This window comes from Acetobacter sp. DsW_063 (assembly GCF_002153745.1).
GTDB lineage: Bacteria > Pseudomonadota > Alphaproteobacteria > Acetobacterales > Acetobacteraceae > Acetobacter.
This window is the reverse complement of the sequence record NZ_JOPL01000038.1, coordinates 1-57468: the sequence shown is the minus strand read 5'-3', so window position 1 is coordinate 57468 and position 57468 is coordinate 1. Positions and strand designations below refer to the sequence as shown.

Below are 57468 nucleotides of genomic sequence, written 5' to 3'. Positions count from 1 at the left end.
TGCCCTGCAGTTCTACGTGATCAGGCAGTGTCAGCCAGCGGAGATGCCCTGGCTCTTTCCCCTCCAGCGCGCTTTCCATTCCGTCGAGAATCGCGAAACGGTTGGTAAAGAAAGTCGGGGAGCGCCGGATAAGCACGAGTTTGTGGCCGTCGCCGTCTGTCAGAGATACAGGCTCCACAGCGACGTCGTTCTTCTCTCCTCGCGCGACTTCTACGGCACTCTCCAGAGACTGCGTATGCCCCACACGCTTGATAACGAACGGATAGCCCGACGTGGTCAGGGTCGCCCCAGTTCCGTCCCAATCGCGGCCCACCAGAATTGTATCGCGGTCCACCCATGCCGACGATTGCTTGGAGCGTGGCAGGCTAAAACCGTTCTGAACGAATAACCCCATATGGGTGTCGTATTCTCTCAAGGTTTGTGCGTCTTCCCCTCCATTGGACAGGGCGACGAGACAATACCGATCATTGGGCGCGAGACAGTCGGCGCCCTGGAAAACCCAATTTTTATTTTCTTTTTTTGCGAGAGCATCGATATCGAGACGCGTTACCCAACTGGTGAGTTTCTGCCGGTAGGCGCCCAACGTTGTTTGGCGCCACACGCCACGAGGGTGTTTGGCGTCTTGCCAGAAATTCCATATCTGTCCGTCAAGAAAGCGGGGTTTAGGCAGTCGGTCCTGGCTTTCGCCTGCCGCGAGCGCGTCGTCGTAAAATCCCTTGTAGCGGGGATCGCTTTCAAGTGTATCGGATGTTCGACGGTTCTGGGCGCTCACCCATTCGAGAGCCTTTACTCCTTCTATTTCACTTAGATAGTCTGCTTCGTCAGGGCTTGTGGCTGCTTTCAGCGGCGCCGACAGGCCTGTTTGAGCGAGGATGAAGGCGGCAAGAGCAAAATACGATCGGCGCATGAAGTTTCCCTTCCTTGTTGGGACTCTAGCGCGCAGCGTTCATTCTATACAAATGTAGTTGATTCGCGTCTGGGTACCTCAGATATACAAAACGATAATGAAATTTTTAACTTTATAAGAAGTATTCGTCTGATAAATATAAAGTAAAATACATAACAAAAAAATTTATAAAGTTGTATATTTTCATGTTATTTCCAATACTTATCAGAATATGTTATTAAATTATATCGCATAACCTATAAATATATTCGTTAAAATAACAAACTCAGAGGATTTCGTGCCGGATATTACTATCAGAGAGACGACATAGTTTTAGAGAATATATTTCTAAGTGAAGTTTTACGGTCGTGTATCGTCGGATTGCAACCCGAGAGTGTCTGCTGCCTCCGAGCGAGATGTCGATATAGGGACCATCAACGCCTTACGATCAGGCTGATAGGCGCAGGCGTTCCAACCGCGCGCCTGAGCGAGTGCGCTGACGACTTTGTAAACGGCAACCCAATGGGAGTCACTTGAAGGTGGCTTCCAGAAACGCATGACGAGCGCGCACGAAGCTACTGTGAATGATACGAACGAAACGCTCGTTGCGGCATAGCTCGGTGGTATAAAGCCAAGGATCGTTGTGATAAAAAGAGACATATCCATGGGGAAGACTTTCTCCGGCAGTGAAACGGAAGGATAGACGTCTCTGCGGCTCAATTTGTAATTTTTCGCAAATCAATTTTTGACTACAGAGTCAGTTATAAGAATAGGTTTAGCACTGTAAATTTCGAAATTTCTTATTGTTATCCGGGAGAGTTTTTCTCAAAAAAATCAACTTTTGGCCAAAGATCAGGAGACGTTTCAGCAATTACGCGGAGTGTAGGCGCCATGTTGAGAGATTCTGGATATGAATTGAGATTTTGAAGAACTAGAACGTCCGCCATGACCGAGGCTGATGTTTCGTACAGATTTATTCGGCGGCCTTGCATGGCGAGATTTTCATTGTCTGTAACAGACGTCTCTTCTGCAATTTGTAAATGGGCCCTGTTCCCTGGAGAGTAATAAATTTTTGCTTTTTTTTGATAACGACGGGCAAGTGCGATATAGCTGACGGCCACGCTCGTTCGATGGAAGTAAATAAGGTTGAAGCTGTCTTTTTGAAGGCGAAAGACTTCTTCCACGGATCCGAAATACGGTTTACCCCATTGGGTGATAGAGTGAATTTCAAAATCTTTCGACTCAAATGGTTCACTTTTTAACGCAGAAGCGGCTATGAAACTAATTTCGTAGCCGAGTTCTTCTAAGCGCTTCATATGCTTGAGAAGAATTTTTGAACGAGGATCGTCGCGCGGTGCGTAATCGTCGATTAGCAGCGCTCGTGGACGCTTATGGACGACCTCCACCGTAAGAGAATGTCCGAGACGTCGGGCCATCTCTTGTTCCAAATTGCGTTCATTGATTGCCGTGGCGCTATCCGCGACGCGTTTCCGAATTTTTTGTGTCTGTTCGGAGAGAACATTTAAAAATTTCTTTTGATTATCAAGACTATCGATAGCGTCGGTAAATCGGGAGATGTATTGGACGAAACTGTCGTCAAGTTCTTTTGATACCTCTAATATGACAGGAGATCCAATCAATTCCACTCCATCGCTTTCACGTATAACTTGTATTACATGCGATTGATTGGGCGGCAGGCTGATGGGGAGGATCAGATCGAAACCGTGCATTCCTGTGTCATATCCTGCAGTTTCTATGTCTTTTCTGTATTTGTTAGCAACGGACCGAGTAAAGAATTTGCCGTTTATCAATATCTGTATCGCAATAGGTTTTGTGTCGTTATTCCCGCTATGCGCCCAACCAGTGATACGCTGTCTTCCGGCATGATCGAGATATCCAGCGAAGGAAGTCGATTTAATAGCGGAAACAGGAATTGCTTCCGGCCGAATTGGATGAACAAGATATGGTGAGCCGCTGATTTCTGATCCATCGTCGATTCTAATTATGCGCACGACGTGTCGCTGGTACGGGTTTAATCCTCCGTCAACTATAAAATCGAATTCTATTATATGAATACCGTCGGATAATTTGGGTGGACCTTTGGGTGTTATTGTGCCTAATGTTATGTCGTCGACAACTATACGAAATTTTGGGGATTTTTTCGAATGCGCCTCTATCCAGCCTGATATATTTGTTTCCGATACGGATGTTATGTATCCATTTATTTTTCCGAGTATCGAGTTAGATAAAGGAAAATTCAAAAGTCGATTACGGATTTCTTCGAGTTTCTCTCCGCTGTCGATTCTGGGGGCGCAATAGCTTGCGGGTTTTGTGTTGTAATTTTTATATAATGAAAAATACTCATTTATATTTTGAAATTCGCATCGGCCTCCGTCGTCTATAAATGTTTCCGTTGCGGCGCCTTCGGCAAAAATTATATCGTGATTATCCAATTCTATATGAAAATACTGTATGTCTTTTCCTGTTGTTTTTATAAATATATTTTTTCCGTTTATTAGATTTCTGGCCGGAATCAAATTACCGTCAATAAACATTGCGTGATTCTGCGATACGTAAAGATCGCGACGCGGCAATCCGAATCCAAGAGATCCTTTTAGAAAAACTACTGGGGTTAGATCAGGATTTTCTTTTGATGCCGAGACTGGATAGTTCCGCCTTCCGATCCATCGTATCGATCGAATTTTTCCCTCTACAGTTAGGACATTATCGCCGACGCGTAACGCCTCCACGGGCACTTCCCCATCTGATGTAGTTATATGGGTTCCGGCGCAAAAACACGCTATCAGCACCAGAGTCCCGCCACTGCCGTCGCTCATGACCGTGAAGTCGCTCGCGACGTGGCCGCCGGCCACGTAGATGGGTGTGCTGGTATTGGCAGTGCCGTTCGACGTGAAATCCAATTCTCCTGTGCTGGAGTTATAAGAGACGCCTGCTTCATCGCTGTAACCTGAACTTACAAAATCGACATACGCGCCCGGCATTAGAATGGCGTTACTGGTGGGAACTGTGAGCCAGGTATTGGAGTTCTTGTAAACCATCAGAACGCCGCCCGACGATACGGTGACGCCGTCTATGGTTCCGCGCCAGTTCATGACAGCGCCGCCTGATTCGACGGTTATGTTCGATGCCGAACCGAGAATATCAACATTGAGATATCCTCCGGATTCCACAATTATGTTCGAGGCAGTTCCCCCGCTCGATATATGTAGCTGTGCGCCTGACGAGATGGTTACATCAGAAGCCGATCCGCCATTGAGGACGATTTCGGTGTTTTCTGTAAGCGCATAAGCAGGATTGCCGCTGCCGCTAATGGTGGAGTGTGACGTCGTTCCTCCGGAAGACACGGTCAGGACGCCACCTGATTGTATGATCGTTGTATCGGCTTCTCCTGAAACAATCAGGTTGCCGCCGCTTTGCACGGTGGTGTTTTCAACGACACCGCCAGAATTGACTGTGAGGGTATCTCCACTGGCGACGATCAGGCTACTCGAAGATTGCCCGGTTGAAACTGAACTGGTCGCCATGGCGAATTTCCCTTTAATAAAGGAATTTTCGTTGAATGTTGGAGAAAGAAAATTCCCTACTGAACGTGAGATGATGTCTGTAATATATTAATAAACTGAAAATTTAAGAATTTGTGAAAAGTTTATATAAAAAGGAAATTTGCTGATATCGAAAACTACTTGTTTTAACGGGAATCTAGAAATATTTTTTCGAAAATCCTTCACGTTGATTATGAAAATTGTTATTTATTCTATAATAAACAATGATTACGCTTGCAGAAAGCAGATTAGGGCAGCTTCCCGGTTTTTAAGTCAACCGAGCGCATTGGTCGAATCAGACGACGCGTCCGGTTACTCACAAGGCGGTGACGGTCAGCGGTAATATTTATCTCGCGCCCTTTGTTCGAATACCGAACACCATTTGTGATCGCCGTCCTGAGGCTCGATTATATACTGATCAGAGCGCAATATCGCTTGCCTCCGCCAGCCAATGTGGACAAGAGAATTCCCCTCGGAAGAGGCCGGACATGCTCACATCTCAAGAGTGAGCACGTCCGAAGTCCGCCAAATTCGTCAGGCTATGGTGGGCACGATCCCACCTTCGACGCGAATGGCGGCGCCGTTGGTGACCGCTCCCAAAGGACTCGCCAATAACGCGACCTGCGCCGCGACTTCGTCTGCGTCGATAAGGCGACGAATTAGGGAAAGAGGACGCATCTTGGCGAAGAACTCTGCCTCCCGGTCGGCTTCAGGAGCGTCTTTGCCATCGACGACAGACCGGATGAACTCTACGATTCCTTCGGAGCGCGTAGGGCCGGGCATGACGGAGTTCACCGTGACCTTTGTGCCTCGTGTTTGCTCCGCAAGTCCTCTGGCAATGGCGAGTTGCGCTGTTTTGGTCATGCCGTAGTGGATCATTTCCTGAGGGATCACCAGAGCGCTTTCACTTGCAATGAAGATAACCCGCCCCCAGTTGGTGGCCAGCATTTGCGGAAAATAGTGGCGGGTCAGCCTCACGCCGCTGATGACGTTGACTTCGAACAGGTGCCGCCAATCGTCATCGGTGATCTCCGTAAATGGCTTGGCTTCATAGATACCGAGATTGTTGATCAGAATATCGACCTGAGGGACAGCGGCAATCAACGCTTCGGCGCCTTCGGCGGTCGCGGGATCAGCGAGGACGCCTCGGACAGTTCCCTTGGCGGCGACCAGTTTCACCGCTTCGTCCAGTTTGACCTGCGATCGACCGCACAGGATTACGTGGACGCCTTCTTCAGCAAAACGCTCAGCTATCGCCAGTCCTATGCCGGCCGTAGACCCGGTTACGAGCGCCGTTTTTCCTGTGAGTTGTAAATCCATGATCTGTTTCCCTGATGGTTCGTCACGCGAGACACTAGAGCAGTGGAGCTTAGATGATTAGAATGCACCTAATCACGATAAAAGTGCATTTTAATCATGAGTTGAAAATGGATAACCGACTGGGAGAAATGCTGGTTTTTCTGGAGGTTGCGCGGACGGGTGCGTTGGCCGCAGCGGCCAAGTCGTTGCGCCTGACGCCGTCAGCGGTTAGTCGCGCAATGTCGCGTCTGGAAACTCGTCTGGGCGTGCAACTGCTGTCTCGCACGACGCGTTCGCTGGCGCTGACCCCGGAAGGCGAAGCCTACCGGGCCCGTGTTTCAGGGCTTGTCGAAGAGCTGGATGATGTTGAGCGTAGTTTTGGCAAAGAGGCGCAGGCTGCGCGCGGACCGTTGCGCATCAATGCATCCGTACCGTTCGGCGTTCATGTCCTGCTCCCTTTGCTGCCCCGGTTCATGGAATGTCATCCGGGAATAACCCCGCACGTCGACCTCACGGATTCTGTCGTCGATTTGGTAGACCAGCGCGCCGATGTGGCGTTCAGAGTTGGGCCATTGCGTGATTCGCGTCTACTGGCACGGAAGATCGGGCAGAGCGGCATGGCGGTCGTAGCGAGTCCGGATTATCTCGCCCGTTATGGCCATCCATCACGGCCCGAGGATCTGGAGCGGCATTTGTGCTTGAGGTTCAGCTTTCGGCGGACCGTCGACGCCTGGCCATTTCTGATCGACGGCGTTGGGAGTCAAAAGGCTGTAGAAGGCGCATTTTTCGGTAACTCAGGCGAAGTCGTTCGCCTGATGGCTGTCGCTGGCGGCGGCGTCGCCAGACTTGGGCGTTTCCATGTCGCGGATGATCTGGCGAACGGGCGACTGGTCGAAATCTTGGAGGCGTTTAATCCGGGTGATCGAGAAGACATTCATGCGGTCTATGTCAAACACGAACGTTTAGCTTCTCGTATTCGCGCTTTTCTCGATTTTTTCTCGGAGTCATTCACGGGTGACGGCTTTGTCGGTGGTGCCCGCAAATCCTCAAACGGGCACGGAGGCTTGATCCGGCGATGATGACGACCTTGATTTATATGGCTGCTGCTCTTGCCGAAATTGCCGGGTGCTATTCGTTCTGGGCGTGGCTTCGTATGGAAAAATCTGTTGTCTGGCTTGGTCCCGGCTGTCTTTCTCTGGTGGTCTTTGCGTTTCTTTTAACGCAGATCGACACCGCCGCAGCCGGTCGGGCGTATGCGGCGTACGGCGGAGTCTACATCAGTGTAGCTCTTGTGTGGCTGTGGCTTGCGGAAGGTGTCCACCCGGATCGTTGGGATTTTTTTGGTGCAGGTCTGTGCCTGCTAGGCGTTTGCGTGATTCTGGTCACGCATCACCGCGCGTAGACTTTACGCATGACTCACGAGCGGGCAATTCATATATCTGCGGCGGATGTTTCATATTTCGTCAGAAACCCTTCGATATCGTCGTTCATCAACGCTTGTAAGCGTTCACGGAGAAGCGTTTCTGGCCAGTCCCACCAGGCGATTTGTAAAAGTCGTGTGATGATTGGCTCCGGGAAGCGATACCGAATGACTCTCGCCGGGTTGCCACCCACGATTGCGTAAGCGGGCACGTCTTTCGTCACAACAGCGCCGGTAGCAATGATGGCACCGGATTCGATCGTTACGCCAGAGAGTATAGAGGCTCTCGCGCCAATCCAGACGTCGTGCCCTATGGTGATATCTCCGCGGGAGCAGTGATCGTCTACACCCCCCGTGGCTTCGGGCCAGAAGTGCGAGAGCGTCTTGAAAGGATAGGTCGTCACTGTGTCGTGCCGGTGGTTACCCAGTATCATCAGTACCTCCGGCCCTATCGAACAGAAGCGGCCAATTTCGAGATTTGCATATTCGGCTTCGATGACCATCGGGGAGCCATATGTGTGCTCGCCGATTTTCCATCCCCATTCGGCGATCTGATAGGCAAGAGCGAAATGGGTTAGCGACGCAAACGCGTTATTTCCAAACATGCGATACTCCTGTGTCAAACGAGCAGAACGCATCTGTGTCAAACGAGCAGAACGCATCGAGCCGTTAGCAACAAATTTCTACGGGCGAGCCGGACCATGCCTGGAGGCGTAAATGACGACCGGCGCAGATCGCGCGGGCCGGTTTCGTCACCGAGCGTCCTGATCGAAACGGCTGCGGGCGTCGGCGATGCGTTCGCGGTTCGTAAACGCCCAACGCCCAAGTGTCTGCACCGGTTCGCGCAGTGAGTGACCAAGGTCGGTCAGCGCGTAATCGACCCGCGGTGGGATGCTGGGCGTGACTGTCCGGGTGACAAGGCCATCGCGTTCCAATCCACGTAGCGTAAGGGTCAGCATGCGTTGTGAGATGCTGCCGATCGAGCGGCGCAGATCGCTAAAACGACGCGATCCGTTGCTCAACTGCATAACCACCAGAACGGACCATTTGTCGCCGATGCGAGACAGGACGTCGCTGACCGCACGGCACTGACCGGGGTCATGAATCTCAGTGGCAGGAACAGGACTGTTCTCAGGTGACAATAATGTGCCTCCTTGTGCACTCTGGGCGATTACATAATGTGAGTCGGTATTCAATAGTTACCAAAAAACAAGGAGGACTTCCATGAAGCTTCTGCACATCGACTCTTCCATTCTTGCCGATAACAGTGTCAGTCGGGGGTTGTCGCGCGCGATCACGGCGAAGTTTGTCGCTGAAATACCGGGGATTGAGGTCAGCTATCGGGATCTGGCGACCGACCCGATCCAGCATCTCTCGGGCGGGGTTCTTGCCGCGCAGGGTTCAGAGGGCGAGCCTGATCAGGCGCTGAAAGACGACGTGACGGCAGGCGGGGTTGCGCTGCAGCAGTTTCTTGAGGCGGATATCGTCGTCATAGGCGTCGGTTTTTATAACCTGAGTGTCTCGAGCCAGCTCAAGGCGTGGATCGACAGGGTGGTCGTCGCAGGAAAGACATTTAGCTACACCGAGGCTGGCCCTGAGGGCCTTGCTGGAGGGAAGCGCGTTATTCTGGCCATCTCGCGTGGGGGTTTTTATGGAGAAGGCAGCCCGAACGCGGTCTTTGAGCATGGGGAAAGCTATCTCCGCGCGGTTTTTGGCCTTCTCGGCGTGACGCAGCTTGAAGTGATCGCCGCGGATGGCGTTGCAAGGGGCCCGGAACAACGCGCCACAGCCACGAAGGCCGCTCAGGAGCGCATCGCGGTTCTAGCCGCCTGAAGAACGCTGAGAACAGATTGCGCACGATGAGGCAAAGCGCTGTGCAATTGCATTCAATAAACACAAGGTTGGCGCTCTACGGCGTCAGCCTTGCGTGGAAGTGACGTTGAGTAGGCGTCTACTCGCTGTTTCTGACAGACCCTTTGTCGGTTGCTTTAGTTTTCTCAATATAGATTCAGGATGCAAGCTGACGCGCCAAGGTTTGGTTGTCGCGAAATTGTTCGCACGACTTTCAAAAGCAGCAAGTCGTGCAGGAAACACTTTTCGTTGATTCTTTGATTGAGAAATGGCGTGAATGGCGAACGATAGCTCGCCCCGCGTAGAATGAGCTGCGGCTGTACGGGTGTTTTCAGTTTTCGGAAAATTATTCTCTTCTTGGGCGTTTCACGTGGGACGCGGTGCCCATGCGTTTTCTGAGTGCGCCAAGCACTGCCGACCAAGGCTAAGCATTTGCGATTTTTAGGGGAATTGTAAAAATCCTGGTGGGCGCACAAGGACTCGAACCTTGGACCCGCTGATTAAGAGTCAGCTGCTCTACCAACTGAGCTATGCGCCCAGGATTTATCGCTACCGGGTGTCCCCGGCGAACAGGCGGGGTTCTATCAGGCGTGAAACAGAAGTGCAAGCGTCTCGTGCAGCTAAATTAGCGATTCAGCAATTCCAGCAGACGATCGAGTTGATCGAGCGTCCGGTAGGCGAAGCGGATTGAGCCGCCTTTGCCGTCGAACTGAACCTGGACTTTCAGACCCAGCTTGGTGCTGAGGTCTCTCTCCAGCATGGCGATTTCCGGATCGCCGCGTTCCGCCCGAATCTTCACGGCTTCAGTGGGCGGGATCTTGCGGTGAGATTGGGCTTTTTGCACCAAAGCCTCTGTCTGGCGCACTGAGAGATCGCGCGAGATGACGTCCCGGGCTGCTGCAAGTGGGTCGGGGTGCCCGAGCAATGCACGGGCGTGCCCAGCTGACAGGGCGCCCCGCGTTACGTCCTGTCGCAGCGAGGGCGGAAGACGCAGCAGGCGCAGCGTATTGGCGACGTGCGGGCGCGATTTGCCAATGGCGCGCGCGAGCTCGTCCTGAGTCAGCTGATATTCTTCTATGAGCCTGTTGAAGCCTTCCGCCTCTTCCATGGGGTTAAGGTCGCTGCGTTGCAGGTTTTCGACCAGAGCGGCGGCCATGGCGTCTGTGTCGTCCAGATTACGGACCAGCACCGGGATTTCATGCAGGCCAGCTTTCTGAGAGGCCCGCCACCGACGTTCGCCGCCGATGATCTGGTAAACACCTGCGCGTTCGGGGTGAGGGCGAGCCAGAATGGGTTGCAGGACGCCGCGAGCGCGGATGGACTCGGTCAGTTCGTCAAGGGCTTCGGGCTCCATGACCTGTCTGGGCTGAAATGGACCGGGCTCGAGGCTTTCGATGGGAAGAGCGGCTACCGCGCCTTTGGGGCCGCCGCCCTGCGGCGCTGCTGTGGGAGCCTGTTCGCCGAGAAGGGCGGCTAATCCTCGCCCAAGACGGGGTCTGGCCGCTTGCTTCGGTGGGCTCATCAGCTTTTCCCCTTCTGTCTGACGTCGAATCTGGCGAGCAATTCGGTCGCCAAAGCGGTGTAGGACTGTGCGCCGCTTGAACGCGGATCGTAAATCATCACTGGCGCGCCATGGCTTTGCGCCTCGGAAATACGAATATTGCGCGGGATCACGGTTTCCAGAACGGCCTCGCCGAAGAAGCTGCGGGCGTCGGCTGCGACCAGTTCAGACAGATTGTTGCGCTTGTCATACATCGTCAGCACTATACCTGCGAGGTGCAGCGCCGGATTGAACTGGCTGCGCACGCGTTCCACAGTCTTGGTCAGGTGACTTATGCCCTCCAGCGCGAAGAATTCGCACTGGAGGGGGGCAATGACGCCGTCAGCCGCGACAAGCGCGTTCAGGGTAAGAATCCCGAGACTCGGCGGGCAATCTATCAGGATATAGTCAAACCTTTTTTCAATATCCTGTAGTGACGCCTTTAAGCGGCGTTCGCGATCGTCTGTCCCGATAAGCTCGATCTCTGCGCCCACAAGATCTGTGTCAGCCGAGATGACCGACAGGTTTGCGACGTCGCTGGGTCTGGCGAGAGACGCTGGGTCCTTTTCTCCCATGAGGAGGGCGTAAGAGCCCTGCTTGCGGGCGTTGAAGTCTACGCCAAGGCCGGTCGAGGCGTTCCCCTGCGGGTCCATGTCTATCAGGAGGACGCGTCCGGCTTCCTGCGCAAGGGCTGCGGCGAGGTTGATCGCCGTTGTTGTTTTGCCTACGCCGCCTTTCTGGTTCGCGATTGCAAGGATGACAGGAGTATCGATGGAGTTTGCCGGGCCATTCGGACCGGAGCCGCGCTTTTTGCGTGGAGATGTAGAATCAGACACGTCTGAGATCGCTTATCTTGAGGATGAGGCCGCCGGGCGTGCGGCTTGAAATCTGGTCCACCGACATGTGCCAGCCGGGTGCCGCGTCGGTCAACTCGTCAGGCGCCTGTTTCCCTTTAAGAAACAGGGCATAGCCATCCGGCGCGAGCAGTGGGTACGTCCAGTCGAGCAGGCGCGGCAGAGGCGCTAGCGCGCGCGCCGTGACGATAGGCGTGGGGTCCAACAGGACGTTTTCTATGCGATCGACAATGACCCGGGAACGACAGCCGGTGGCCCGGCCAGCTTCCCGAAGGAATGCCGCTTTCCTGTGGTCGGATTCGACCATCGTGACGTCAGCGTCCGCCGCTATGGCCAATATCAGTCCCGGAAATCCACCGCCGGAACCTAGATCAGTGATGCGCGCGCCACGTTCGACATAGGGAACCAGTTGCAGGCAGTCCTCGATATGGCGCGGCCATAGATGCGGGACGTCGCGGGGTGATATCAGATTGATGCGCGCGGTCCATCGTAGAAGCAGGTCGGCGAAACAGTTCAGGCGTTCACGGGTTTCACGTGAAACGTCCAGTGGGACTGCGAGCGGTGCTGTCATCACGCGGCCTGCCGCAAATGTGCCAGAAGCGCCATAAGCGCGGACGGCGTCATGCCAGGGATGCGCTGCGCGGCACTGAAGTTTGCCGGGCGCGCGCGCTCCAACCGTTCGCGCATTTCAGAGCTGAGGCCGCCCACGCGTGCGAAGTCGAAATCGGGCGGCACGGTGACGGACGTCTCCGCGTTCAATTGTTTGATTTCACGCTCCTGTCGGGCAAGATAGCCGCTGTAACGCGCCTCAGTCTCCGTGTGCTTGCGAATGCGTTCGGGCAAGTCGGCGAACCAGGGCGCCAGACGATTAGCGACCGATGAGTCTGGGGTGGACGCAAGAACCTCAAACAGAGAGCGTCGCCGCCCGTCCTGTGACACGGCTGCGCCGGCCGCCGCGACCGTCGCGGGTGACCAAGTCTCGTCGTGGGCGCGTTCAATCGCGCTCGTCAGTGCAGTCTGTGTTTGTGTGTGCAGCTTCGCGCGATGCGCGCCGACGCAGCCCCAATCGACGCCGACGGGGGTAAGACGGAGATCCGCGTTGTCTGCGCGCAGTGTCAGTCGATATTCGGCACGCGACGTGAACATGCGGTAGGGCTCTGACACACCTTGCGTCACTAGGTCGTCGATCATCACGCCTATATAGGCCTGCCCGCGATCCAGAGTGACCGGGGACGCGTCGCCTGCTTTGCGTGCGGCGTTGACCCCGGCGAGCAGGCCCTGCGCTCCGGCCTCTTCATATCCTGTCGTGCCATTGATCTGTCCGGCGAGAAACAGGCCCGGCAGGGCGCGCAGTTCGAGTGTCGGCGCAAGAGCGCGGGGGTCTACGTAATCGTATTCTACAGCGTAACCCGGGCGAACAATTCTGACGTTCTCCAGACCAGGAATTGTGTGAATCATTGCTTCCTGCACCGATGCGGGAAGGCTGGTCGATATCCCGTTGGGATAGACGAGGTCGCCGCCGGGATTGCCGGGCAACGCTTCCGGCTCAAGAAATATCTGGTGTGCACTTCGTTCTGAGAAACGAACGACCTTATCTTCGATTGAGGGACAGTAGCGCGGACCGCGGCCGGCGATGGCGCCGCCGTAGACGGCAGAGAGATTGATGTTGTCGCGGATGATGGCGTGCGTGCGTTCAGTGGTGGCTGTGATGCGGCAGGATATCTGCGGATTGGGAAGGGTGGTTGTCAGGCGACTGAACGCCTCCGGTTCGGCGTCTCCGCGATCCTCGGCCAGATCGTCCCAGGCGATGCTGTTGCGGTCCAACCTTGCGGGCGTGCCAGTCTTTAGTCGCCCCATAGGGAGTCCCAGCGCCTCAAGGCGATGACCGAGCGCGTTCGCCGGTCGATCCCCAACCCGTCCCGATGGCTCGCTGTCATGGCCTATGTAGATGACGCCGCGCAGGAAAGTGCCGGTCGCGAGCACGACGGCTCCAGCCCGCCAGACGCGTCCGTCTTCACTGATTACACCCGCGACCGCGTCGTTGCCGTCGAGCATCAGATCGCCCGCCGCGCCGTCTTCGATCGTGAGGTTGGCCGTGTCCTCCAGAAGATTTATGATCGCGCGACGGTAGAGGCCGCGATCGGCTTGCGCTCGTGGTCCATGGACGGCAGGGCCTTTGGAGCGGTTGAGCAGCTTGAAGTGGATGCCTGCCTGATCGGCGGCACGCGCCATCAGGCCGTCGAGCGCGTCGATTTCGCGTACCAGATGGCCTTTACCGATGCCCCCGATGGCCGGATTGCAGGACATTACGCCTACCGTCTCCCGGCTGTGAGTGAGCAGGAGCGTGGATGCGCCGCAACGCGCTGCCGCCGCCGCTGCCTCGCATCCAGCGTGTCCTCCACCGACGACTATGACGTCGAACCGCTTGTCCACTACGTAGTTCCCTTACTTGCCAATGCAGAACTGACCAAAAACGGTATCCAGAATATCCTCGACGCCGACTTCCCCGGTCAGGCGCCCCAGAGAGCGCATGGCCAGCCTTAACTCCTCGCCGCGCATCTCCGCCCACGGTTGCGCGAGGGCGGCGCTTAGGGCTGCATAAACCTCATCAGCAGCAGCCCGATGCCTGGCCCGGGTGAGAGGCGGCGCTCCACTGCCCGAAGTCAACGCAAGCGCCTTTCGCTCCAGCGTCTCGCGCAGATCGTCGAGGCCCTGTCCCGTGCGGACGCTGACGCCGGAGACGGATATTTCTCCGAGACGTGCGGGCGCGGGCGCCAAGTCGATCTTGTTGCATACGACAATCGCGTCCGGAAGCGGAGTCGTTTCCGTGTCGGGAGGCGCGTCGGACGCAAAAATCTGCACGACGCAGTCCGAGTGTTCCACGTGAAACATTGCGCGACGAACGCCTTCGGCTTCGATAGGGTCGCTCGTCTCTCTGATCCCGGCCGTATCGACGAGCGTCACTTTCACGCCTGCAAGCACGACGGCGACCTCGATCGCATCGCGCGTCGTGCCTGCGATCGGAGACACAATCGCGGCGTCTCGTTCTGCCAGCCAGTTGAGCAGGCTGGACTTTCCGGCGTTTGGCGGACCAACGATCGAAAACGAAAGTCCTCGGCGAATACGCTCGCCACGGGCGCCGTCGGCCAGATGTTCGGCAATCTCCTCTCGCAAGGTCGTGATGTCGGAGATCAGCGCGTCCTCGACCTCCGGGGGTAAATCTTCATCGGGGAAATCGATCAGCGCTTCCTGACGCGCCAGCACGCTACGCAGTCTGTCGGCCCACTCGTGGTAGAGAGCGCTCAGTCGGCCGTCGGTCTGCGCCAAAGCCTGTCGCCTTTGTGCTTCGGTTTCCGCTTCTATCAGATCGGCGACGCCTTCCGCTTCGACCAGATCGACCCGACCGTTCAGAAACGCGCGCCGGGTGAACTCGCCTGGTTCAGCCGGGCGCGCTCCCTCCGCCACCAGCGCATCGGCGACGGCGGAGATGATCGCGGGGCCTGCGTGCAGATGAAGTTCGAAGCTGTCCTCTCCGGTGTAACTCGAAGGTCCCGGGAACCACAGCACCAGAGCGTCGTCCAGGTGATCATTCTGCGTCGCTGCATTCCGCCACAATTTTCGCAGGACGGCGCGGCGTGGCGAGGGCGGCTCGCCGAGCATCCGCGTCAGGATGGCTCCGCACCCGCCGCCGCTTACGCGCATCACGGCTATAGCGGCGCGCCCGGCTCCGGTCGCAAGCGCGAAAATCGTAGGCGCTCTGCCGCCTCGTGTTTCGTTATCTCGCGTTTCGCGGCTTCCGGCTGGCGTGGCTTCGATCATGCGTGCGTCGTCCAGATAGAGGTGGCGGGCAAAACGCGCTCTCCTTCCGAAGACGACGCTTTCGCTCTCGTGGCGCAAAGAGATACCATGCGGCGACGCCATAGCGGGCGCCGCGCATAAAGGCCATCATCATGCCCCAACTCTCTCTGCACTCGCCGCTTGGACCGCTTACCTTGTCGGAGGAAGACGGCGCCATCGTTGCTTTGGATTGGGGGTGGGGACGCGACCAGACCGAAACCGCCGTGCTGGTGGCCGCGCGGGAATGGCTGGACAAGTGGTTCGACGAGCCGTCCGACCATATCCCCTTCAGGTTGGCCCCGTTCGGGACGTCCTACCAGAAGAGGGTATGGGACGAGCTTCTGAAGATACCGGCGGGCGAGGTGAGGACTTACGCTCAGGTTGCCGCGGCGGCGGGGGGATCGTCGCGATCCGTGGGGCAGGCGGTGGGGCGTAATCCGATACCGATCCTTATTCCCTGTCACCGTGTGGTGGCGGCTCAGGGGATAGGTGGATATTCCGGTGACGGCGGCACGGACGACAAGATCTGGTTGCTCGAACTGGAGGGCGCGCCGATTACTGGGCTCCTCCGCGATCGATGCTGACCGGTGGAAGTGTTCGGTCGCGTGAGGGCGCGTTCCGAGCACTTCTCAGATCCACCTGTGGGGTTGGTGTGGATGGCTTTGCCTCGCGTCCCTTTGGTCAGGCTTCGCATGGGAAAGTTTTCGAAGGTTCGGGGCAGCGTTACGCCTCTGTTGATAGGCGCCCGTCGCGTGCTGCCGCTTCTTGACCCGGCCATTGTGCGAAACGAAAAGCCACGATCAATCCGCCCAAAAACGCAAGAAGGGCTGCGAACGCGACGCCGTAGTCGAGGCTGCCGGTGGCGTTCTTGATGACGCCCAGCACAGACGGCGTGACGAAACCGCCCAGCCCACCGATCATGGTCACCATCGCAAGTCCAGCAGGCGCGTCGTCAGGCTCCAGGAATTCTCCCGGGATCGTAAAAAAGACAGCGTAACCACCGTAGATCCCGAAAGCGATCATCGACAGGAACAGGATGGACAGCGCGGCGGAGAGATGAACGAACGCCAAAAGAAAAGCGCCGGTCGAGATGAGGCCCGCGCAAACGACATAATGCCATGCGCGCTCGCGACGACGGTCGGATGACGCGCCGATGAGATACATCCCGACACCGCCGACAAGATACTGGATGATCGAGACGAACCCGACTGTGCCTGCGTTCTGGACGCCAAGCGAGCGGATGATCGATGGTCCCCAGAGAGATAGAACTGAAACGGAGGACATCAGGGTGAAGTAGGCGAGCGCCGCCATGTATACGCGGGGATCGGTCCACACGGACTTATGGGGGGCGGTGCGCGCGCTGTTTATGGCGGAGGCCCGGGAGCGTGAGACCTCATGGATAATGTAGTCTCGTTCCCTCGCCGTCAGCCAGGACGCGGTTCTTGGGGAGTCCGCCAGACTGAAGAAGGCGGCGACGCCCGCAATCACCGCCATGGCCCCGCCGACGATGAACAGGATTTGCCACCCGCGCAGACCGAACATCTCGGCGTGGGACATGAACCCTCCGGCCAGCAGTCCCCCGACGATGCCTGAGGCTGGATTGGCGAGCATGCAGAGAGCGTAAGCTTTGGCCTTGCGATCTCCTGGGAACCAGTAGGTGAGATAGAGCAGGAGCCCGGGGAAAAAGCCGCCCTCCGCGGCGCCCAGCAGGAAACGCGCCACATAGAACTGCAGCGGCGTCTTCACCAGCGCCGTCGCCATGGTCACGACGCCCCAGAACGTCATAATGCGCAGGAGCGTTCGCCTAACCCCCGTGCGGTGAAGCCAGATGTTGCTGGGCACCTCGAACAGGATGTAGCCCACAAAGAAAACGCCCGCGCCAAAACCATAGGCGGCTTCGCTAAAGCCCAGATCGGATAGAAGTTGCAGTTTGGCGTAGCCGACATTGGCGCGATCGACCATGGCGATCAGGTAGCAGATAGCGAGAATCGGGATGATGCGAAAAGCGACGCGGCGGTAGAGTGCGCCTCTTTGAAGTGCGTCGTCGTTCGTTAAGGCGGTCGTTATTGTCATTATTGTTCGCCTGTTATGAAAGCCGCAGTTACGCGGATGAGAGTATGCAGGACTGCGGTCCGGAGCGGGAGCAAGGGAGAAGCCGCGAAGGATGGCGCCGTCCCTTGATGAGCATGCTCAAAAAGACTTGGCGACGGTGCTCGAACGCTCGTTCAGGCTGGCTTTCGTCGCCTCAATGGAACGGGCCTGCGCGGCGTCATACAGATCAAACTCGTCGATAAGGTCCGCGCCCAGAGCACTCGCGAACATTTCCCTGTTGGCGTTGGCGGCGTAGCTGCGGCGCTCTTGCCCTCCGAGATTGGACTGGAAAATTCCTGCGGCGCTGACGGGGAGAAAATCCTCGTAGATGATGGGCGTGGCGATCGCGTAACCGCGTTCCACCAGCGCTTCCGGGGGCAGGGTGGTGACGTCCTCGGTGATGGTTACATCCGTCGGGGTATAACGGAAGTAGCCGAGGCCCTGCTGCCGGATGTCGTCGTAGTCGTCCGGGAAGTCGCGAAAAGCCTCAGCCAGACGTGTTGGGTAATCGCTTGCGGTAGAGCCGGATCCGCCCTTTTCCCGGACATCCGCCAGAAGGCGGTCATACAGCGCCCGTCCCTTGCGGGTCAGCGCGACGCCGCGTTGCTCTATTTCTCCGAACCGCGCGGTGTGGACGCCTTTTTCTAAAGTTCCGTCTGTGGCCGGAAAGGAGATCGGTTCGTCGAGCGCCTTGAAACTCGTCTGGCGAAGAAGGATCGGACAGGCGCGGGGCGGAGGGCCCTCGATAACGTCCTTCGGCGTGACGCCGCGTGCAGGCATCTCTTTTTGAACCGTATCGATGTCCAGAGTGCGCGGCGTTAGGTGATTGATGTGCGGCCCGCGAAACGAGACGATGTCAGCGATCAGCCGATGCGTCGCGGAGAGACGCTCATAGGTTTCAGCGTTGACTGACGCCTGCCCATGCCAGCGAAAGGTCTCGAGCGCCTCGCTCACAAAGAGATCGGCTTCTCCGGGTGTAAGGCCGCCTTCCTGCTCGGCCCGTTCGATCAGACGAAGTGCGCCTGGGGTGAAAATGTTGCGGCGAGACAGAATTGCGGCGACTTCCGAGCGCAAGGCCTCGTCCGTGATCAGATCGACGCGTAGCAGCGACGTGAAGACGCGAAACGGATTATGCGTCAGGCTGGCGTCGGTGATCGGACGAAACGCCGTGGAGTGGACCGGCATTCCTGCGACCGAAAGATCGTAGTAGCCGACGGGAGCCATGCCCATGATAGCGAATAGACGCCGCAGTGTGTGCAGTTCCTCCGGCGAGCCGACGCGAATGGCGCCGTGGCGCTCCAGACTGATACGGGAAAGTTCGCCGGTGCGTTCGAAGTCTGCCTGAAGGTCCGGGCGTCTGCGTAATGTGGCTTCGTTTACGTCAGAGACCAGATCCAGCAGAACGCCGTAAAGTGGCACCTCCTTTTTGTACATTACAGACATCGCAGCCGAAAATTGCGACCGGATGTCGTCCGGGTGCATATGTGCAGAGTGAGTCATGACGTGCCGTCCAGCAAACAGGTGAGATTTCGGAGCAAAAAAGCTTTCTGCGCGAAATGCTTGCGCGTGAGCGGCGCCGGATAGAATTCACGTTCATGTCAGCAGCACGCTGAACACTGCTCGCCGCGACCGGAATGATGCGCCGTGTGAGTGTTTCCAGCGGGGAATCACCGTGTCTTCGTGAATGGCGCCGTTGTTTACGTAGTGTTGCAGCCGAGATGCGGGCGGAGAAGCGCATCCAGCCAGTCCGCAAAGACGTGAAGGCGACCGGAGAGATGTCTGCGGTGCGGATAGAGCAGCGTCATGGGCATCGCTTCGGCTGGGTAATCCGACAAAATCTCGATCAGTTCGCCTCGATCAATATGACTGCGCACGTCATAGAGGGGCGCTTGCGCCACACCGAGACCGGCAATGCAGCACGCGATCATGGCTTCGGCGCTATTGACTGTCACGCGACCAGACAACGCTATGGAGTGAAGCCTCCCGTTTTCCTTCCACTCCCAAGTCTCAACCCGTCCATTCGATGGCGACGCATAGCGCACGGCGTCGTGTCCGATGAGTTCGTGCGGTGTCCTAGGCTGCCCCTTGCGGGCGAGATACGCCGGGCTGGCGACGTTCGCCATACACAGCATTCCCATTTTCCGCGCGACCAGAGCGGAGTCCTGTAACGCCCCGACACGCAGGACGCAGTCTGCGCCGTCCTCGACAAGATTGACGACGCGGTCTGTGACGTCGAGGTCGATATCGACGTCCGAATACCGTTCGAGAAAATCCGGCAGCGCGGGCGCTACGATAAGTCGTCCGATACGTCCGGGAAGACTGACGCGCAGCACGCCCCGGACGCGGTTGCGTTCCGTCAAAAACAGGGCTTCCGCTTCCTCCATGTCGGCGATCAGCCGCTGGCAGTGCTCGTAAAACAGACGACCGTCGGGCGTGACAGAGACTGATCGTGTGGTGCGCGACAGAAGGCGGACGCCAAGCCGCGCCTCCAGTTCCATGATTGCGGCGGAAACCGACGAACGCGGCATGTTCAGAGCGCCCGCCGCGCGGGAAAAGCTGGCGGCGTCTGCTACGCGCACGAAGATGCGAAAAAGGTCTATCCGGTCCAAGCGGGCTTCCGATCTTACTGTTCGTCAAACCTGATCAGAGTTGTCAGAGTGAGCGCATTTATACGTCAAATCTGGACGATATGGTCATGAACGCAGCGCCGCCTGTCGACATGACGGCGCTTTCGAAGCAGGGAGAAACTGACATGGTCGACCATTCTATCGCGGGCAAGACGGCCTTTATCGCCGGTGGCGGCAAGAATCTTGGGGCGCTGATCGCCCGGGATCTGGCTGCGCATGGGGCGAAAGCGATCGCCATTCATTATAACAGCGAGAGCAGCCGGGTACAGACTGAGCAAACGCTGAGCGAACTGAAGGCTGCGGGCGTCGAGGCTGTGGCGTTCCAGGCTGACCTGACGGCCTCAGGCGCCACCGAGAAATTCTTCGCAGACGCCATCGCTGCTATCGGCCAGCCTGACATAGCGATCAATACGGTGGGCAAGGTGCTTAAGAAGCCGATAGTCGAGACCAGCGAGGAAGAATTTGATTCGATGTTCGCGATCAACGCGAAAGTCGCGTATTTTTTCATCAAGGAAGCGGGCATACACCTTAACGATCACGGAAAGCTGGTTACGGTGGTGACGTCGCTTCTGGGCGCTTACACGCCGTTCTATTCGACCTATGCGGGCTCCAAAGCCCCTGTCGAGCATTTCACGCGCGCGGCGTCCAAAGAGTTTGGCGTGCGCGGGGTCTCCGTGAATGCGGTCGGCCCTGGCCCGATGGACACACCATTCTTCTATGGGCAGGAAGGAGCGGACGCTGTCGCTTATCACAAATCCGCCGCCGCGCTGTCGGCGTTCAGCAAGACCGGCCTGACGGATATCGAGGATATTGCGCCTCTGATCCGCTTCCTCGTTTCCGACGGGTGGTGGATCACGGGGCAGACCATTTTGGCGAATGGCGGCTACACGACGAAATAGCGTTTGTTGCGCGCCGGCGCCGAGGACGATACAGGGGCGGCAATCAGATTATACGAAGCCTTCTGCCCAGGTTGTGCAGTAAGAAAGCGGCGGTCGCGCCCACGCGTTTTGCGGGTGTGGGCGTTCGAAGCGCGTTCCGATTTGCTTGCCGTTGCTCAGCAGCAGTCCCGGACGACCGCATTGGGAGTCCGGTGACGCATGACCAGCTTTAAGTCAGGCGGTATGCCATGACGGCAGGCGCTGCTTGTAAGGGGTCGCGAACTGGTGGATGACCCGATCAAACATGATGTGGTCGTAAATTTTTATAGTTTGGTTGGGCCTCTCGCCAATCAGCGAGTGATGCGCGATCCGTGAAAGCGCGCGATTGAATATGCCAGGGCCGGTCTTGTAGGCGATGAACAGACCGTGGTGGAGATAGCAGTTTCGGTACAGAGACAGCAGGCAATCCTGACCGATGATGCTGTTGCGTACACTGCCGTAGAAATCGTTATGAACAACGCCATTGTCAGTCAGCAACAGAACGTTCTGTGCTGTTTGTTCACGCAGGAAGTTGACGCTTTCTTCATCTCGCAACCGGATGTCGGCGTCGAGCCACCAGCCGCCGTAAAGCTGCATGATGTGCACGCGGAGAAAATCGGCGGCCTCAGCGGGATGTCGGGCGCCGAGGAACAGGCCCCGCGCTTCGACCCCATAGTTTTGGTAGAGCCATTCGGTTGCGTGGTCCTTGTTGAAAACTTGGTAATCCAGCCCCTGAATCTGACGGTGATAGTCAAAATTCTCCTGAATTTCGGGCGGTGGATTCTGATCCCAATACATGTAGACGCGGAACGGAATGCGCGACGAATCCACGGCTGTTCCGTCCAGCAATCCCGGTATGTACTGGCGGACGAGGTCGAGATACAGGCTGTCGATTTCTTCGCCGGTATGGAACTCTTCAAAGGCGTTGCCGATGGCCCGAAGCGCCCTTTCGCCGTCTTTGTCACGTCAGGCTGCTTCTATGCCCTGGATATAGTTGGCGAAGGGAAGGTTCAGGCGCTGCAGGACGTCAATTTCGTCCTGCGGGACCCGGCGCCCTCCTTTCAGAAGGCACAAGAGGCGCGCCTGCAGCAGCGACTGCGCCAGAGGGTAAACGCCCGGGTCGCGTGGGTGCATGCGAAAGGCGAGGCCATAGATCGCTGCGGCGCCGCTGAAGTTCCGATTAGTGTGGAGAATATTGGCGACGGAGAACGCGTCGTGCAGGTTCGGCAGTCCGTGGGACTCGAGATAGGCCTTGGCCTGCGGATCGGAGCCTATCTGGGCAAGATCGTAAGCCGTAGGTTCTGCGGACGAGAAAATAGAAGATTCCATCGCGGCTTCTTCTGTAGGCGCCAAAATATGGTTCATGTTGCTCTCGAAGCTCCGCGAATAGTCGTCAGCCGGCAGGTTGCCGGTTATGGGCCACGTCATGCTGCCGGACGCGCGTCCTTGCTCGGAAGCAATGCTGGGGGGCATAAAATATCGTTCCTGAATCGGAATGTACGGGCTGGCCGATCTTACTTGCCGCCGCTTCGTGGCTCAGAGGACTGTCTTGTGGGTTACGAACCGGGTCTCCAGGTAAGGCTCGATCGCCTCCGCGCCTCCCTCCGACCCGTAGCCGGAATCGCCGATGCCGCCGAAAGGCGTTTCCGGCAGGGCGAGCCCCAGATGATTGATTGTCAGCATGCCTGACCGGACCTCGTCACGCAGACGGGTGGCCGTCGCGCCGGAGCGGGTGAAAGCATAGGCCGCAAGCCCGTAATCCAGCCGATTTGCTTCCTTCAAGGCCGCGTCGACGTTTTCAACCGGGGTAATCAGCGCGACCGGGCCGAACGGCTCCTCGTTCATGATCTGCATGTCCGGCGTCAGACCCGTGACGACAGTCGGCTGGAAAAAATACCCGGCGTTCCCCATACGACCGCCACCTGTCTCGACACGTGCGCCCAGCGAGGTTGCGTTGTCGATCAGGGCTTCGATCGCGTTGACGCGCCGCTCATGCGCGAGAGGTCCCATGGTCGTCGTCGCGTCGAGCCCGTCACCGGGCTTCACGGTCGATACGTGCGACAGAAAACGATCGAGGAAACCGTCATAAGCCGGACGCTCGACAAGGAACCGCGTCGGAGAGACGCAGACCTGCCCGGCGTTACGGAACTTGGACGCCGCCAGCAATGCTGCAGCCTGATCCAGATCGGCGTCAGCGGCGACGATCACCGGCGCGTGGCCGCCCAGTTCCATCGTGCTCCGCTTCATATGGCGACCAGCCATTGCGGCCAACTCGCGTCCGACGGCGGTAGACCCGGTGAAGCTGATTTTGCGGATCGCCGGGTCAGGAATGAGACGGGACGATATCTCCGCAGGAACGCCATAAAGCAGAGAGAGCACGTCTCCTGGCAGTCCGGCGTCGATAAAGACCTGCACGAGAGCCGCCGGAGACGCCGGTGTTTCCTCCGGCGCCTTGAGAATGATGGAGCACCCGGTCGCAAGAGCCGCTCCAAGCTTGCGGGCGGCCTGACTGATCGGGAAGTTCCAGGGGGAGAAACCGGCAACCGGCCCGATCGGCGTACGCAGCACCATTTGCGTTACGTCCGGAGATCTCGGCGGCACAAGGCGGCCGTAAGCGCGCCGCCCCTCCTCCGCAAGCCAGTCGAGAATGTCGGCCGACCCAAGAATTTCCGTGCGAGCCTCCACTAAAGGCTTGCCCTGCTCGATGGTCATCAGGCGGGCGATCGCATCAACCCGTTCGCGTAGCAAAGATGCAGCCCGTCGGATCACGCTGTAGCGTTCGAACGCCCCGACGCGGCTCCACGCGGCGAAGCCTTTGCGCGCGGCGATGACGGCTCGCGCGATATCGGCTTCACCCGCGCGCGCGACCTGCCCGATCGCAAGGCCCGTAGCAGGATTGACGACAGGAATGGTCTGGCCGTCATCGGCAGGTCGCCATGCGCCGTCAATGAACAGGCGTGTGTCTGGATATGCGCTCATGGTTCGCTTCAGCTCTGTTTCGTCGCAGCGAGTTTCGCCGCAATGTGTGAAGGCGCATAGGCGCCTTCGGTGATCAGGCCCTGCAGGGTCTCGCAAATTCGCAGAACTGTCACGTCGTCCTGCGAACGTCCGCCGATCTGCATCCCAATGGGAAGCCCCGTGGATGAAAAACCGATCGGCAGCGACGCGGCCGGCTGCCCCGTGAGGTTATTCAGAAAAGCGAAGCCACCCCATTCCAGCCAGTCCGGCCAGGATGAATCAGGCACAGTCTTTCCGGCTTCGAATGGCAGAACCGAGACTGAGGGTGACAGAACAACGTCGAAGTCTTCGAACATTTGCCCGGCCTGCTGCCGATATCCGATGCGGCGGAGGTGAGCGTCGGCTACCTCGTCAGCGCTCAGAAGACGCCCCTTTTCGGCCTCGCGCCAGAACTCCGGATCGACCATGACGGCCTGTTCCGGAGGCAGAGTCTTCAGGGTCTGCCATCCCCGCGAGCGCCACAGGGCGCGATAGGTCGGGCGCCAGTCCTCGAACGCCGGGACATCTCGGATTTCGGCGCCAGCTTGAGCCACGATGGCGACGGCCTCCCGGAAGGCGCAGCGGATTTCCGTGTCGACCGGTAAAAATCCGAAATCTTCGGTCACGCCGATCCGAAGGCCTGCCAGTGGCAACGGGCCGGCAAGAAACGCGCCGGGTTTGGCTGGGGCGAAGCTGTAGGGATCGCGCGGGTCATAGCCTTCCAGCACCGAGAGCATGAGCGCGGCGTCGGCAACGGAACGGGTCAACGGTCCGTAATGGGAAAAGTCGGAATAATGCACGCCCATCGGCCACTGAGGCACCCGGCCAAAGGTCGCCTTCATGCCGAAAACGCCGCTGAAGCTCGCCGGCACGCGGATCGAGCCGCCGCCGTCGCTGCCGAGTGCGAGGGGACCGCAACCAGAGGCGATGGCGGCTCCAGCGCCGCCGCTGCTTCCGCCCGGCGTGACGTGCGGATTATGCGGGTTGCGGGTCACTCCCGTCAGAGGCGAGTCCGTGACGGCCTTCCAGCCGCCCTCACAGGTCGTGGTGCAGGCGAAGATGACTGCGCCAGCTGCACGGATGCGACGGGCCGAGGGAGAGTCCTCGGCAGCGGGGGGCTGTCCGATGGACAGCCGTGATCCCCTGCCCAGAACCCACCCCTTCACCAGGGCGGTGTCCTTGATAGATGTTGGCACGCCTTCGAGCGGCCGCGTCGGCAACCCTGCGCTCCACGCCCGTTCCGACACCCGCGCCGAGGCGAGGGCGTCGTCGTCGTCGATATGCACGAACGGATTCAGTGCGCTCTGAATGGCGTGGGCGCGCGCCAGCACGGCCTTGGTGACGTCAACTGGAGAAAATCTCTTCGCCGCATAACCGGACAGTAGAGCGTGCGCATCCAGATCGCAGAGATCACGAACCGGCGCGGCTGAACTGCCTGACGAAGAGACGGTGGACATTACAGCATTTCCTTCGCCGTTTCATCGAGAGCGCTGCGGAGGGCGGTCAGGATGGCGTCAATCTGATCCTTTTCGATGATCATCGGCGGGCAAAAAGTAAGCGCGTCGCCGGCGGCGCGCGATATGACGCCTTTATTCTGAAGAACGGCGGCGGCACGTTTGCCGAGCGCGCCCGCTGGGTGGCGCGATGATTTGGCGCCCTTGTCCGTGACCAGCTCGACGGCTGCAATCAGGCCAAGACCACGCACTTCTCCGACCAGCGGGTGATCTGAGAGCGCGCGGAGGCCATCCTGCAAAGCGGGGGAAATATCGCGGACGTGACCAACGATATTACGCTCTTCGAGGATGTTTAGATTTTCAAGTGCGACAGCTGCGGCGACCGGGTGCCCGCCTCCGGTGAAGCCATGGCCGAACGTTCCGATCGTATGCGTCTCGTCGGCGATCGGCTCGAACACGCGTTCATTGAGCAGGATTGCGGAGATCGGCTGGTAGGAGGACGACAGCTGTTTGGAGAGCACCATGATGTCCGGCTTTATGCCGAAAGTTTCACATCCGAACATGTTGCCGGTTCGTCCGAAACCGCAGATTACTTCGTCCGCGATGAGCAGAATGCCGTATTTCGACAGGACGGCCTGAATCTTCTCCCAGTATGTTGCTGGTGGCGCGATTACGCCGCCTGCGCCCATGACGGGTTCGCCGACGAACGCGGCGATGGTCTCCGGTCCTTCTTTGAGAATCAGGTCTTCCAGTTCAGTGGCGAGGCGCGTCGCGAACGCTTCCTCGCTCTCGCCCGGCTGCGCCTCGCGCCAATGATGCGGCGTGGAGACATGGAGGAACCCGGGCAGAGGCAGATCGAAGGAGCGGTGATTTACTGGCAGGCCCGTCAGGCTTCCCGACGCGACCGTGATGCCGTGATAGCCTTTTTTCCGTCCGATGAATTTCTTGCGTCGCGTCTCGCCGAGGGCGTTCGAGCGATACCAGAGCATTTTCACGACCGTATCGTTGGCCTCCGACCCGGAGTTCGTGAAGAACACCTTGCTCATCGGAACCGGCGCCATGCCGATCAGCTTTTCAGCCAGATCGACCATGGGGTTGTGACCCTTCTGACTGAAATTGTGATAATAGGGCAGCCGATTCAGCTGCTTGACCGCCGCCTCGACCAGGCGTTGTTCGGAAAAGCCCAGCCCAACGGACCAGAGGCCAGCCATAGCTTCTATGTATCGATTGCCGACGTTGTCGAACACATAGACACCTTCACCACGCTCCATGAGCAGCGAGCCGCTTTGCAGGTTGGCGCGGGCATCCGTCAGGGGATGCATCACATACCGCGCGTCGCGCTGCTCGGCGGACAACAGATCGTCGCTCAATTTCTGCTCCATTCGTTACCAAGGTGTCATAATGTGCGCCGGAGATGGCATCTGGTCGGCGTAGTCCCGGTGTCAATGTTCTGACGGAAGACCAGACGCGGCCCGCGCACACGGCGGCTGGCCTGCCGCGCGGGATAGTAGAGATCGTTGCTAAAGTTTATCAAGTCTCGACGTCGCGAAGAGCGGCAGCGATACTCAGACGCATATCCTGAACTCGCCAATCCCTGGCCGCTGCAACGTCAGGGGAGCGTCGTGCAAGAGCATGGTCTGTGAGCAGAGGACGCGGATGAATCCGGAGAGGTCTCCAACTCATCGCCATGAACACGGTCTAGTCCGTAATGAACAAGAAGCGGATGTGGTGGCCCTCGATCTGCGGCCGGATGGGCTGCAATGGTCCCTTCCGCGCGCTTCGTCGTGTGGGTCGTTGTGATCGGGAGCATCGAGATCGCATATCTGTTTGACGTGGTCGGATGAAGAAACGGGGAGATCCGACCTGGTCTTGTCAACTTCACGAGCGATGATTTGGTCAGTGAGCGGAGAGTCCAGACAGAAAGCCCATATCGATCATTAACTGCCCGGCAAGAACGACACCATTAGAACTGATCCTTTTCGCTGAGGGATTATAGTAATTGTCCGGATTGAATATGTACTGAATGCTGGGTTCGAACGCCACTCCGGGATAAATCGAGATGTGTCCGCTCGCTTCCAGACGCATGATGTCCTGCGATCCCATTCGTGGGTCTCCGCCTGCTGCCACACGGAGGTTTCGTTGATAAAGCATTTGATGTCTGGACGCCCTGACGTAGCTGAACTTGATCTGTTCTCTATCCAGAAGGCGCCCGAAAAGGCCATGGTAACTGAATCCGCCCTCGGCGAGCGCCTTGAATGGGGCCGAGGGGTCGGCCGCGAAACCGAGAGTTCCAAAGACGTTAAGCCCTTCCGGGATAGGCGAAAGAACCGGATGGTTGTGATCCCGACGCCAGATGAGTTGTTGGCCACGAAATTCGGCGCCGGCGCGGCCGTAATGCGTCGTTTTGGTATAAGGATCAGTATATTGAGAACTGTTATAGAATCCGGACAATTGATAACGGCCGCCGTAGAGATGAGTCACCTGCAATCGTCTGTAATTGAAACCGCCCAATAAAAGATAGCCAGAGGCCGTTCGGGTGTCCCAGCGCCACCCGTTTCCGTGTTGAAAATATTGATTCAGATTGGCCTCAAAGGCGCCGGCTTCGAAGCTGACGTCGTTAAACATGCGCGCGGTGACATATCCGCCCCATGTAGCATATGGAGGCGGAAGTATACCGGCGGAAGCCTGCATGATCGGATCCGTGCAATTCAGGACGTTGTCGCAGTTATTGAAGAAGAAATAACGTCTTGGATGAGTTCTGCCGACGGAAAAATTAACGCGGTTATGAAAGAGCTTTTGTTGATACGTAAGAAGGGCAAGCCACCCTCCTGCGATATCGTTATGCTGGTCTATACCCGCGAAATAGCTGCCGACCGCGCCTGCCCATGCGGGACCGGCCGGGTAACCGCCATTCGCGGTCGGGCGAAAAAGAATCTCCTCGAAATGAATCTCGCCACCCTTTACGCCGATAATTTTCTGAAGATTGGCGTCCAGGCCTAAAGCGAATCCTGTTCCGAGAGAAAATCGACCGGGCCGAGGGCCGGTATCAGGATTGGTCATGTAGAGTTGGTTGAAAATCGCGTGCGGGGTTAATCCAATGCGGCGAAGAAAGCGTCCAAAAAACGTAAGAGGGCCTTTTGGTGGCCGAGACTCAGGCAACGTTAGCAGCGGTGCGCCGGCCAGAACCTGAGGCGGAAGCTCAGAGGGGACCAGCGTGATCGGTCCCTGGACATTTTCGTAACGAATTTGCAAATCTTTTGCGACGCTGTTTGAGTCCCAAAAATGACTGCCGGAGGATGTTTGGGGGGACTGGGTCGCGTCTTGCGCAAGGGCGGCGCCTGACGTGGCTGGCGCCAGGAGCGCGAGGCTGAGCAACCCGATTCGTAACCGTGTTGCTTGGTCGGACGAAAGCGTTCGCCCCGAATGGACGAAGTTCATGAAACACTCCTCCCTGACTGAATTTTTTTATTATTCAGACAGAAGCGTATGGGGGATGGGGTAGACGGAACGTCCCGCGCTATTGCCGGTCGGTCGTGTCAGGCGGCGCGCGGCACCCGGGCGCCTGGGTCGGACGCGAAAGAAAGAATTGCTCCCAACGCAATTCCCAGATAAGCCGCAAAAACGACGCGCCACATATTAGGCAGCAGGAATGTAATCGTGTGAGCCGGTGTCCAGAAAAAAATCAGGCATAGAAAAACGATTTTTGTCCATCTCGCGAAGCCTTGGGAGCGCATGTATTCGACAGGATTTTTTACGCCCTCCTCGATCATTCGATCGGTAATAAAATGTGTCAGCATCATGAAGAAGCCGTATCCTGAAAAAACATTCATCCAGGCGCTGATTACGAATGCAGTAATCGCGCTGGAGGGAGAGGTCGTGCCGACAAGCCAGCGGACGCCTGAATCAAGAATCATGAACGACGTCGCAATCCACACGCCGAAGCAACCCCAGATAAGAGCACGTAGAATCAGGTGATCAGGTATCCATACGCCTTGTGTTATTCGCTTTTTAAGACATTCGCCAAATGTAGCGAGAAGGAAAAATTTTACATAAGCGAGAATAAACGGGTGATCGTGTACGTTTTGGACGAGATAGATCACCAGCCATGTAACCAACGCCAGATACAAAACGGCAAGCAGGTCATGCGCCTGCAATCCCATGCCTCGTCGTGGCGCAAGAGTATGCTGTAGATTTTCAGACATTGAAGGCCGCCTTTTTCTTTTTATTCAGCGTGACTTCGCCCGTGTTCAGGCAGAAAAACTTATCCGAGTCTCCTGACAGATGTTCGGGCGTGGAGTCGTCGCCCTATCGTCTCGTCCCGGAGTTTAGGGTAATTTGATTATCATGTTAACTAAAAAAATGAACGTTAAGCAACCTCACGTAAGCGTGTTCTCTGAGGCGGCCGCCAATGGCCCGATTTTGGCGTTCTCCGCCCATCGCCGCCTCCACTCTCGTGGAGAAAAACCGCACGAGGTATGAAAGAAGCGGGAAAAATAAGCGGCGTCCGGAATTCCGATTTCCGCTGCTATCGCTTCTATGGGGCGAATCGTAAACGCGAGAAGTCGCTTGCTCTCAAGTAGTCTGCGATCAATGATCAACCGTTTGAGACTTTGCCCAAATGCGATCTGCGCCGCATTGTTGATCTGATAAGGCGTGAGAGCGAGCTCGTTTGCATAGTCGTTGACCGTCCAGGGCTCACGAAACCGCTCTTCGATTAAATATCTGATTCTGGCGGCGGCGCTGCTCTCATCGTGGCCCCCCGTCGCGTTGGTTAGCGAAACCGCCTCGCCAAAAACGGCGATTGCAATACCACGAATTACACTTTGAGAGGTTTGCGAAGCGCTCTTGTAACGCTCGTAACCGACCTGCATTAGCGAGGCCATGAGCGGCGTTGGTGGAGCGCCCTCAGGGGCGTGCAAAATTAACGGTAGTCTGGCTGCAGCACTCTTAAATAGAGAGTCAGAATCAGTGTAACTGTTGGCGAGCGAAAATACGATCGCGTCGGATACTGACGATACATCGAAACCGTGAACGACCCGTGCGGGAATAAAAAGAAACATGGGCGCTTGAAATTCGATAAGACGATCTTCAATGGCGTAAACGCCCGAGCCCGAGGTCCATAGGCATAATTGGAAGATCTGCTCGTGTCTGTGCGCCGGAACATGACCGTTATGGATCAATTTGCGATCCATAACCTTTTCGACGTGCACAAAACCGATGTCGTCAGTTTTCTGATCGACGCCGTATGTCAGGAAATTTGGAATGTCAGGTTTGTGGGGCATTTCGGAAAAGTCCAAGTTTTTCTTTTTTTTCTGCATTCTCGAACGATGACAGGGGACATACCATAAAAAGCAAGAATAATGACAAGGGACGTTCGAAAATGAGCGATGCAGCCGAGGTTCGCTTCTTGAAAGGCGGTAAGCCGAGTCAGGCGAAACGCCCCTTTACCGGTGCAGAATATCTCGAGTCGTTACGCGATGGCCGCAATGTCTATATCGACGGAAAGCGTATAGATGACGTCACTACGCATCCGGCGATGCGCAACTCAGCACGCTCGATAGCGCGCTTGTACGACGCGCTGCATGATGAACAGCAAAGTAAAATTCTGACCACCCCCACCGATACGGGCAATGGAGGGTTCACGCATAGAAGCTTTGTGTCCCCTAAATCGGTCGATGATCTTGTTGGTCAGCAGCAGGCGATTGCTGGCTGGGCCAGGATGACCTTTGGATGGATGGGGCGGACGGCGGATTACAAGGCTGCTTTGACCAATACTCTGGGGGTCAACGCGGAATGGTATGGTCCCTTCGCCGACAACGCCCGCTCATGGTATGCAAAAACGCAGGAACAAGTTCTTTTCCTTAATCACGCGATTGTAAATCCGCCGATCGACAGGCACAAGCCCGCTGAAGAGGTTAAGGATGTCTTCGTCCATATAACGAAGGAGACAGACGCAGGCATCTATGTCTCCGGAGCGAAGGTCGTCGCAACGTCGTCGGCTTTGACTCACTATAACCTGCTCGCCCAGAGTTCAGCGACAGTCACGGAAGATCCTTCAATGTCGGTCACGTTCATCGCTCCGATGAACGCGCCGGGTATAAAGATGATCTGTCGTACTTCTTACGAAGAAACGGCAAACAGGGTGTCCTCGCCCTTCGATTACCCGCTGTCGTCACGTTTTGACGAAAATGACGCCATTCTCGTGCTCGATAACGTGTTCGTGCCATGGGAGGACGTCCTGATCCTCCGGGATGCGAAGAAGATTCTTTCTTTCCCGATCGGCTCGGGCTTCATGCAGGGGTATTGCTTCCAGGGATGCACGCGTTTCGCGGTTAAGCTGGACTTTTTGGCGGGTGTGCTTGCGAAGGCGCTTCGCTGCACGGGGGGCGACGCCTTCCGGGGCAATCAGGCGGCGTTGGGGGAAGTCATCGGACTGCGTCACCTGTTCTGGTCGCTCTCCAATGCGATGGCGCGAGCGCCGCAGCAGTGGCACAACGGAGCGGTACTGCCCAACCTCGAAGCTGCCCTGACCTACCGGGCCTTCATGTCGGACGCATACCCGCGAGTCATCGACCTGGTGCGCCGTTGCGTGGCGTCCGGGCTTATCTATCTTCCATCTTCCGTAAAGGATTTCTCGAACCCGGAAATCGATGGATATCTCGCCCAGTATGTGCGCGGATCAAACGGAATCAGCCACAAGGAGCGAATCAAGGTAATGAAGCTCCTGTGGGATGCGACAGGCACGGAATTTGGTGGCCGCCACGCCCTCTACGAGCTGAACTACGCGGGAAGTCCCGAAGATGTCCGTTTACAGATACTGAAGGGAGCGGAACGCGGATCGGTGTTGCGCCAAATGGAGGAACTCGTCGACATCTGTATGAGTGATTACGACGAAAACGGCTGGACTGGCGAAACGTGGCTACAACCGGTAGGGGCTGGGGGAAGCGTGCAATGAATACCGCTCATGAACAGCAACGCGCGACGTCCGGCGTCGGGTCCGCGCAGCTCGAGTTTCGCGCGGCGATGGCGAGAGTCGGCGCCTCGGTGAACGTCATTACCTCGGCCGGAAGCGCAGGGCGCGGCGGCTTCACTGCGACGGCCATGTGCTCCGTGAGCGACGATCCGCCGACGCTGCTTGTCTGCATGAACAGACGGTCTGCCCAGTGCGATCTGTTTCTCCAGAATAAAGTGTTCTGTGTGAACGTGCTCGGCCACGAACATGTCGATCTTGCCGGTTATTTCGCGGGCAAGGTGGTGGACATGGAAGAGCGCTATGCGTCAGGTGTGTGGGAGAAACTGCCCTCGGGCAATTTTGCTCTAACGGGTGCGATCGCGTCTTTCGACTGCAAAATCGCGGCGCATCACGTCGTCGGCACGCACTACGTGATATTCGGCGAGGTTCAGGACATTCGTTGCTCAGCGGTAGGCCATCCGCTTCTTTACCTGGATCGAGCTTTCGTTGGCGCGACGGCGGGCGTCGCGCCGCATTGACCATACCTTAAAACTGAGCCAGTTCGTCGAGAAGGCTCAGGAGCAGATTGATTTTATCCCTACCAAAATACGCCTCTATTTCTTTGTAAACCTTGATTCTGTCGGGAGAGATTTTGCGAAATGCCTCTTCTCCGGGCGTCGTCAGCGTGAAGAGATAACGTCGACGGTCTGATGAAGACTGCACGCGTGTCACCAAATCGCGGGTTTCCAGATTAGCAAGGATGCGCGTCAGGCTGGGGGGGAGGATAAACGCCTTTTCCGCGAGTTGGGCGGCGTCAAGCGTCGAATGCTCGTTCAGAAGTCGAATAACGCGCCATTGCTGGGACGTGAAATCGTGCTCGGCCAGCATGGGGCGAAAGCGGGACATAAGGGCTTCTCGGGCTCTGAGGAGCGCGATCGGCATGGCTTTGGTCGCTTCGTGAGGTAACTCGGAGGCTGGATTGGATGCGGGGGGCTTTGTGTCGCGCATGGCCGACGGGCGCTTCAGGGGGGGCATGCTTAGCCTTCGGCAGGGGACGTTCTGGAGAGAGTATCACGAACTTTAAAATGAGGAAGCGTAACGTGAATGTGAGGACACGAATAGCTCGTTTGATTGTTATAAGGTTAACAAGTTAATTAAATTGTCTCGAAAACGGAGAATTTTCCGTGCCGCACCTCTCTATCGAGTATTCCGCGAACCTGAGGGATAGCGTGGATCTGACGACGCTGTGTGTCCGATTGCGAGACGCGATCCTGGAGACAGGTTTGTTCGAAGTAGGAGCGGTCCGCGTTCGAGCGTTCGAGGCGTCGGCGTGGGCAGTAGCGGATATGCTTCCAGAAAACGCGTTCATCGATATGTCTTTCCGAATCGGAGAAGGTAGAACGTTCGACGAAAAGAGACGTGCAGGTGAAGCAATTTTCTCTACTGCCGCTATGGTGACGGAAAGTCTCCTGGAAAGACCCAACTTCGCCCTCTCTCTGGAGATTCGAGAAATAGATTCTCGATTAAGCTGGAAAAAAAATTCAATGCACGGCCGCCTTCGTTAAGAAGACAGCGTGGCAAAAAGCCAAAAAGTAAAAATAAGTAGAGCAGGAGATCGGGTATGGCGACGTTTCAAGAAAACATCCAAAAAGCAGAGAAGTATATATCCTATATTCGGGAAACGGGCGTCCTGAACCATATAGGGGGGCAGGAACGCTCCTCTATCGGCGGCGAGTTTTTTGAAACAATTTCTCCAATCGATCTCAAACCGCTTGCCTCCGTTGCAAGGGGCGATGAACGAGACATCGATCTGGCGGCAAAGGCTGCGAAAGCGGCACAACCCGGCTGGACCGCATTAAGCGGGGCGAAACGGCGAGAAATCCTGCATGCTATAGCTAATGCTATTGAAGCTCGTGCGGAAGAAATAGCATTTCTGGAGTGTCTGGATACTGGCCAGTCTTTGCGGTTTATGTCCAAGGCGGCTTTGCGTGGCGCCGAAAATTTTCGGTACTTCGCGGACAAGGCCCCCGCCGCCCGAAACGGATTGTCGCTTCCGACCTCGGGACAGGCGAATGTGACGACGCGGACTCCGGTCGGGCCGGTTGGCGTCATTACGCCGTGGAATACACCCTTCATGCTTTCGACATGGAAGATCGCGCCTGCGTTGGCTGCCGGATGCACCGTCGTTCACAAGCCAGCCGAATTTTCGCCGATCACTGCGTCACTTTTGCTGCGAATCGCTGAAGACGCCGGGTTGCCTCCGGGCGTGTGGAATCTTGTAAACGGCTTTGGAGAAGATGCTGGAGCCGAACTGACGCGTCATCCAGACATCAAGGCTATAGCTTTTGTCGGAGAAAGCGGCACCGGTTCGCTGATCATGAAGCAAGCAGCGGATACGCTGAAGCGTTTTCATTTCGAATTGGGAGGAAAAAATCCGATCATAGTCTTCGCTGACGCGGATCTCGAAAGAGCGGCGGACGCCGCGTTGTTCATGATTTACTCTCTCAACGGGGAACGGTGCACGTCATCATCGCGCCTCCTCGTTGAAGCAAGCATTTACGACAGGTTCACGGCCACTCTGGCCGAACGCGCGAGGAATATAAAAGTAGGGCACCCGCTCGATCCCGCGACTGTCGTGGGACCCCTTATTCATCCCGTTCATGAGAAGAAAGTTCTTGAATATATAGAGATCGGGAAAACGGAAGGCGCGACTGTCGCCGCGGGAGGCGAGAAATTCCCTGGCCCTGGTGGCGGATGTTACGTCGCTCCCACACTTTTCACAAATGCGACGAACGACATGCGCATTGCGCAAGAAGAGATTTTTGGCCCTGTGCTGACCGCGATTCCCTTCGCGTCAGAAGATGAGGCTGTTCGCATTGCGAATGGCACCCAGTACGGCTTGGCCGCATACCTTTGGACTTCGGATGTCACAAGGTCGTTTCGTGTGTCGGAAAAATTGGAAGCGGGCATGATCTGGGTGAATTCTGAGAATGTAAGGCATCTCGATACCCCGTTTGGTGGTGTCAAGGCATCCGGCATCGGCCGTGACGGCGGAGACTGGTCATTCGACTTTTACATGGAAACTAAAAATGTTTCCTTCGCCACAACCGAACACGCCATCCCCCGCCTCGGATAACGTCTCCTTCGCGGAAAGTAAGAAGAACAACATGTCGGCACGCGAGGGCCGACTCTTCAGGAAGCAAGATGATGGCACTAGAACCGTTCAATTTATATCCTGACTTTAATATCGTTCGTCTTAGTCACGTGGATTTTTCAGTGACTGATCTTGCTCGGAGTCGTGCTTTCTACGCGGACACTCTGGGGTTGCAGATCACGGACGAAGACAGTGAACATGTCTACTTCCGGGCTATGGAGGAGCGGGGACACCATTGCATGGTCCTCACAAAAAGCGACGTGGCCGAGGTCAGGTCCCTGTCATTCAAGGTTTTTTCGGAAGTGGATCTGGATAAGGCCGCTGAATATTTTCGCGCATTGGAGCACTCGGTAGAGTGGGTCGACAGGCCGTATCAAGGTCGCACGTTCCGTACGCACGACAACGCCGGAATCCCGCTGGAGTTCTATTTCAAGATGGATCGGCTGGCGCCTATCCATCAAAAATATGCTCTCTATCACGGGGTGAAACCGCTGCGCATAGATCACTTCAATTGTTTCTCGAGCGATGTCGACAAATCCGTTTCATTTTACAATAAAATAGGTTTCAGGACCACGGAATACACGGAAGACGAAGAGTCTGGTCGGTTGTGGGCGGCGTGGATGCATCGGAAAGGTGGCGTTCATGACATGGCCTTTACCTGTGGCAGGGGGCCACGGTTGCATCACACGGCATTCTGGGTTCCAACTCCTCTCAATATCATCGATCTGCTCGACCTTATGGCTACAACTGGCTATGTCGCGAATATTGAACGTGGCCCCGGCCGGCACGGTATATCTAACGCCTTCTTTCTATATGTCCTTGATCCAGACGGTCACCGGATTGAAATTTACTGTTCAGATTATCAGACGGTAGATCCGGACAACGAACCCATTCGTTGGAATCTGAAAGACCCCCAGAGGCAGACGCTTTGGGGGGCTCCGGCTCCCCGGTCGTGGTTCGAGCACGGTAGCTTGTTTTCGGGCGTTGACGCCGAGGAGCCGGTTGTGACTGCGAGTCCGATCATCGCCCCGTAATTAGGATAACGGCTATGGAATTGCGGGATCCTTCTCTGCTGCGTGAAGCGGCTCTGGTTGCCGGACAGTGGATTGAATCGCTCCCTAAATCCGGCCGCACAATTTTCAACCCTGCTACGGGGGATGCAATAGGGTGCGTTCCCGAGATCAGCGACGTTCAGGTACAGGAAGCTATAGATGCTGCGGTGATCGCTCAACGCGCATGGGCCCACGTTACGGCGGGCCAGCGCGCCGAGATATTGCGGCGCTGGCATCAATTGATTCTTGATAACAAAGACGACCTTGCGCTGATTATGACTCTGGAGCAGGGAAAGCCTTTGGCTGAAGCTGTCGGAGAGATCCAATATAGCGCCAGCTACGTCCTATGGTTCGCAGAGGAAGCCCGCAGGCTTTACGGAGAAATAATCCCCGGTCATCAGGAGGACAAACGCCTTCTGGTCATCAGGCAGCCTGTCGGTGTCGTGGCCGCTATTACGCCCTGGAATTTTCCCAGCGCGATGATCACGCGCAAAGTGGCGCCCGCTCTCGCGGCAGGGTGCGCAGTCGTGCTGAAGCCTGCAGAGCAGACGCCGTTTTCAGCAATCGCGCTCGCTATTCTCGCGGAGCGCGCGGGACTTCCGGCAGCGCTGTTGAGCGTCGTCACGGGAAATGCGACCGAGATTGGCGGGATTATGACGTCCAGCCCGAAAATTCGAAAACTGACCTTTACGGGATCTACTGCGGTTGGGGCTCTGCTTTATGGACAATGCGCGCCGACAATAAAAAAGCTGAGTCTAGAGCTTGGAGGCAACGCTCCCTTTATTGTTTTTGACGACGCGGACCTAAATGTAGCGGTTGAGGCAGCCATGTTGGCAAAATTTCGTAATAATGGGCAAACATGTGTTTGTGCTAATAGAATATACGTTCAAGAAAATATTTATAACAAATTTTCTGAAGCTTTCAGTGAAAGAGTTCAAGAACTTTCCGTCGGAAATGGTCTGGACCCGGCTGTGTTGCTTGGGCCGCTTATAGACGAAAGGGCCTTGGTGAAAGTGGAGGAGCACATCGCTGACGCTTGCAACAACGGAGCTAAAGTTCTTGTTGGTGGGGAGCGACACGAAAAAGGCGGACTGTTTTTCGAACCCACGGTTCTTGGGGACGTCACGGGCCAGATGCGGATTACGCATGAGGAAACTTTTGGGCCGGTGGCGCCGCTGATCCGGTTCGAAACAGAGGACGAGGCGATTTCGGCTGCCAACGATACTGAATTCGGGCTGGCTGCCTATTTCTGTACTAATAATGCGGCTCGTATTTTCCGCGTGAGCGAGGCGCTTGAGTGTGGAATCGTTGGTGTAAATACGGGCGCCGTGTCTACGGCGGAAGCTCCCTTTGGCGGCCGTGGCATGTCTGGTATCGGGCGTGAAGGCTCACGTCATGGAATCGAAGATTACACAGAATTAAAATATATCTGCGTCGGATCTGTTGTTTGAGGCAGGGGGAGGGGAAAGTGACCGCTAGATTAATAACATTCTCGGCCGGTGGTGAAGTCCGATACGGGCTGTGGCGTCCCGAGGGAATTACGGATCTCTTCGCTGTGTTCGGGGAGCGCTGGTCGGATCTCAGGGGAGTGATAGAAGCAGGAGCACTGACGGAGATCGTCGAAACTGCTCCAGATCGAATTGATTTTCAGGAATCGGAAATTGAATTTTTGATTCCCATAACAAATCCGGAGAAAATTATTTGCGTGGGAGTGAATTTTCCGGATCGTAACGAAGAATACAAGGACGGACAAACTGCCCCAAAAAACCCATCCTTGTTTATTAGATTCCCGCGGAGTTTTGTTGGTCACAAGCAGGCTCTGCGACGCCCGCCTGAATCGCCTCAGCTTGATTACGAGGGCGAGATTGTCGTGGTCATCGGCAAGGCGGGACGTCGAATCTCGGAGGATAAGGCGCTCGAGCATATTGCCGCGTTGAGCCTTTGCAACGAAGGCACTATTCGCGATTGGGTAAGGCACGCCAAGTTCAACGTCACACAAGGAAAGAACTTTGATGGCACGGGCTCTATTGGACCGTGGCTCGTCCCCTTCGTTTCTGAAGAGCAGATCCGCGATGCGGAACTGATAACGCGCGTGAACGGGGAAATCCGACAGCACGATAGAACAGGTCGGATGATTTTTTCATTCCGTAAGATAATTTCCTATATTTCCACGTTTACGACACTTGTTCCTGGAGATGTTATCGTCACCGGGACGCCGACAGGCGCCGGCGCGCGTCTGGAACCGCCTGTGTGGTTGAAACCCGGAGATGTTGTGGAAGTTGAAGCTACCGGAATCGGTCGTCTGGAAAACTCCATTGCGGATGAGGAATAGGGAGGCGACATGCTGACATCGGAGCAGATATTGTCGGCCGCTGAGGCTCTGGATGAAGCGGAACGTACAAGAAAGCAGATGGGGTTGCTTTCCCTGAAATATCCGGACGCTGCTCTTGATGATGCGTATGCGATTCAAGACGCTTGGATAAGAAAAAAAATTCTGGCGGGCCGAAGAGTCATCGGCTGGAAGATAGGCCTCACGTCCCGGGCGATGCAGTACGCCCTTGGAATTGATACGCCGGACTCGGGCGTACTTTTTGACGATATGCTGTTTGAAGATGGCGCGAGCATCCCCGCGAGGCGCTTTATCCAGCCGCGAATTGAAGCGGAACTTGCTTTTGTCTTCAAACAGGATTTGACGGGTGACGCAATTGCTTCTTTCGATGTGCTCGCTGCGACGGACTATGTGGTCCCTGCACTGGAAATTCTCGATACACGGATATTGCGTGTCGATCCCGCCACAAAGATCGCGCGCTCCATTATAGACACTGTGTCAGATAACGCGGCGAACGCGGGCATTGTGCTCGGCGGGAGTCGGCATCACGTCGATGATTTCGATATGCGATGGGCGGGAGCTATAGTTTCTCGTAATGCGGTGGTGGAGGAAACTGGACTTGGCGCCGGTGTCCTCAACCATCCGGCGCGTGGCATTGCGTGGCTTGCGGCGCGCCTGAAACAGTATGGCGGCAAGATCGAGGCGGGTCAGGTCGTGCTTTCCGGCTCCTTCATACGGCCGGTCGAAGCCAGGCCAGGCGACACCATAGTCGCTGATTACGGGAAGCTTGGAACCATAAGCTGCTTTTTTGAAAGGAACGCGTAAAGCCATGCCTGCTCCCTCAAACGCCTTCAAGGCGTCTCTAGGGGGGGATAAGCCCCTCATCGGACTCTGGCTTGCGTTGGCGGATGCCTATACGGCGGAAATCTGTGCTGGAGCTGGTTATGACTGGCTTCTTGTGGACGGCGAACACGCTCCTAACGATATTCGCAGCATCATGCGGCAACTGCAGGCCATGGCGGCGGGGCGTGGACAGGCCGTCGTGCGCCCTGTGGCGCCTGAAACATGGATGATAAAGCAGATACTCGATGCGGGCGCGCAGACGATCCTCGTGCCTATGATTGAATCGGCCGAGCAGGCGGCGGAAATGGTGCGCGCCGTGCGATATGCTCCTGCAGGGAAACGCGGTGTAGGCGCCGCGTTGGCGAGAGCGTCGTCGTTCAATCGGATTCCGGATTATCTGCAAACGGCAGACGAAGAAATTTGTCTGCTATTGCAGGTGGAAAGCCGCGCGGGCCTTGCCGCGCTTGACGATATACTCAAAGTCGATGGGGTTGATGGGGTCTTTATCGGCCCGGCAGATTTGGCGGCCGATCTTGGGCATCGCGGAAATCCGGGACATGTCGATGTTCAGCGTCATGTCGAGGCCGCGCTCCACACCATTATCGACGCAGGAAAGCCTGCTGGCATCCTGTCAAGCAATCTGTCTCTGTCGCGCCGCTATGTCGAGATGGGTGCACGGTTCGTGGCGATCGGAAGTGACGTGGGGATACTTGCGGGCGGCACGCAGAGACTATGCGAGGATTTTCGTAAAAGCGTCCTGAACACACCCTGATTCCCGACCTTCTCCGGGAAGGTCGCCAGGCATCGCAGTGGGGCGCGAGCGGGTCCTGTGTGACGCCCTGATCCCGACGCTGCTACAATACATACTCCTGGCGGGCGTCAGGGCCTGCTCTGCGGCCAATAGCGGCTCCAAACCATATCACTTGATGAAACAATCATCCCAAATCGTGGGCTGCCCGCCAGCCAGATTCTGCCAGATCAGCCTACTCGCCAGGATGGTCCGTGCTCCGCGAGCCACCGTCGCAGAGCGAGTATGGCCGAGAGGTCTGGCGCCAACGCGGCATAGACGGAAGCGTCGTCAGTACCCGCTATCAAGCGACCGCCATCATTTTTTGCCATCGCAGCGGCTTCAGGCAGGGCGGCCGCCAGTGTTGCGGCGTGCCTCCAACGTGCGGCCTGGGCGGGCGGCGTGAGCATGGGCAGCACGAGCGCCATGTCGATGCAGGCGGCTGCAGCAGTGGCTTTGAATGCGGGGTACAGCGGGTGCGTGGGTGCGCGACCTCGCAACGCCTCATAGCGGGTGGTGAAATCCTGGGCGACGGAGACGCTCGGATCAACAGTCGGCGTGGTGGCGAAAAGTGGTTCGAAACCCTCCGCGGCCAAGCTCTGTAATAAGTCAGGGCGGGCGGAGTCAGCGGGGAGTTGTACTACGTCGACCTCGCCGCGGCGCAGAGCGCCTATCGCTGCATCTGCTCCGCCGAAGCCGCTGATCGGAATCACCCGCATCGACAGGATCGTCAGCGCGAGCATGGTCGGCAATTCCAGTCCGTTCGGCGCGGAAACTGCCACCCGAACAGGGCGATCCTTCAGCATGGTGCGTAAGCTGCGCCGGAAGTCCACGCGTCCGACGGCAATAGGGGCGCTGACGCTGAGCAGCACGGGTAGCCAGCGTTGATAGTCGAAATGCACGCGCGGATCGCCGGCCTGGGCGGCGAGGATGGCCGCGCCCGGCGCCAGAAGCGCGCTGCCGCTCTCGTCTGCGGACGCAAGTGAGTCAAACAGGTTCGCTCCCGTCACGCCGTCCTGGCCGCCGGTCTTTCGCAAGACGATCGGGGAGTCGGTGGAGAGTGTTTCCGAAAAACTCGAGGCGATCAGCGGCGCCCAGCGTGCCGGGGCTGCGTTTCCAGCCACGATAAAGGTCGGCGTGCCGATCGCGGTGGCGGCTGTGATCTGCGCTACTGTCTCGATGTTGGGGCGTGCGAATTGCGCGCGCTGAAGCGTCGCGGCATGCAGAAGGCCGCAGCGGGCGGCAGCCAACGTCCCGACGCCGACGCCGACAGTTTTCAGGACCTCGCGGCGGCCCGAGACGTTCAGCGGCGGCTTTCGCTCGCGACGTCGTGGGGCTTTGCTCCCGTCTTCAGTTACGTCGTGATCGGCCTCAGGCACGTGACTCCAGACTCCCTTCATCGCTTTATCAGTTCAAACGACCGACCTTACAACCAGGTTAAAGCGTGTCTGCGGCAAAATCAGGGCCATTTCACCTCCGGCGGCAGGCTCATCAGGATGGCTTCTGTGTTGCCGTTGGTCCGAAGCCCGAACAGCGTGCCCCGGTCGTGCAGTAGGTTGAACTCGACATAGCGCCCGCGCCGGATCAGCTGCGCTTCGCGCTGTTCGGGCGTCCAGGGTTCCAACATGCGGGCGCGGACAACCTCGGGATAGGTTTCCAAAAAGGCAAGCCCGACGTCGCGCGTAAAGGCGAAGTCGCGCCTTGCGTCGCCGCTGCGCAGGTGGTCGTAGAAAATTCCGCCCAGCCCGCGCGGTTCCATGCGATGCGGCAGATAGAAATACTTGTCACACCACGCCTTGAAGCGCGGATAGTACTCCGGGTCGTGGCGGTCGCACGCGGTTTCGAACCCTTTGTGAAAGCGGGCGGCGTCGTCCTGCGCTTCTGCGCTTTCGGGAAACATGGGGGTGATGTCGCCGCCGCCGCCGAACCAGCCTTCAGTAGTGACGATCATGCGTGTGTTGAAATGCGCGGCGGGAACCAGGGGGCTGCTCATATGTGCGACGAGGCTGATCCCCGTGGCGAAGAAGCGCGGGTCTTCGGCGGCGCCGGGAATGGTCTTGCGGAACTCGGGGCTGAATTCGCCCTGCACGGTCGACACATTGACGCCGACCTTCTCGAACACCCGCCCGCGCATCAGACTCATCACGCCGCCGCCGCCATGCCCGCCGCTTTCATCCTCACGCGACCAGCTTTTTCGCTCGAAGCGTCCGGCGGCCTCCCGGCCCGGCAGGGTCTGCGTCCCGCGTTCTACCGCGTCCTGTTCGATCGCTTCGAACGCGTCGCAGATCCGATCGCGCAGCGTTTCGAACCAGCTCCGGGCCTCGGCCTTCATCGCCTCATGCGTCGCGCCGATGTTCTCTGACTGTTCCATATCGGGGCCTCCGCCTGTTTGCTCGCCCGGTCGCACGCGCTGAGTTCATGCGGCGTCGCCAGTCGCGCAAGACGGGTGCGCCATCCAGCCGATCATTGCAAGGTCGGCCTCATTGCAAGAGTGGCGGCTCGGTCGTTAAACAGGCGCGCGGGCTCTGGTCGCGCAACCGATTTCCGGTTTTTCGACTTCGAGAGGGAATGCGCATGGCGACGGCGCCTTCAGACCACGACACCGACTGCTCCGAAGGCTGTCCGGCGGGCGCGCTTGGCTGGATCGACGCCCGACTCCCGGTGGTCGGCGCCTTTAAGCGCGAATACGTGCGTTTCCCGATGCCGCGTTCCCTCAACGCATTGTGGACGGTCGGCGCGATGCTGACGGTGGCGCTGGCGTTGATGCTGTTGTCCGGTCTGGCGCTGGCCCTGCACTATACGCCCAGCGCCACGGCCGCTTTCGCTTCAATTGAGGAGATCGAGCGGCGCGTCCCCGGCGGCTGGCTTTTGCGCTCGATGCATATGACCGGCGCCAGCCTGTTCGTCGGCGCGCTGTATCTGCACTTGTTCAGGGGTCTTTATTACGGCTCCTACAAGGCGCCGCGTGAATTGCTCTGGCTGGTCGGCATGACGCTGTTCGCCATGGTGCTTGTCAACGCTTTCGCTGGTTACGTGTTGCCGTGGGGGCAGATGTCCTACTGGGGCGCCGACGTCGCCGGGAAGGCGATCGCCGCAGTCCCGGGCGTGGGGCCTGTCCTGGAGCGCATGTTCCTCGGCGGCGATCATCCAGGCGACGGGACTTTGCATCGTCTGTTCGTTCTGCATTTCACGCTCGCGTTCGCGGTGCTGGGCGTCGTCGCGCTGCATATCGCGGCGCTACATGTCTACGGGCCGGGGACGCCGAGCGGTCGTCCGTCAGTTGGCCCAGACGAAACGCTCCCATTCCATCCGTACTTCACCGCCAAGGACGGGCTGGCGCTGGTCGTCTTCGCGCTGGCGCTCGCAGCGGTGATGTTCTTTTTGCCAGATCTGATCGTCGAACCGGCTAATTATCGTCCAGCCAATCCGATGCGCACGCCGCCCAATATCGAGCCCGAATGGTACCTGCTGCCGTTCTATGGCGTCCTGCAGTCGGTGCCGTCCAAACTGGGCGGGCTGCTGGCGTCGGTCGGCTCCATTCTCGTGCTCTTCGCAGCGCCATGGCTTGATGTGTCGCCGGTCCGCTCCGCCCGCGAGCGTCCGTTCTATCGGGCCGGGATGGCTGCGCTGGTCGTGTCTTTCATTCTGCTGGGCATGGCTGGCGCACGGCATGTTCAGGGTGTGTGGTTGTATGTCGGGCAGGCGGCCACGCTCTATTACTTCGTGCATTTTATTGTTCTCATGCCGTTGATCTCGCGTCGCGAGATCGCGATGGCGAAGCGCGCGCCATGAACCGACCGTCCCTTCTGCGGGGTGTGGCGAGCGCCGCCATCGTCGCAGCGCTCCTGTCTCCGGCGTCGTCTCTCGCCGCCAAGGGCGACCATGACCCTACGCCGAAACGGGCGTGGAGCTTCGACGGACCGCTCGGCCATTTCGACCTCGCCAGCGTTCAGCGCGGCTACGCCGTCTACGCACAGGTCTGCTCCAACTGCCACGGGATGGAGCATGTCCATTTCGGCGATCTTCGCGGGATGGGCCTGAACGACCATCAGGCTGAGGCCGTCGCGGAGAGCCATACGGTTCCAGACGGCGTGGAAGGAAAAACACGCCCTGCGACGCTGGATGATGCTTTCCCTACGCCGCCTGTGGCGCAGGGCCTGACGCCGGGCGCGGTCATCCCGCCCGATCAATCGCGGCTGGCGCTCGTCTATCCCGGCGGCCCTGATCGTATCTACGCCCTGTTGACCGGCTATGGGCCGCCGCCTGCGGGCGTGACGGAGGCCAAGGATACGTTCTACAACCGCTTCGCTTTGGGGCGGACCATCGCCATGCCGCCGCCGCTACATGACGGCTCGGTGGTCTATGCCGACGGCACGCAGGCGACGCTGGATCAGGAAGCTCGGGACGTCACGACCTTTCTGGCGTGGGTCGCCCAGCCCCATCTTGACGAGAGACGCCGCGTCGGCGTGCGCGTGACGCTTTACCTGCTGTTCCTCGGTTGCCTTCTTTTCATTCTTAAACGGAGAGTCTGGTCCAATGTCCACTAACGCTACGCAGAGCGTGAGCCCCGTCATAGGCGTCATCGGAGGGTCAGGCCTCTATGACATCGCCGGGCTCGAGAACAAGGAGTGGCGCAAGGTTGAGACGCCCTGGGGCGCGCCATCCGACGAATTGCTGTTCGGCACGCTGGACGGCGTGCGCTGCGTGTTCCTGCCGCGGCACGGCCGGGGCCATCCGCTGCCCCCTTCGCACGTGAACTACCGCGCCAATGTCGCGGCGATGAAGATCGCGGGCGTCACCGATATTATCTCGCTTTCCGCCGTCGGCTCGCTGCGCGAGGATTTACCGCCGGGGCATTTCGTCATTGTCGATCAGTTCATCGACCGCAGCTTCGCCCGCGAGAAGAGCTTCTTCGACACGGGGTGCGTCGCGCATGTGTCCGTGGCTGACCCGGTCTGCCCGCGCATAGGCGACGTGGCGCAGGCGAAACTGGCTGAACTGGGCGTTCCGCATACGCGCGGGGGCACGTATCTGGTGATGGAAGGACCTCAGTTCTCCACCCGCGCCGAGAGTGAACTGTATCGGAGCTGGGGTTGCGCCGTGATCGGCATGACCAACATGCCGGAGGCCAAGCTCGCCCGAGAGGCTGAGATTTGCTACGCGACAGTCGCCATGGTGACGGATTACGACTGCTGGCACGACGGCCACGACAGCGTGACGGTCGACGCCGTGGTCAAGGTCATGCACGACAATGCCGATCACGCGCGCTCTCTCGTGAAGGCTATGATCCCGGAACTCGGCAAGGCGCGTGGCCTGTGTCCGGCTGGCTGTGACCGGGCGCTGGAGCATGCTCTGATCACGGCGCCGTCGCACCGCGACCCCGCCCTGCTGAGCAAGCTGGAAGTCGTCGCTGGCCGAGTGCTTCGGAAGCATTGATCTAACGGGCCTGCGTGGTCCGCAAGCGCGCCCGGGCACGTGCTTGCGGAGCAGTCAGATGGTTGAGCCCGGCAGGAGACGCTCAATGACGAGGGCGCTTTCGGCGGGCTTGGGGCGTTCGGCAATGTCCCGGGGGCAAGTGCGAACGTATCGCCGGGGCTTTTCGATAGGGCGCCGAGGTGTCTAAAATCGTGAGTGACGATCGCTGAAGCCCGCAGCAAAGCCGTGGCGCTGATTGCACGACGTCTGAATTGGGAGAGCAGGGTTTGTCTTCAGCCACGCCGCAGGCCGTCGGGGAGAAACTGACGAGCGCCGCGATTTTCCTGACCCTTACGTTGCATCGCGGGCCCGAGCACGGCGCGATCCTGCGCGATCTTTGCGCCGATCTCTCCTCGCTTGTGCGTGGTGTAGGATTCCGCGCGCCGGACGGTCGTCTGTCCTGCGTGATGGGCGTGGGGTCGGAGGCGTGGGATCAGACTTTCGGCGCGCCTCGTCCAAAGGAACTTCACCCGTTCCGTGAAATCAACGGCGTTCACCACGCGCCGTCAACGCCGGGCGATCTGCTGTTTCATATCCGTGCGGCGCGTATGGACCTCTGCTTCGAACTCGCGTCCAATATCGTCTCGCGGCTTGAGGGCTCGGCGGTCGTGGTCGACGAGGTTCATGGGTTCAAATATTTTGACGAGCGCGATCTTCTGGGGTTCGTGGACGGGACGGAAAACCCGGTGAAGCAGGACGCCGTCGCCGCCACCATAATTGGCGACGAAGATCCGGATTTCGCTGGTGGAAGCTATGTGATCATCCAGAAATACCTGCATGATCTCAAAAAATGGGATGCGATTCCCGTTGAGCAGCAGGAAAGAATTGTCGGACGCAAGAAGCTTTCGGACATCGAGCTTTCGGAGGCCGCCAAACCCAGCTACGCACACAATGTTCTGACGAACATCGAAGAAAACGGCGAGCAGTTGCAGATTCTCCGCGACAACATGCCATTCGGCGATGTCGGCAAGGGGGAGTTCGGCACCTACTTTATAGGGTACGCCAAATCGCCCGCCCGCATTGAGCGGATGCTCGACAACATGTTCATCGGCCTGCCGCCGGGTAATTATGATCGTCTCCTCGACGTCAGCCGCGCCGTGACAGGATCGCTGTTTTTTATCCCTACAGCGGATTTTCTGGACGCCACGTCTGCGGACGCAGAGCCCGTGGCGGCCGAGGAAGTTCATGATGCGGACGAGGTTCCTCCTGTTGCAGCGACGGCGCCCAGGGGATCTCTCGGTATCGGTTCATTGAAGGAAGAAATCTGACATGAATAATCTGCACAGGGATCTCGCTCCCATATCGGACGCCGCCTGGGCGGAAATCGGGGACGAGGCCTCACGCACGCTGAAGCGCTATCTTGGCGCGCGCCGTGTCGTGGATGCGCCGGAGCCCAAGGGCGTCGGCTTTGCCGCAGTGACGACGGGTCACACGACGAAAATTGACGGCCCCGCGGAGGGAATTCGGGCGTTACGTCGCGAGGTTTTGCCACTGGTGGAGCTTCGTATTCCGTTCTCCCTGAGCCGGGAGGCGATTGACGACGTCGAGCGCGGGTCACTGGACTCCGACTGGCAGCCGCTGAAGGATGCGGCGAAGAAGATCGCTTTTGCAGAAGATCGCGCTGTGTTCGACGGTTACGCCGCCGCCGGGATTCAGGGCGTCCGTGAGGGAACGTCGAACCGCAAGCTTACCTTGCCGACATCTGTCATGGACTACCCCCGGGTTATCGCTGATGCGCTGAACGAGTTGCGCCTCGCGGGCGTCAACGGGCCCTACGCCGTCGTTCTTGGCGAGGCCGCCTCCGCCGCCGTCAGCGGGGGGAACGAAGAAGGGTATCCGGTTCTCCGCCACATCGAGCGCCTGGTGGAAAACAAGATCGTTTTCGCGCCCGCCATCGAGGGCGTGTATGTTCTTTCAATCCGTGGAGGCGATTTCGAGCTGAATATCGGGCAGGATCTGTCCATTGGCTACAGCAGTCATTCGGCGGAATCCGTCGAGCTGTATCTGCAGGAAAGCTTCACGTTCCGTGTTCTGACCAGCGAGGCGTCCGTCGCGATCCTGCCCGCAGCAGGCGAATAGTATCGCGAAACGACTTCCGCTCTCTCCGCTCTCGGCGGAGGGAGTTTGGACAGTCAGGAAGACAGACGCAGGACGCTCGCCCGGGCGGCGTCGTGGGCGAACGGATATCCAAACCGCTTTGCATGTCGCTCGGCGAACGCCTGCCGCTCCAGTCGTTCGCAATAATCGAGATAACGGATCAGAGCCCGCTCCGCACGAGGCGTTCGTCCATATTGTCGCTTGTAATGACGCCACAGCATCAGGACATTGACCGCCCACGCGTCATAGCTGTGCTCGTTCAGCCTCCTGCGGACGGCGCAGGGCAGTGCGTCGAAAGCGTCCCAGTCGTCGCCTTCATATCGCCGCCACATCTCGCCTCGTAGCGTGCGTTCATTAGAGTGCCCGGGATCAGGCATCCTCGAAGGCCTCCTCCTGCTCGCGACGCCAGATCGGGAACGGGTCGGGCAAATGCGCGTAAAGCAGCGGGTCGAAGCGCCCGGCGTCCAGCTCCGGGATCAAGGCCGCGTCGAGCGCCTTGCGGATTGCGACTTCGTCCATGGCGGACGTGCCGATGAATACGATCTCCTGCCTGCGGTCCGCGTATAGCGGGTCCCATTTGGAGAGGATCATGTCTTCCCACTCAGGGCTTTCGGGCCATTGGCTTTTCGGGATCGCTCCCCACCAGAAGCCCAGGGCCTGGGTGCGGACCATTGGGCCCGCCTGGCCGAGTTCCCCGACCCATTCCGGGCGGGTGGCCAGCCAGAAATGCCCCTTGGCGCGAATGACGCCGGGCCAAGACGCGTCGATGAACGCCTTGAAGCTCTCCGGGACGAACGGCCGGCGGGCGCGATAGACGAAGCTGCGGACGCCGTATTGCTCGGTTTCTGGAACATGGCCACGAAATTCGAACAACTCCTTGTACCACAGAGGATGTTTGTGCGCCTTCTCATAATCGAAGCGTCCGGTGTTCAGAACGCGGTCCGGCGCTACGACGCCCATATCCGTCTCGATGATGTCAGCGTCCGGGTTCAGGCTGTGAATGATCTGTCTCGCCGCGTCCCGCTGCTCAACTGTTGCGGCCGATATCTTGTTCAGAATAACGATGTCCGCAAACTCGATCTGCTCCACAAGAAGGTCGACAAGCGTACGATCATCATCATCTCCGGCGCTTTCGCCTCTCTCACGCAGGAAGTCGGACGAACTGTAGTCGTTCAGCAGGTTTGCGGCGTCAACGACCGTCACCATGGCGTCGAGGTGGGCAATGTCGGACAGGCTGTACCCGGCTTCATCGCGAAATTCGAATGTCGCGGCGACGGGTAAAGGTTCCGAGATTCCAGTTGATTCTATCAGGAGATAGTCGAATCTCTTCTCCTCGACGAGTCTTCGCGTCTCCTGCAGGAGATCGTCGCGCAGGGTGCAGCAGATGCAGCCGTTGCTCAGTTCGACGAGTTTTTCGTCCGTGCGGGCCAGGGCGCCGTTTTCTCGCACCAGATCGGCGTCGATGTTCACGTCGCTCATGTCGTTGACGATGACGGCGACTTTCAGCCCCTGCCTGTTGTTCAGGATATGGTTGAGCAGCGTGGTTTTTCCGGCACCGAGAAAGCCGGACAGAACTGTGACGGGAAGGCGGGACGTCATGGGGTCTGATCCTACTGTTGCGCCGAAGACGAGTATCATGTTATGTTATAACATAACAAATTCAAGGAATTCAAATGCGCTCCGGATGTGCGACACAGCGACGGTTGCTGGTTCCTTCGTCGTTGCGCGAGATAGAGCGACCGGATTGTCATCTGGCCCACTTGCCGCGCGTTCTGAATCAAGGTCTTTCTGGGGCTTCATTCGCCTATCTTGAGAGTGGTCCGGAACTTTTCCTCGACATGGGCAGGCCGGAAACTCTGGAGACCCGGCTGAGGAGCGTTGCCGGGAATGCCGCAGCATGTCTCGTCGACGACGTTCTGGCGCTAGTGCATCACTACAGACATTTGACCGGAGAAGACGATGTGCGTCTTCGACTGGAGTGTATTGACCACGACAGTTGCCGCCGTTTTCACGTCGACAATGTCGGGTTGCGGTTGCTCTGCACCTATATCGGCCCCGGCGTGCAGTGGAAACGCGCCGATGATGACGATATTCACGAAACACTTGCCGGAGATATAGTGATTCTTAAAGGATTGCTCTATCCGGGGCGGGCGGCCGCAGGAGCCGTGCTTCACCGGTCGCCGCCGCTGTCCGAGCTTTCCATTTCGACGCGACGTTTGCTGCTGACCGTCGATCACGTGGGGGCATGCGGAATGAACGTTCAACAATCCATTGCAGCACGCACCTAAAATGTTCGTAGTCGATAGCTGGCCGGCCAGCCGGGACGATGCTGGCGCAAGGGTCACGGCGTCGTCAGATCCCGCCGTCGTTGCCGACGTTTTGGGGTCATCTTACGACATCGTGGTCTGGGGGCGTCAGGTTCCTCGAGACTGGACGGAACATATCGTCAATGATGCGCCCGTAGACGACGGTGTGGCGTTTTCAGGCAGTGTTGATCAGGCCATCTTGTTTCTTAGAGGCAAGGCGAAGATTTCGCAAAACCGTCGTTTTCTGAGCGAGGATGTCGAACAGACCGTATCTCTCGTCGCCGCGTTGGCGGTCGCCAGAAAGGTACGCATAACCCTGAGGCCGTTCAGGAACAGCTTCTCCATCCCTCTCTCTTCCGCGGCGACGCTGTCGGTGTTTTGCCTTTATGGAGATGGCAATTTTCGTCTTGCGAATCATGCGGACGCCTCTCCTTCGGATATGGTTACGTTGGATGCATACGCGTTGGCGTTCTGCTGGCGCGCTGCGCAGAAATTCGCCTCGGCGACGTTTTCGTGCATGTCGAGCGTATGTTTCGGCCTCTGTGTGGAGGCGTTGCCGGATGCTCCGGCGCTTTTTGGGGCGTGACTGACGTCGTTCGGTATGCGGCGGCGGTGTTGCGATAGGGCTGTTTTGGAATCGTACCGTCGACATCAGTTCTGGATTCGATCCTGGGGCGTCATCCGGTCAGACGGAATCGGCTGGTCGGATGATGCTCGCCGAAACAACGAACCGGAACCTCATCCGGGAATTTGTGTGAACAGATAAGGCGCCGGATCCTTATTTTTTCAGGAAATTTTCCGATCCTGCGTAAGCATCGGATCGCCTCGCGCTCGAGTGGCTCCTGCCGAGCGGGGGAGGCGTCGGATGAACTGGAATGACGCGAATTGGGTGGAGGTACCAAAAATGGCGGCTGGACAGCGTTTTGGTAAAGCAGACGCCCGCCAACGGACGCCTGCTCGGGCCTCGATATGCTGAGGCGCCGTAAGAGCGGCGGAAAAACCGGCGGGGTCCGTCTACTTGCCGATAAGGGCTGATACGGACCCTGCCTTTACGTTAACCGAGACTTACGCCCGCTTCGGCGAAGATTTCGACAGCGCGCGCAATCTGCGCGCTCGTATGGCTGGCCATCACCGAGCACCGCAAAAGCGGGCGATGGTCAGGCGTCGCGGGCGGCAGGCTCAGATTGACGTAAAGCCCGAGGTCCAGAAGCCTGTTCCACAAAGCAATCGCTTCTTCGACAGTTTCCAGAGTCACCGCCACGACCGGGCTGACCTGCTGGCTGACGTTCAACCCCAGCCCCTTCAGACCCGCGTGAAACTGCGCAGCGTTTTGGGATAACTGCGTCCGCAGTTCCGGCTGGGCGACCATGTCGTCAAGCGCGGCCATCGTTGCGGCGATCACTTCCGGCGGCAGGGAGGCCGTGAACATATAGGGGCGGCACTGCAGTCGGACGAGATCGATCTCGTCGTGATTGGAGACGCAGTAACCGCCGACGGTTCCCAGACTCTTCGAGAACGTGCCGAGGATAAAGTCGACATCCGCCTCGACGCCTTCAGCCTCGGCGACGCCGCGACCGGTTGGACCGAGAACACCGAACGAATGGGCTTCGTCGACGAGCAACGTCGCTCCGGTTTCTCGTTTGATCGCGGCCATCTCTTTGAGTGGCGCGACATTGCCGGTCATCGAATAGATGCCCTCCACGACGACCAGTTTGGCGCCGGGCGTTCCTTCAAGGCGCCGCAGGCGTTTGTGCAAGTCGTCGGGATCGTTGTGCTTGAAGCGTATAACCTGAGCGTGCCCAAGACGGCTGGCGTCGTAGATGCTCGCATGGCTGTCGGCGTCGAGGATCAGGTAATCGTCTTTGCCGGCGAGGGTCGAGATCATCCCGAGATTGGCTTGATATCCGGTGGAGAACACCATGCAATGCTTCTGCCCGAAGAATGAGGCAATGCGTTGCTCAAGCTCCCGGTGCACGCTCTGCGTGCCGTTGGCGATACGCGATCCGGTGGTGCCAACGCCTCGCGCGCGAACGGCGTCGATCGCGGCGTCGATCGCACGCTGGGACTGGCTGAGTCCGAGATAGTTGTTCGTGCCGAACAGCAGCGTCTCGCGGCCTTCGATGATTCCGACTGTCGAGGACACGGGCCGTTCGATCATCACGTCGAACGGGTTGCGGCCGCCGCCAGCGGTCAGCAGGGCGAGCCTTTGCTCGACGGTGCGGAATTTGTCGAAGATGCTCATTCAGACCTCAACCGCCGTTTTTGAGGGAGACGATACAGGTCGCAAGGTCGTCCACCGTACGGATGTCGGCAAGACGGTCGAGCGGCACGGAAACGTCCATTTCGTCCTCGATCTCCATGACGAAATTCATCACAGCGAGTGAGTCGAACGCCAGATCCTCCACAATCTTGCTGGACCCGTTTATGTCGCGGGGCACCTTGGGATTGGCCAGCAGCTTGTTGACGATCAGCGCCGATACATCCTCAATTGTTTCGCTCATCGGATCACCTTTCATCATTGCCGTCCGCCGCTGCGCGTCGGCGTTTTATTCGTCGTGGACGGCCGCCGCGTCTCGCCGTGCGAGCCAAGGGCGGTCGTTATGGCTTAAAAGCTGATGGCTGGCCAGAAGCGGTCCGGCACCGCGCGCGCGTCATGCGCGCGGCGCATCACGCGGCGTTGGCTGTTTCGTCGCGGGGATCGAAAGCGCCCGATAGCAGCATGGTTTTCGCCTTTGCCCGGGTCAGCTTGCCGGAGGATGTCTGCGGCAGGGAGTGTGGGGGCACCAGCACGACATTGACGTCGACGCCGTGCAAACGGCGAAACAGGCTTGCGACGCGGTCGCGCAGTTCTTCCCGCGCGTCATCGGTGGTCGCGCGGCATTGCACGAGCGCCACCACTTTTTCTCTGTCGTCTTCCTCTATCGAGAATACGGCGACGTCGCGGCTGCGAAGCGTCTCGATCTCGGTTTCGGCGCACCATTCCAGATCCTGCGGCCAAATGTTGCGGCCGTTGATGATGATCAGGTCTTTGGCACGGCCGGTGACGACGATTTGCCCGTCTTTCATGTAGCCAAGGTCGCCGGTGTTCAGCCAACCGTCGGCGCTTAACGCCTCGGCGGTTTCCATGGGCAGGCGGAAATATCCGCTCATCAGGCTCGGCCCGCGCACGTAGATCGCGCCGACTGTCCGTTCGGGCAGAGCCGAGCCGTCCGGGCCGCGAACTTCCATTTCGTGCCCTGGCAGGACGCGGCCGCATAGCATGAACGTACGTAGGGAAAGGGAAGGATCGTTTGCGGAAATCGCCACGCCATCGGACTCCAAACGGCGCAGATCGACCGTGTCGGTCTGGATCCCGTTCCCCAGTGGGGCGAAGCTGATGGCCAAGGTGGCTTCGGCCATGCCGTAACTGGCGACGAAGGCCCGCTGATCGAAGCCGACGGAGGCGAAGCGTTCCCCGAAATCTTCGAGGATGTGCGGTCGGATCATGTCGCCGCCGATACCAGCGATCCGCCAGCACGACAGGTCGATGTCGCCCGAGCCGGATCGACGGGCGCAAAGTTCGTAACCGAAGGACGGGCTATAGGAGATGGTGCCGCGATTGCGCGAGATCAATTCCAGCCACACGTGAGGGCGGCGGGCGAATTCGCGGGTCGGCAACAGATCGACGGTCAGCTGGCAGGTCATGGGAGTCAGGAAAAACCCGACGAGACCCATGTCGTGGTACAGCGGCAGCCAAGATACGCAACGATCCCCGTCTTCCCGGACCTGCAGGCCGTCGAGAGCGATGGAGCGCGCGTTAGCCATGCCCGATTTTTGGGTGACGCAAACGCCTTTGGGGAAGCGCGTGCTGCCTGATGAGAACTGAAGATAGGACAGCGCTTCCGGTTTGATTGCAGGAAGCGGGCGCATTGGCGCGGGCAGGGTGGCCAGTTGGGCCGGGTTTCCCCCGAATTTCAAATCAAAGCCGGCGACAATCTCGTCGGTCCATCCGCCAATGACGTCCGGGACCACGAGAGCGGATGCGTCGGAGCTTTCGATCATGCCGCGTATGGTCGCGACATAGGCCTCGCGTCCGCCGAAGGCGACGGGCAGCGGCATGGGGGTCGCGACCAGTCCGGCGTATTGGCAGCCAAAGAAGATACGCGCGAAATCGCCGTCGCTCTCGGCGATCAGGCCGACGCGGTCGCCGGGCTTCAGGCCGAGCGCCAGCAGGCGAAGAGCCATCTCTCGCGCCTGTTCTCTGAGAGTGGCGTAAGACAGCGCTTCAAGCAGCACGCCGCGCCCGGAATATATGTTGAAGCCAGCCGAACCTTGCGCAGCGTAGTCCAGTGCTGCGGTGAAGGTGTCGAAATCCCCGTGGCGACGCTTTTGCCCCGAGGCGCTCGGAACTGGAGCTGGCGTTGTGTTCTGGAACGCAAGATTCAAAGAAGCGTTATCCACACGAGATATGACGGTCATCAGCTGGCCATTCTTAGGTAATCGACAATTGCGTCCGCCCCGACTGGCGCTGTAGGGGCGTCGCCGCTCAGGTCGAAAGTGTCGCCTATATAGTCTTTTTGGCTGGCGATGAAATCTTCATGCGTGAAAAACGCCCGATCAATCGCCCCGCCGATGTCGTCGGCGCTGTCCCTGACGTCGCCCAGCGACCAAAAACGGTAGTTCGGATCGTCCTGCCAGGCGACGTCGTGAGCGTTGAGAAACAGGCAAGGGCGCGGCCGGATCAGAAACTCCGCCACCTGAGAGCTGACGTCGCCAAGGTAGAGATCGGAGCCCATGGTGTAGGTCATGTCGAGGCTGCGCGGGCTGCCTGTATCGATCAGCATGTGCTCGTAATGGCCATAGGCGCGTTTTAGCTGCGCAATCTCGGCGCGACGTGTGTCGAACAGACGATAATGCGGCGCGAAAACGAGGTTGTAGCGGTCCTGTCGGGCGAAATGATCAAGGATATTAAGCCCGAAGCGCGGCCACGAAGACAGTCCACGGCTGAAGTGTGGATTGTACATGACGGTTGGACGATCATTCGGGAACAGGCGGGGCCGTCCCGTCTGCATACGCTGGACCATGTCGAATTTCGCGTAGACGCCGGTCTTATAGCGCCCTGGTCGTATGGACCCGTCGGCGAGCAGGCGCTGTTCGAGCTTGCGGCCCGCCATGAGAACATAATCGAACAATCTTACGTCACGAGCGAACCCGACGGCGCGGTCGCCGGCGCCGTGGCGAGTCCAGATCATCCGCGGGGTTTGGACGCCGAGCTTGCGGAGATAGAGCGAAGTTCTCTCTGGAACCACTATGCCCTGAAATGTAGAGAAATAATTCTTGTTGTAAAACAGGCTCGCAAACTTCGAAATAACGGAGTGTCCGTGCTTCTCAACCTGCCTGCGGATCAAGTTTGGCAAGTGTAGAAGCTCGAATCGTACCTGTGCCTCCGGGTAAAACGAGGCAAGGAACTTCGCGTAGTCTAGGTGCTTCTCGGTTGCGCAGGCGACATGGACCTCCACGCCGGGGTGGCGGCTGGCGGTCTCCATGGCGATCGGGAGGGAATGAAGCGTCTGGTGAGGTTGCGCTATATAGGGAAAGAGTAAACGCATCAGTAGGTTACGCACTATCCTTTGGGGGCGCGTCTATGCCCGTCGGTTTTGAGCCGCTCAGTCGCCAGACAAATCCCAGTTGCATAAGGACAAGAAATACGGTGGCTCCAAGTATCGCCGGGCCCGCTCCATCAAGACCGTACCACTCGGTCGTCAGCACGAGAAGTGGCAGATAAAGCATGGCGTCCAAGCCTCGGGCGATGATCACGGCGCCAATCCGGCGCATCGTGAACAACAGAGGCTCAAGCGGCAATCCCCATATGGCTACGACCTCGGCTCCAAGCAACCACATCGTGAGGGGTAGGGCGTCTGCTCCATTCGGTCCGATTACGATCTGCAGGATCGGTCCTCCGAGAAACCATGCGAAGCACAGCAACGCGCTTCCTAGGGCTCCGGCGGCAAGGGCGGCGCGCACAGCCAATACATACAGATGCAATGTATCCCGTTTATTCCAGAGTCGGGTCATCTCCGGGTACAGCGTCGACTGCACGAGGGTCGCGGGCTTCGCGATGCCCGCGGCGATCTGGCTTCCGACACGATAGTAGCTGGCGCTCACCGGCCCCAGCATCCCGCCGATCACCAGAGTGCCAATATGTCCAAAGGCGAGGGTCAGCGTCGAGTTCAGGTTGGTTGTCAGTGCAAAGCGCCAGACCCCGGGAAATGCGCGACTGATCCCACCGCGAAACAGGTCTTCAAAAATTTGCCCCGGGCGCTCCAGAAGGCCCCTCAGTAGATCTCTTTTCGCCAATTCCAGCGTAGCGAACCCGAACAACGTCACGCAGGATGCGAATTCCGCCAGCATCCAGACTGCAGCCATCGCGGTCACGCCGCCGCCCCACGCCCATAATATGAGTGTCCCAACCAGCCGTACCACGGTGGCCACGACGCTTTGCGCCGAAATCAGGCTGTATTTGTTCAGAAGCCTAAGTACGCCGACTGGAGTGGCCGAGGCCATGAAGAATATGCTCGTGGCGTATAACGGCCCCAGAAGGGTGAGCGAGTTCGGCCAGCCGAGCCAGTCGCGTCCCAGCCACGCGAAGGCCGCGCCGATCAGAGCGCCAAAGAATCCACCGGCAATATCGAGAGTGAGGCCGAAACGCAGGATCCGATGGAACGCGTTGATGTCGCGCCTACCCAGAGACTCACTGCCGAAATTGAGGACCGTCTGCCACGACTGAAAGTCGGCGATGTCTCCAACCGTGCGCGCGAACGCATAGAGAAGGACGATCAGGCCGAAATCATGGGCGCCCAGTAACCGTATGGCAAGAGACGTGTGCAACAGGGCCAGCGGTGCGTTAAGTGCGCGCCCGGCCATAAGGATGCTGACATTGCGAACGATACGCTTCTGGGGGGAGGCGTTGTCTTGTTCGGTATGGGCGTCCTCGGGGGCGTTGGCGTCGGAATGCGGCGGCTGACCGCGAGAGTTCCGGGCGTTCTGGCTGCTTTCGGTCATAGTCGCCGTATCGGCCATTCGGCAGAAACGGGCAATGTTGGTCGTCTTTGTTTGGACCAGTCGGCGAGAATGGTGCTCAGTTTCGTTTCGCCACGT

The 57468-nt window shown here is 58.0% G+C and carries 52 protein-coding genes and 1 tRNA gene (1 of these 53 only partly in view); 21 read left to right on the top strand and 32 right to left on the bottom strand.

Going from position 1 to position 57468, the window contains the following annotated elements; all coding sequences use genetic code 11:
* The 3 genes from HK28_RS07180 to HK28_RS07165 all read right to left on the bottom strand — a co-directional run.
* Positions 1-907 carry the start of a prolyl oligopeptidase family protein gene (locus HK28_RS07180; RefSeq protein WP_086643918.1) on the bottom strand. The gene continues 1244 nt to the left of window position 1, outside the view, so 907 of the gene's 2151 nt are visible here — the first part of the coding sequence; it begins with the start codon at positions 905-907; its stop codon lies off the left edge, out of view.
* A gap of 785 nt (positions 908-1692) precedes the next feature.
* Positions 1693-4431 carry a Hint domain-containing protein gene (locus HK28_RS07170; RefSeq protein ID WP_086643916.1) on the bottom strand — a complete coding sequence of 913 codons (2739 nt, stop codon included), beginning with the start codon at positions 4429-4431 and terminating at the stop codon, positions 1693-1695.
* A 552-nt stretch (positions 4432-4983) separates the two neighbouring features.
* On the bottom strand, positions 4984-5769 hold the full coding sequence (locus HK28_RS07165; protein ID WP_086643915.1) for an SDR family NAD(P)-dependent oxidoreductase: 786 nt from the start codon (positions 5767-5769) through the stop codon (positions 4984-4986).
* Between the two features lie 107 nt (positions 5770-5876).
* Between HK28_RS07165 and HK28_RS07160 the strand changes: the two genes are divergently transcribed.
* Both HK28_RS07160 and HK28_RS07155 read left to right on the top strand, forming a co-directional pair.
* Complete coding sequence (locus tag HK28_RS07160; RefSeq protein ID WP_086643927.1) at positions 5877-6827, top strand: LysR family transcriptional regulator; 951 nt, start codon at positions 5877-5879, stop codon at positions 6825-6827.
* Positions 6824-7150, top strand: coding sequence for a YnfA family protein (locus tag HK28_RS07155; protein WP_086643914.1), 327 nt, complete (start codon positions 6824-6826; stop codon positions 7148-7150). Before HK28_RS07160 ends, HK28_RS07155 begins: the two co-directional genes overlap by 4 nt.
* A 29-nt stretch (positions 7151-7179) precedes the next feature.
* Here the strand turns inward: HK28_RS07155 and HK28_RS07150 are convergent, their stop codons facing one another.
* On the bottom strand, positions 7180-7773 hold the full coding sequence (locus HK28_RS07150) for a CatB-related O-acetyltransferase (RefSeq protein ID WP_086643913.1): 594 nt from the start codon (positions 7771-7773) through the stop codon (positions 7180-7182).
* A gap of 147 nt (positions 7774-7920) precedes the next feature.
* A complete protein-coding gene (locus HK28_RS07145) occupies positions 7921-8310 on the bottom strand; it encodes a helix-turn-helix domain-containing protein (RefSeq protein WP_369823620.1) in 390 nt (129 codons plus the stop codon).
* 82 nt (positions 8311-8392) lie between these two features.
* Here HK28_RS07145 and HK28_RS07140 point away from each other — a divergent pair, with 82 nt between their 5' ends.
* The gene (locus tag HK28_RS07140) at positions 8393-9001 is read left to right on the top strand and encodes an FMN-dependent NADH-azoreductase (RefSeq protein WP_086643912.1); all 609 of its coding nucleotides are present in this window, start codon (positions 8393-8395) and stop codon (positions 8999-9001) included.
* A 480-nt stretch (positions 9002-9481) separates the two neighbouring features.
* Here the strand turns inward: HK28_RS07140 and HK28_RS07135 are convergent.
* From HK28_RS07135 to mnmE, 6 genes are all read right to left on the bottom strand, one after another.
* Positions 9482-9557: transfer RNA gene (locus HK28_RS07135), tRNA-Lys, on the bottom strand.
* Positions 9558-9644: 87 nt separating this feature from the next.
* Positions 9645-10541 (bottom strand): ParB/RepB/Spo0J family partition protein, encoded by an 897-nt coding sequence (locus HK28_RS07130; protein ID WP_086643911.1) that lies wholly within the window; start codon positions 10539-10541, stop codon positions 9645-9647.
* Positions 10541-11332, bottom strand: coding sequence for a ParA family protein (locus HK28_RS07125; protein WP_086643925.1), 792 nt, complete (start codon positions 11330-11332; stop codon positions 10541-10543). Before HK28_RS07125 ends, HK28_RS07130 begins: the two co-directional genes overlap by 1 nt.
* Before the next feature lie 55 nt (positions 11333-11387).
* Positions 11388-11984, bottom strand: a complete 597-nt coding sequence (rsmG, locus tag HK28_RS07120) for a 16S rRNA (guanine(527)-N(7))-methyltransferase RsmG (RefSeq protein ID WP_086643910.1) — start codon at positions 11982-11984, stop codon at positions 11388-11390.
* On the bottom strand, positions 11984-13846 hold the full coding sequence (mnmG, locus tag HK28_RS07115; RefSeq protein ID WP_086643909.1) for a tRNA uridine-5-carboxymethylaminomethyl(34) synthesis enzyme MnmG: 1863 nt from the start codon (positions 13844-13846) through the stop codon (positions 11984-11986). The genes rsmG and mnmG overlap by 1 nt, the downstream gene beginning before the upstream one ends.
* Positions 13847-13858: 12 nt before the next feature.
* Positions 13859-15334 (bottom strand): tRNA uridine-5-carboxymethylaminomethyl(34) synthesis GTPase MnmE, encoded by a 1476-nt coding sequence (mnmE, locus tag HK28_RS07110; RefSeq protein ID WP_369823619.1) that lies wholly within the window; start codon positions 15332-15334, stop codon positions 13859-13861.
* Positions 15335-15363: 29 nt separating this feature from the next.
* Here mnmE and HK28_RS07105 point away from each other — a divergent pair, with 29 nt between their 5' ends.
* On the top strand, positions 15364-15834 hold the full coding sequence (locus HK28_RS07105; protein ID WP_086643908.1) for a methylated-DNA--[protein]-cysteine S-methyltransferase: 471 nt from the start codon (positions 15364-15366) through the stop codon (positions 15832-15834).
* Between the two features lie 139 nt (positions 15835-15973).
* Here HK28_RS07105 and HK28_RS07100 read toward each other — a convergent pair whose 3' ends face one another.
* The 3 genes from HK28_RS07100 to HK28_RS07090 all read right to left on the bottom strand — a co-directional run bounded on the left by HK28_RS07100 (position 15974) and on the right by HK28_RS07090 (position 19950).
* Positions 15974-17323, bottom strand: a complete 1350-nt coding sequence (locus tag HK28_RS07100) for an MFS transporter (RefSeq protein ID WP_086643907.1) — start codon at positions 17321-17323, stop codon at positions 15974-15976.
* Positions 17324-17440: 117 nt separating this feature from the next.
* Positions 17441-18841, bottom strand: a complete 1401-nt coding sequence (locus tag HK28_RS07095; protein ID WP_086643906.1) for a VOC family protein — start codon at positions 18839-18841, stop codon at positions 17441-17443.
* Between the two features lie 197 nt (positions 18842-19038).
* Positions 19039-19950 (bottom strand): LysR family transcriptional regulator, encoded by a 912-nt coding sequence (locus HK28_RS07090; RefSeq protein ID WP_086643905.1) that lies wholly within the window; start codon positions 19948-19950, stop codon positions 19039-19041.
* Between the two features lie 143 nt (positions 19951-20093).
* On the opposite strand from HK28_RS07090, the gene HK28_RS07085 reads away from it, so the two are divergent.
* A complete protein-coding gene (locus tag HK28_RS07085) occupies positions 20094-20867 on the top strand; it encodes an SDR family oxidoreductase (RefSeq protein ID WP_086643923.1) in 774 nt (257 codons plus the stop codon).
* Positions 20868-21080: 213 nt separating this feature from the next.
* On the opposite strand, the gene HK28_RS07080 is transcribed toward HK28_RS07085, so the two are convergent.
* The 8 genes from HK28_RS07080 to HK28_RS07045 form a co-directional block, all read right to left on the bottom strand.
* Positions 21081-21716, bottom strand: coding sequence for a hypothetical protein (locus HK28_RS07080; RefSeq protein WP_086643904.1), 636 nt, complete (start codon positions 21714-21716; stop codon positions 21081-21083).
* Positions 21717-21851: 135 nt separating this feature from the next.
* Positions 21852-22358 carry a hypothetical protein gene (locus tag HK28_RS07075; protein WP_086643903.1) on the bottom strand — a complete coding sequence of 169 codons (507 nt, stop codon included), beginning with the start codon at positions 22356-22358 and terminating at the stop codon, positions 21852-21854.
* Positions 22359-22421: 63 nt separating this feature from the next.
* Positions 22422-23864 (bottom strand): NAD-dependent succinate-semialdehyde dehydrogenase, encoded by a 1443-nt coding sequence (locus HK28_RS07070; RefSeq protein WP_086643902.1) that lies wholly within the window; start codon positions 23862-23864, stop codon positions 22422-22424.
* Positions 23865-23872: 8 nt separating this feature from the next.
* Positions 23873-25339, bottom strand: coding sequence for an amidase family protein (locus HK28_RS07065; RefSeq protein ID WP_086643901.1), 1467 nt, complete (start codon positions 25337-25339; stop codon positions 23873-23875).
* Positions 25339-26706, bottom strand: coding sequence for an aspartate aminotransferase family protein (locus tag HK28_RS07060; RefSeq protein ID WP_369823618.1), 1368 nt, complete (start codon positions 26704-26706; stop codon positions 25339-25341). The genes HK28_RS07065 and HK28_RS07060 overlap by 1 nt, the downstream gene beginning before the upstream one ends.
* Positions 26707-27232: 526 nt before the next feature.
* Positions 27233-28774: a carbohydrate porin gene (locus HK28_RS07055; protein ID WP_086643899.1), complete on the bottom strand. Its 1542-nt coding sequence runs from the start codon at positions 28772-28774 to the stop codon at positions 27233-27235.
* Positions 28775-28872: 98 nt separating this feature from the next.
* Positions 28873-29538 (bottom strand): hypothetical protein, encoded by a 666-nt coding sequence (locus HK28_RS07050; RefSeq protein WP_143217353.1) that lies wholly within the window; start codon positions 29536-29538, stop codon positions 28873-28875.
* 174 nt (positions 29539-29712) lie between these two features.
* Complete coding sequence (locus HK28_RS07045; protein ID WP_086643897.1) at positions 29713-30654, bottom strand: helix-turn-helix domain-containing protein; 942 nt, start codon at positions 30652-30654, stop codon at positions 29713-29715.
* A 62-nt stretch (positions 30655-30716) separates the two neighbouring features.
* Here HK28_RS07045 and HK28_RS07040 point away from each other — a divergent pair, with 62 nt between their 5' ends.
* Positions 30717-32291 (top strand): 4-hydroxyphenylacetate 3-hydroxylase N-terminal domain-containing protein, encoded by a 1575-nt coding sequence (locus HK28_RS07040; protein ID WP_086643896.1) that lies wholly within the window; start codon positions 30717-30719, stop codon positions 32289-32291.
* Positions 32288-32827, top strand: a complete 540-nt coding sequence (locus tag HK28_RS07035) for a flavin reductase (protein ID WP_086643895.1) — start codon at positions 32288-32290, stop codon at positions 32825-32827. Before HK28_RS07040 ends, HK28_RS07035 begins: the two co-directional genes overlap by 4 nt.
* A 7-nt stretch (positions 32828-32834) precedes the next feature.
* Here HK28_RS07035 and hpaR read toward each other — a convergent pair whose 3' ends face one another.
* A complete protein-coding gene (gene hpaR, locus HK28_RS07030; RefSeq protein ID WP_233140408.1) occupies positions 32835-33323 on the bottom strand; it encodes a homoprotocatechuate degradation operon regulator HpaR in 489 nt (162 codons plus the stop codon).
* Positions 33324-33472: 149 nt separating this feature from the next.
* Here hpaR and HK28_RS07025 point away from each other — a divergent pair, with 149 nt between their 5' ends.
* The 7 genes from HK28_RS07025 to hpaI all read left to right on the top strand — a co-directional run bounded on the left by HK28_RS07025 (position 33473) and on the right by hpaI (position 40438).
* Positions 33473-33853, top strand: coding sequence for a 5-carboxymethyl-2-hydroxymuconate Delta-isomerase (locus HK28_RS07025; RefSeq protein ID WP_086643893.1), 381 nt, complete (start codon positions 33473-33475; stop codon positions 33851-33853).
* Between the two features lie 56 nt (positions 33854-33909).
* Positions 33910-35424: a 5-carboxymethyl-2-hydroxymuconate semialdehyde dehydrogenase gene (hpaE, locus tag HK28_RS07020; protein ID WP_086643892.1), complete on the top strand. Its 1515-nt coding sequence runs from the start codon at positions 33910-33912 to the stop codon at positions 35422-35424.
* Between the two features lie 68 nt (positions 35425-35492).
* The gene (gene hpaD, locus HK28_RS07015) at positions 35493-36476 is read left to right on the top strand and encodes a 3,4-dihydroxyphenylacetate 2,3-dioxygenase (RefSeq protein WP_233140406.1); all 984 of its coding nucleotides are present in this window, start codon (positions 35493-35495) and stop codon (positions 36474-36476) included.
* Between the two features lie 14 nt (positions 36477-36490).
* Entirely contained in the window at positions 36491-37945 is a 1455-nt protein-coding gene (locus HK28_RS07010; protein ID WP_086643890.1) for an NAD-dependent succinate-semialdehyde dehydrogenase, read from the top strand.
* Between the two features lie 17 nt (positions 37946-37962).
* Complete coding sequence (locus tag HK28_RS07005) at positions 37963-38826, top strand: fumarylacetoacetate hydrolase family protein (protein ID WP_086643889.1); 864 nt, start codon at positions 37963-37965, stop codon at positions 38824-38826.
* Positions 38827-38835: 9 nt separating this feature from the next.
* Positions 38836-39648 (top strand): 2-oxo-hept-4-ene-1,7-dioate hydratase, encoded by an 813-nt coding sequence (gene hpaH, locus HK28_RS07000; protein WP_086643888.1) that lies wholly within the window; start codon positions 38836-38838, stop codon positions 39646-39648.
* 4 nt (positions 39649-39652) lie between these two features.
* Entirely contained in the window at positions 39653-40438 is a 786-nt protein-coding gene (hpaI, locus tag HK28_RS06995) for a 4-hydroxy-2-oxoheptanedioate aldolase (protein ID WP_086643887.1), read from the top strand.
* A gap of 206 nt (positions 40439-40644) precedes the next feature.
* Here hpaI and HK28_RS06990 read toward each other — a convergent pair whose 3' ends face one another.
* Together HK28_RS06990 and hemF are read right to left on the bottom strand one after the other, a co-directional pair.
* Positions 40645-41832 (bottom strand): hypothetical protein, encoded by a 1188-nt coding sequence (locus tag HK28_RS06990; protein ID WP_143217352.1) that lies wholly within the window; start codon positions 41830-41832, stop codon positions 40645-40647.
* An 80-nt stretch (positions 41833-41912) separates the two neighbouring features.
* A complete protein-coding gene (hemF, locus tag HK28_RS06985) occupies positions 41913-42824 on the bottom strand; it encodes an oxygen-dependent coproporphyrinogen oxidase (protein ID WP_086643885.1) in 912 nt (303 codons plus the stop codon).
* 203 nt (positions 42825-43027) lie between these two features.
* On the opposite strand from hemF, the gene HK28_RS06980 reads away from it, so the two are divergent.
* From HK28_RS06980 to HK28_RS06960, 5 genes are all read left to right on the top strand, one after another.
* Positions 43028-44245 (top strand): cytochrome b N-terminal domain-containing protein, encoded by a 1218-nt coding sequence (locus HK28_RS06980; RefSeq protein ID WP_086643884.1) that lies wholly within the window; start codon positions 43028-43030, stop codon positions 44243-44245.
* A complete protein-coding gene (locus tag HK28_RS06975; RefSeq protein WP_086643883.1) occupies positions 44242-45000 on the top strand; it encodes a cytochrome c1 in 759 nt (252 codons plus the stop codon). The genes HK28_RS06980 and HK28_RS06975 overlap by 4 nt, the downstream gene beginning before the upstream one ends.
* Complete coding sequence (locus tag HK28_RS06970; protein ID WP_086643882.1) at positions 44990-45889, top strand: S-methyl-5'-thioadenosine phosphorylase; 900 nt, start codon at positions 44990-44992, stop codon at positions 45887-45889. Before HK28_RS06975 ends, HK28_RS06970 begins: the two co-directional genes overlap by 11 nt.
* Before the next feature lie 266 nt (positions 45890-46155).
* Positions 46156-47196, top strand: coding sequence for a Dyp-type peroxidase (locus tag HK28_RS06965; protein ID WP_086643881.1), 1041 nt, complete (start codon positions 46156-46158; stop codon positions 47194-47196).
* 1 nt (position 47197) lies between these two features.
* Positions 47198-48007 (top strand): family 1 encapsulin nanocompartment shell protein, encoded by an 810-nt coding sequence (locus HK28_RS06960; RefSeq protein ID WP_086643880.1) that lies wholly within the window; start codon positions 47198-47200, stop codon positions 48005-48007.
* Positions 48008-48060: 53 nt separating this feature from the next.
* Here the strand turns inward: HK28_RS06960 and HK28_RS06955 are convergent, their stop codons facing one another.
* Both HK28_RS06955 and HK28_RS06950 read right to left on the bottom strand, forming a co-directional pair.
* On the bottom strand, positions 48061-48402 hold the full coding sequence (locus tag HK28_RS06955) for a DUF6525 family protein (protein ID WP_086643879.1): 342 nt from the start codon (positions 48400-48402) through the stop codon (positions 48061-48063).
* On the bottom strand, positions 48395-49624 hold the full coding sequence (locus HK28_RS06950; RefSeq protein ID WP_086643878.1) for a GTP-binding protein: 1230 nt from the start codon (positions 49622-49624) through the stop codon (positions 48395-48397). The genes HK28_RS06955 and HK28_RS06950 overlap by 8 nt, the downstream gene beginning before the upstream one ends.
* Before the next feature lie 74 nt (positions 49625-49698).
* Between HK28_RS06950 and HK28_RS06945 the strand changes: the two genes are divergently transcribed.
* Both HK28_RS06945 and HK28_RS06940 read left to right on the top strand, forming a co-directional pair.
* Positions 49699-50313, top strand: coding sequence for a DUF1826 domain-containing protein (locus HK28_RS06945; protein ID WP_086643877.1), 615 nt, complete (start codon positions 49699-49701; stop codon positions 50311-50313).
* Position 50314: 1 nt separating this feature from the next.
* Entirely contained in the window at positions 50315-50917 is a 603-nt protein-coding gene (locus HK28_RS06940) for a hypothetical protein (protein ID WP_086643876.1), read from the top strand.
* Positions 50918-51385: 468 nt separating this feature from the next.
* On the opposite strand, the gene spt is transcribed toward HK28_RS06940, so the two are convergent.
* From spt to HK28_RS06915, 5 genes are all read right to left on the bottom strand, one after another.
* Positions 51386-52573 (bottom strand): serine palmitoyltransferase, encoded by a 1188-nt coding sequence (gene spt / locus HK28_RS06935; protein WP_086643875.1) that lies wholly within the window; start codon positions 52571-52573, stop codon positions 51386-51388.
* Between the two features lie 7 nt (positions 52574-52580).
* A complete protein-coding gene (locus HK28_RS06930) occupies positions 52581-52832 on the bottom strand; it encodes an acyl carrier protein (RefSeq protein WP_026398801.1) in 252 nt (83 codons plus the stop codon).
* Positions 52833-52998: 166 nt separating this feature from the next.
* A complete protein-coding gene (locus HK28_RS06925) occupies positions 52999-54789 on the bottom strand; it encodes a fatty acyl-AMP ligase (RefSeq protein ID WP_086643874.1) in 1791 nt (596 codons plus the stop codon).
* Positions 54789-55919, bottom strand: coding sequence for a hypothetical protein (locus HK28_RS06920; protein ID WP_086643873.1), 1131 nt, complete (start codon positions 55917-55919; stop codon positions 54789-54791). Before HK28_RS06920 ends, HK28_RS06925 begins: the two co-directional genes overlap by 1 nt.
* 7 nt (positions 55920-55926) lie before the next feature.
* Positions 55927-57468, bottom strand: a 1542-nt coding sequence (locus HK28_RS06915) for a lipopolysaccharide biosynthesis protein (protein WP_369823615.1), incomplete at its 5' end; no start/stop codon positions are given.

Bases quoted from the DNA above. Each gene is read 5' to 3' on its own strand.
- HK28_RS07055 (WP_086643899.1), bottom strand. From the start codon at position 28,774: ATGAACTTCGTCCATTCGGGGCGAACGCTTTCGTCCGACCAAGCAACA.
- HK28_RS07130 (WP_086643911.1), bottom strand. From the start codon at position 10,541: ATGAGCCCACCGAAGCAAGCGGCCAGACCCCGTCTTGGGCGAGGATTA.
- HK28_RS07160 (WP_086643927.1), top strand. From the start codon at position 5,877: ATGGATAACCGACTGGGAGAAATGCTGGTTTTTCTGGAGGTTGCGCGG.
- HK28_RS07085 (WP_086643923.1), top strand. From the start codon at position 20,094: ATGGTCGACCATTCTATCGCGGGCAAGACGGCCTTTATCGCCGGTGGC.
- HK28_RS07095 (WP_086643906.1), bottom strand. From the start codon at position 18,841: ATGACTCACTCTGCACATATGCACCCGGACGACATCCGGTCGCAATTT.
- hpaH (WP_086643888.1), top strand. From the start codon at position 38,836: ATGCTGACATCGGAGCAGATATTGTCGGCCGCTGAGGCTCTGGATGAA.
- HK28_RS07070 (WP_086643902.1), bottom strand. From the start codon at position 23,864: ATGAGCGCATATCCAGACACACGCCTGTTCATTGACGGCGCATGGCGA.
- hpaI (WP_086643887.1), top strand. From the start codon at position 39,653: ATGCCTGCTCCCTCAAACGCCTTCAAGGCGTCTCTAGGGGGGGATAAG.
- HK28_RS06980 (WP_086643884.1), top strand. From the start codon at position 43,028: ATGGCGACGGCGCCTTCAGACCACGACACCGACTGCTCCGAAGGCTGT.
- HK28_RS07105 (WP_086643908.1), top strand. From the start codon at position 15,364: ATGCCCCAACTCTCTCTGCACTCGCCGCTTGGACCGCTTACCTTGTCG.
- mnmE (WP_369823619.1), bottom strand. From the start codon at position 15,334: ATGGCGTCGCCGCATGGTATCTCTTTGCGCCACGAGAGCGAAAGCGTC.
- HK28_RS06950 (WP_086643878.1), bottom strand. From the start codon at position 49,624: ATGACGTCCCGCCTTCCCGTCACAGTTCTGTCCGGCTTTCTCGGTGCC.
- HK28_RS07050 (WP_143217353.1), bottom strand. From the start codon at position 29,538: ATGTCTGAAAATCTACAGCATACTCTTGCGCCACGACGAGGCATGGGA.
- HK28_RS06960 (WP_086643880.1), top strand. From the start codon at position 47,198: ATGAATAATCTGCACAGGGATCTCGCTCCCATATCGGACGCCGCCTGG.
- HK28_RS06930 (WP_026398801.1), bottom strand. From the start codon at position 52,832: ATGAGCGAAACAATTGAGGATGTATCGGCGCTGATCGTCAACAAGCTG.
- spt (WP_086643875.1), bottom strand. From the start codon at position 52,573: ATGAGCATCTTCGACAAATTCCGCACCGTCGAGCAAAGGCTCGCCCTG.
- HK28_RS06955 (WP_086643879.1), bottom strand. From the start codon at position 48,402: ATGCCTGATCCCGGGCACTCTAATGAACGCACGCTACGAGGCGAGATG.
- HK28_RS07045 (WP_086643897.1), bottom strand. From the start codon at position 30,654: ATGCAGAAAAAAAAGAAAAACTTGGACTTTTCCGAAATGCCCCACAAA.
- HK28_RS07165 (WP_086643915.1), bottom strand. From the start codon at position 5,769: ATGGATTTACAACTCACAGGAAAAACGGCGCTCGTAACCGGGTCTACG.
- HK28_RS07155 (WP_086643914.1), top strand. From the start codon at position 6,824: ATGATGACGACCTTGATTTATATGGCTGCTGCTCTTGCCGAAATTGCC.
- HK28_RS07035 (WP_086643895.1), top strand. From the start codon at position 32,288: ATGAATACCGCTCATGAACAGCAACGCGCGACGTCCGGCGTCGGGTCC.
- HK28_RS07150 (WP_086643913.1), bottom strand. From the start codon at position 7,773: ATGTTTGGAAATAACGCGTTTGCGTCGCTAACCCATTTCGCTCTTGCC.
- hemF (WP_086643885.1), bottom strand. From the start codon at position 42,824: ATGGAACAGTCAGAGAACATCGGCGCGACGCATGAGGCGATGAAGGCC.
- hpaE (WP_086643892.1), top strand. From the start codon at position 33,910: ATGGCGACGTTTCAAGAAAACATCCAAAAAGCAGAGAAGTATATATCC.
- hpaD (WP_233140406.1), top strand. From the start codon at position 35,493: ATGATGGCACTAGAACCGTTCAATTTATATCCTGACTTTAATATCGTT.
- HK28_RS07170 (WP_086643916.1), bottom strand. From the start codon at position 4,431: ATGGCGACCAGTTCAGTTTCAACCGGGCAATCTTCGAGTAGCCTGATC.
- HK28_RS07010 (WP_086643890.1), top strand. From the start codon at position 36,491: ATGGAATTGCGGGATCCTTCTCTGCTGCGTGAAGCGGCTCTGGTTGCC.
- HK28_RS06945 (WP_086643877.1), top strand. From the start codon at position 49,699: ATGCGCTCCGGATGTGCGACACAGCGACGGTTGCTGGTTCCTTCGTCG.
- HK28_RS07100 (WP_086643907.1), bottom strand. From the start codon at position 17,323: ATGACAATAACGACCGCCTTAACGAACGACGACGCACTTCAAAGAGGC.
- HK28_RS07065 (WP_086643901.1), bottom strand. From the start codon at position 25,339: ATGTCCACCGTCTCTTCGTCAGGCAGTTCAGCCGCGCCGGTTCGTGAT.
- hpaR (WP_233140408.1), bottom strand. From the start codon at position 33,323: ATGCCCCCCCTGAAGCGCCCGTCGGCCATGCGCGACACAAAGCCCCCC.
- HK28_RS07140 (WP_086643912.1), top strand. From the start codon at position 8,393: ATGAAGCTTCTGCACATCGACTCTTCCATTCTTGCCGATAACAGTGTC.
- HK28_RS06940 (WP_086643876.1), top strand. From the start codon at position 50,315: ATGTTCGTAGTCGATAGCTGGCCGGCCAGCCGGGACGATGCTGGCGCA.
- HK28_RS06970 (WP_086643882.1), top strand. From the start codon at position 44,990: ATGTCCACTAACGCTACGCAGAGCGTGAGCCCCGTCATAGGCGTCATC.
- HK28_RS07075 (WP_086643903.1), bottom strand. From the start codon at position 22,358: ATGCCCCCCAGCATTGCTTCCGAGCAAGGACGCGCGTCCGGCAGCATG.
- HK28_RS06975 (WP_086643883.1), top strand. From the start codon at position 44,242: ATGAACCGACCGTCCCTTCTGCGGGGTGTGGCGAGCGCCGCCATCGTC.
- HK28_RS06925 (WP_086643874.1), bottom strand. From the start codon at position 54,789: ATGACCGTCATATCTCGTGTGGATAACGCTTCTTTGAATCTTGCGTTC.
- HK28_RS06920 (WP_086643873.1), bottom strand. From the start codon at position 55,919: ATGCGTTTACTCTTTCCCTATATAGCGCAACCTCACCAGACGCTTCAT.
- HK28_RS07040 (WP_086643896.1), top strand. From the start codon at position 30,717: ATGAGCGATGCAGCCGAGGTTCGCTTCTTGAAAGGCGGTAAGCCGAGT.
- rsmG (WP_086643910.1), bottom strand. From the start codon at position 11,984: ATGACAGCACCGCTCGCAGTCCCACTGGACGTTTCACGTGAAACCCGT.